Source organism: Citrobacter sp. TBCS-15 (assembly GCF_005280815.1).
Classification (GTDB): domain Bacteria; phylum Pseudomonadota; class Gammaproteobacteria; order Enterobacterales; family Enterobacteriaceae; genus Citrobacter; species Citrobacter werkmanii.
In genome coordinates, this window is the sequence record NZ_SZWK01000289.1 from 1 (window position 1) to 57,671 (window position 57,671).

Sequence of the window (57,671 nt, forward strand, 5' to 3'; positions counted from 1 at the left end):
CGTGTAATCAAAAGGACTCGGCAATAGCATCGACTCGGCGTCATCTATGCCCAGCCGGGCGGTGAAATGATGAAGATCATCATTTACCGACAGCGTCGCGGAGGTAAAAATCCAACAGCCCGGCTTTTGTTCCATCATTTCTTTGAATTTATCCGCCACGGTGAGCGGCGTTAGCGCAAGAGTGAAATGGCGGGAGGTGCATTCATACCAATAGCTGAAGCCTGGCTGGTTAATCTCTTTCAGGCGCTTCAAACGGGCGCGATAAAGCGTGGCGCGCTCAAACGCAGCATCCAACAACGCCGAACGTCCAAGAGACAGTTTCGCCACGTCGTAACACAGCTCCAACGTGTCATCGAGCAACAAAAACGCGCGCTGTACACGCTGGTCAGCCAGCAGTTCGCGCAGATTGCCGCGATAGCCCGGCTCGCCAAGTTGCAGGCGGAAGTCCTGCGCGCTTTGCGCCAGGCGATCGGCGCACTTCTGCAACTGCTGAGTGTCTTTCAGCTCGGTGCGATAGGCAATGGTGATGTCTTTCGCCAGGTCTAACAACTGACGACTGGAGAGCGATTGACCAAAGTACTGGCTGGCGATATCCGGTAACTGATGCGCTTCATCGAAGATCATCACTTCAGCTTCGGGGATCAGTTCGCCAAACCCGCTCTCTTTCACCACCATATCAGCGAGAAACAGATGGTGGTTGACCACAACCACATCTGCCTCCATCGCTTTTTTACGCGCTTTAACGACAAAACACTCTTTGTACAGCGGGCAGTCGCTGCCCAGACAATTGTCGTTGGTGCTGGTGACCAGCGGCCAGGCCTGAGAATCTTCCGCCACGCTGACGCAGGTACTGATGTCGCCATCAAGGGTTTGACTTGACCAGGAGCGCAGCAGAATGACGTCGCTTAAGGTTTGTACCGGCAGGTCGCCGCCCGCCAGGGCCTGCTGTTCAAGGCGTTCCAGACACAGATAGTTGGAGCGCCCTTTCAGCAGCGCCAGTTTGCCGGTAAATTCAAGCGCTTTAGCGACGGTCGGGAGATCGCGGCTGTAAAGCTGATCCTGCAACGCTTTTGAACCGGTAGAGACGATGACTTTCTTACCCGCACGCAGCGCAGGTGCAAGATAAGCGTAGGTTTTCCCCGTTCCGGTTCCGGCTTCGACAACAAGCGGCTGTGATTTTTCAATGGCATGGCTAACGGCGAAGGCCATCTGCCGCTGTGGTTCACGCGGTTTAAAACCCGGTATCGCTTTAGCCAACTGACCGTCTGCTGCAAAATCGTCCGTCACACTGCCCCCTGTTCATTTGAACAGGGATTATGTCAGGCCAGCGGGTCTTTCGCCAGTTGAAGAGGTGACGTAGGCGCAACATTATGGCAGTCTTGGCGCAACCTGAAGCCATTATGAAAAACGTAAATGAGGAATGATTTATGACGATTGTGCGCATTGATGCCGAAGCGCGTTGGTCCGACGTGGTTATCCATAACAACACGTTGTATTACACCGGTGTACCGGAAAACCTGGATGCTGACGCCTTTGAACAAACGGCGAATACGCTGGCGCAAATTGACGCAGTTCTGGAAAAACAGGGCAGCAACAAGTCACGTATTCTTGATGCCACCCTTTTTCTGGCTGACAAAAGTGACTTTGCCGCGATGAACAAAGCCTGGGACGCGTGGGTCGTTGCCGGTCATGCGCCGGTACGTTGTACGGTCCAGGCCGGGTTGATGAACCCGAAATACAAAGTAGAGATCAAGATTATCGCTGCAGTTTAAGCAACGTTACTCGTCTTCATCTTCGAAACGCGCCACGATCCGCTCGCCGGTATGGCTGGCGCGTAACTCTTCAGCTACCAGAGCAATCGCTTGTCCGCTGCTCATCCCCTGCGACATCAGTTCCTGAATACGCTCGACCGCTTTTTGCTGCTGCTCATGACTGAGTGAAGGTAAACCTGCAAACATTGTTAACTCCTGCTAAATTGTCTGCGCTAATTATTTCATGCTACCGGGCAGTTAGCCAGTAGAGTAGCAACGAGTCAGGACTGATGAAGACGTTATCTCCCGCTGTAATCACTTTACCCTGGCGTCAGGACGCCGCTGAACGCTATTTTTCGACCTTAAGCCATCTCCCCTGGGCGATGCTGTTGCATTCGGGTCATGCTGACCATCCACATAACCGTTTTGATATTCTGGTGGCGGATCCCGTCGCCACGCTGGTTACGCGCGCTGAAGAGACCGTTGTCCATGACGGACACGCAACCGTACGCACGCTTGATGACCCAATGACGGTATTACATTCAGCGCTCAGCGCACGGGGGATTCAGCCGAGCAATCACCCCAATCTGCCGTTTCAGGGCGGCGCGTTAGGTCTGTTTGGCTACGATCTTGGCAGAAGATTTGAATCGCTGCCCACGATTGCCGCGCGCGATATTGCCCTGCCGGATATGGCCGTCGGCATTTACGACTGGGCGCTGATTGTCGATCATCAGTTGCAAACCGTATCCCTGCTCAGCCATACCGATGTCGAGGCGCGGCGGAAGTGGCTCGACGCACAACAACCGCCAACGCGTGAACCGTTTGCCTTAACCTCTGCGTGGCAATCCAATATGAGTCGCGCGCAGTATGGCGAAAAATTCCGCCAGGTACAGCGCTATCTGCACAGCGGCGACTGCTATCAGGTCAATCTCGCCCAGCGTTTTCAGGCGCATTATCAGGGCGATGAGTGGCTGGCATTTGTACGACTTAATCACGCTAATCGTGCGCCGTTTAGTGCGTTCATTCGTCTTGAGGAAGGCGCAATCCTCAGCCTTTCACCCGAACGGTTTATTCTGTTGGAAAACCAGCACATCCAGACGCGTCCTATTAAAGGGACGCTGCCAAGACGTGAAGATGCTGATGCCGATCGTGAGCAGGCCCAACTGCTGGCGAATTCACCAAAGGATCGTGCGGAAAACCTGATGATCGTGGATTTAATGCGCAATGATATCGGTCGCGTTGCCGTGCCGGGGTCGGTACAGGTTCCGGAGCTGTTTGTGGTCGAGCCATTCCCTGCCGTTCATCATTTAGTCAGCACCATTACCGCACGTCTGCCAGAATCTTTGCACGCCAGCGACCTGCTGCGCGCCGCCTTCCCCGGCGGCTCCATTACCGGCGCGCCGAAGGTGCGGGCGATGGAAATTATAGATGAGCTGGAGCCGCACAGACGTAATGCCTGGTGTGGCAGCATTGGTTACCTGAGCTTTTGCGGCAATATGGACACCAGCATCACCATTCGCACGCTGACGGCCACAAACGGACACATTTATTGTTCCGCAGGTGGTGGCATTGTGGCGGACAGTCAGGAAGACGCGGAGTATCAGGAAACATTTGATAAAGTGAATCGTATTTTGCACCAACTGGAGAATTGACACGTGGAATACAGCAGCCTGACGCTTGATGATTTTTTATCGCGCTTCCAACTCCTGCGCCCGCAGGTCAATCATGCCGCGTTAAACCAGCGTCAGGCGGCCGTACTGATCCCAGTCGTCCGCCGACCACAGCCGGGTCTGCTGCTAACCCAGCGATCCGTTCATCTACGCAAACATGCCGGCCAGGTCGCCTTTCCCGGCGGCGCGGTGGACAGCACCGATGCCTCGTTGATCGCCGCCGCCCTTCGCGAGGCGCATGAAGAAGTGGCAATTCCGCCGTCATGCGTTGAGGTGATCGGCGTCCTGCCGCCGGTCGACAGCGTCACCGGTTTCCAGGTTACCCCGGTCGTCGGCATTATCCCGCCTAATCTGCCGTATCGCGCCAGTGAAGATGAGGTTTCCGCGGTGTTTGAAATGCCGCTGGCGCAGGCTCTGCATTTAGGGCGTTACCATCCGCTTGATATTTATCGCCGTGGTGATTCACACCGCGTTTGGCTTTCCTGGTATGAGCAATATTTCGTCTGGGGAATGACCGCCGGAATAATTCGTGAGCTGGCTCTGCAAATTGGCGTCAAGCCCTGACTATACTTATCTTTACGCACGCCATAGACAACTTGAAACTCAGGTCACAACATTAGTAAAACCGCGGTTATCTATTAGTTTAATTCATGTGAATAGTTAAGCCGATCGCCGCGTTCCCTCTTACACTATGCGCAGTTATAACATCGTTACTGGAAAGCCCAGTCGCCCTGTAGGAGTATTATCGTGATTAGTCTATTCGACATGTTTAAGGTGGGGATTGGTCCCTCATCTTCCCATACCGTAGGGCCTATGAAGGCGGGTAAACAGTTCGTCGATGACCTGGTCGAAAAAGGATTACTGGACAGCGTTACTCGTGTTGCCGTCGACGTGTATGGTTCACTGTCGCTCACGGGTAAAGGTCACCACACCGATATCGCCATTATTATGGGTCTGGCGGGCAACGAGCCTGCTACCGTGGACATTGACAGCATTCCCGGATTTATCCGCGACGTTGAAACGCGTGGACGCCTGCTGCTTGCGCAGGGTCAACACGAAGTGGATTTCCCGCAGAATGACGGAATGCGTTTTCACAACGGCAACCTGCCGCTGCATGAAAACGGCATGCAGATCCATGCGTACAATGGCGAAACCGTCATTTATAGCAAAACCTACTACTCAATCGGCGGTGGATTCATCGTTGATGAAGAACATTTTGGTCAGGATACCGCGGGCGAGGTCAGCGTCCCTTATCCGTTCAAATCCGCGACCGAAATGCTGGAATACTGCAACAGCACCGGCCTGTCTCTCTCTGGCATGGCGATGCAGAACGAACTTGCTCTGCACAGCAAAAAAGAGATTGAAGAGTACTTTGGCCATGTCTGGCAAACCATGCAGGCCTGTATCGATCGTGGGATGAACACCGAAGGTGTGCTGCCAGGTCCGCTACGCGTTCCGCGTCGCGCCTCTGCCCTGCGTCGTATGTTGGTCTCCAGCGACAAGCTCTCCAACGATCCGATGAACGTAATCGACTGGGTGAACATGTTTGCGCTGGCTGTTAACGAAGAAAACGCCGCGGGTGGTCGCGTTGTTACTGCGCCAACTAACGGTGCCTGCGGTATCGTGCCTGCGGTCCTTGCTTATTACGATCATTTCATTGAGTCCGTCAGCCCGGATATCTACACCCGCTATTTCCTGGCGGCCGGTGCAATTGGCGCGCTGTACAAAATGAATGCCTCAATCTCCGGTGCAGAAGTAGGTTGTCAGGGTGAAGTGGGCGTGGCCTGCTCCATGGCGGCTGCCGGTCTGGCTGAACTGCTGGGTGCAAGTCCTGAACAGGTGTGTGTTGCGGCAGAAATCGGTATGGAGCATAACCTCGGTTTAACCTGTGACCCGGTTGCCGGTCAGGTTCAGGTTCCGTGCATCGAACGTAACGCCATTGCTTCCGTGAAAGCGATTAACGCCGCACGTATGGCAATGCGCCGTACCAGTGCGCCACGCGTCTCGCTGGATAAAGTCATTGAGACCATGTACGAAACGGGTAAAGACATGAACGCCAAATACCGCGAAACGTCACGTGGTGGTCTGGCAATCAAAGTTCAATGTGACTAATACTTAATTTTCGCCCATCTGCGACGGATGGGCGAATTTATCTCCCCTTCCTCGTCTACTGTAATTTTCCCCACTACACTTGCTCTGTTGCTTTTGGCTTTTGTGACCAACGGCTTATCGGGCGGCCCGCATGCATACAGCACAACGGATCATTAAAAACTATCGCCGGAATCGCTTAATTGTTTGCACACTATGTGCCCTACTGACGCTTATCCTCACTTTAACGGCCCGATTTATTTCGGAGCGTAATTTAAATCATCGGAATACCGTAACCTTTGCCAACCACGCCGTTGAAGAGTTGGATCATGTACTTTTGCCCCTACAGACCGGACGCGATGTGCTGTTGCCATTGATTGGTCTCCCCTGCTCAGTTGCGCGTTTACCGCTGAGCAAGCATGCTGCCAGGCTGCAAACGGTACGCTCTATCAGCCTTATTCAAAGCGGGATTCTGTATTGCTCCAGTATTTTTGGTTATCGCAATGTGCCTGTTCGTCAACTGGAGCCTGAATTACCCAGCCGGGAGCCGCAGTTGCTGCTGTCTACCGACCATTCGCTAATTAAAGGCAGCCCGATTCTGGCGCAATGGTATCCATCCTCTGCCGATGGTGAAGATGGCGTGCTGGAGATCGTTAATATTGATTTATTGTCGTCGATGCTGCTTGAACCCCAACCGCCACAAATCACCCATGCCAGCTTAAGCGTCGGCAATCGCCATCTGCTCTACGGACAAGGTGTTGTCGATACGCTACCTGAGCTAAAGAATGAAAAACGCTACCAGCTTTCATCACAGCATTTCCCGTTTACTATCAGCGTTACCGGTCCGGGCGCCAGCGAACTGGCGATTAAGCATCTGCCCACACAGCTGCCGCTGGCGGTGATCCTCAGTCTGTTAGTGGGGTACCTGGCGTGGCTGGCAACCGCCAACAGAATGAGTTTCTCCTGGGAGATTAATCTGGCCCTTGCCGCCCGCGAATTCGAGCTGTTCTGCCAGCCGCTGCTCAATGCGCAAACGCAGCAATGCATGGGGGTGGAAATCCTTTTACGCTGGAATAATCCGCGTCAGGGTTGGATCTCTCCCGAAGTGTTTATTCCCATCGCCGAGGAGCACAACCTGATCGTGCCCCTGACGCGTCATGTCATCGCAGAAACCATTCAGCAGCGACACGTCTTCCCCATGAGCAGTCAGTTTCATATCGGGATCAATGTCGCCGCCAGCCATTTTCGCCATGGCACGCTGTTAAAAGATCTCAACCAGTATTGGTTTAGCCAGCATCCCATTCAGCAGTTAGTCATCGAACTTACCGAGCGAGATGCGTTACTGGATGTGGATTATCGGATTGTACGCGAGCTAAATCGCCTTGGCGTAAAACTGGCGATTGACGATTTTGGCACCGGCAACAGCTCGCTCTCCTGGCTGGAAAAACTCCGCCCGGATGTACTGAAAATTGATAAATCATTTACTTCTGCGATCGGTACCGATGCCGTGAACTCAACCGTTACAGACATCATCATCGCGCTGGGAAAAAGACTGAATATAGAACTGGTGGCAGAAGGGGTTGAAACGCAGGCGCAGGCACAGCATTTGCGCCGGCACGGTGTACATTTATTGCAAGGTTTTCTGTATGCGAAGCCAATGCCGCTACGAGATTTTCCGAAATGGCTGGCGGGCAGCACCCCGCCGCCCGCCCGGCATAACGGGCGACATAGTATGCCCGTTATGCCGTTTCGCTAGCCCGGTTACTCGTCTTCGTCGTGAGCGGGTCGTTCTTTAACAATGCGAACTAAATCCACACGATAGTCATTCGCTTCGACAATCGTAATGCTCAGCGGCGCAACCTCGATAACATCGCCGACGCGTGGAATATGACCGTTAGCCGCGATGACTAAACCTGCCACCGTCGCGATATCTTCGTCTTCATTCACTAACGTATCTACGTCCAGCGCCTGTTGCAACGCATGCAGATCGGTACCGCCTTTCACCAACCAACCGCCTGCATCAGCAATAATTTCAGGCGTTTCATCGGCATCCGGGAACTCACCGGCGATAGCTTCTAATACGTCCAGCGGAGTAACCAACCCCTGCACGACACCAAATTCGTTAGTGACGATCACGAAACTGCCGCGGGCACGACGCAGAACGCCTAACAGATTAATCGGGTCCAGCGTTTCCGGGACCACGATAGCCGGAGAAGCAGAGGCAATCGCCGCCACATCCACACCCTCTTCCAGAGCCACCAGCAGTTCTTTGGCACGGACGATACCGATAATTTCGTCCAGCTCACCGCGACATACCGGGAACAGGCTGTGCGGTGACGAAAGCAATTGCTCGCGAATTTCCGCTACACTCAGGTCCGCATCAACCCAGCTAATCTCGCCACGAGGCGTCATAATGCCACGTAATGAACGCGAGGCCAGGGAGAGTACGCCGTTGATCATATAGCGTTCTTCTTCCACGAATGCGCCTTCCGGAACGGGCACAGGTACTGGATTGTCGGATTCCATCTGCGCGCTGGCCTGACGTTTACCCCCCATCAGACGCAGGATTGCATCGGCAGTCCGCGCACGCAGCGGTAGTGCCGACTGGTGGCGAATAAAGTTACGACGCGCAATCTGGTTAAACAACTCGATAATGATCGAGAAGCCAATCGCCGCATACAGATAGCCTTTCGGAATGTGGAAGCCAAACCCTTCGGCAACCAGACTCAGACCAATCATCAACAGGAAGCTCAGACACAGCACCACCACCGTCGGATGTTGGTTCACAAATCGCGTCAACGGCTTGGACGCCAGCAGCATCACGGCCATAGCAATCACGACCGCCGCCATCATGACCGGCAGATGGTTGACCATACCGACCGCAGTAATCACCGCATCCAGCGAGAACACCGCATCGAGGATGACAATCTGCGTCACGACAACCCAAAAGCTCGCATACCCTTTCGTCTGCCCGGTATCATGTTCACGGTTTTCAAGCCGCTCATGCAGCTCTGTCGTAGCCTTGAACAAGAGGAAGATACCGCCCAGCAGCATAATCAGATCGCGCCCTGAGAACGCATAGTCCATTACCGTAAACAGCGGCTTTGTCAGCGTCACCATCCACGAAATCACGGACAACAAGCCCAGACGCATAATCAGTGCCAGTGATAAACCGATTAAACGCGCTTTATCTCGCTGTTTCGGCGGCAGCTTATCAGCCAGGATCGCAATGAAGACCAGGTTATCAATACCCAGAACAATTTCGAGAACGACAAGCGTGAGCAAACCCACCCAAATCTGCGGGTCCATTAATAATTCCATGACAAGCTCCTGCTTAAGGAATGACCAAACTGCGCGCTGAGGATCTCAGGCGTTAAAGCATTATGCAGAGAAAATTTGTGGCAAAAAGTGCCAATCTGACAGGCGCAAAGCGGCCTGAGGGTGAAATGACGTCGGTGACGATCCATATGGTGGGCTACTGCCCTATACTCCTGAGTAATTAAACAGATGCTAAACATAACAGAGACAACCGGTTTTTAGCAAAGATTTACCTTCCTTTGCAATAAGTTGTTTCGGAGATATTTTACCCTTCGAAATTTCTTTTCATCGGAAGTTAAATTACGGATCTTCATCACATAAAATATTTTTTTCGATATCTAAAATAATTCACGAAAATCATAGGTTTTTCTTTGTAACCCTTATCTGAATCGATTCGATTGCGGACGACGATTCAAATACATCTTCACGTTGATGTGTTAACGATAATAAAGGAGGTAGCAAGTGACCATTGCTATTGTAATAGGCACACATGGTTGGGCTGCAGAGCAGTTACTTAAGACAGCAGAGATGCTGTTAGGCGAGCAGGAAAATGTCGGCTGGATCGATTTCGTTCCAGGTGAAAATGCCGAAACGCTGATCGAAAAGTACAACGCTCAGTTGGCAAAACTCGATACCAGTAAAGGCGTGCTGTTTCTCGTTGACACATGGGGAGGCAGCCCGTTTAACGCTGCGAGCCGCATTGTCGTCGATAAAGAGCATTACGAAGTTATCGCCGGTGTGAACATTCCCATGCTGGTCGAGACCTTCATGGCGCGTGATGACAACCCGAGCTTCGATGAATTAGTGGCACTGGCCGTTGAAACCGGTAGCGAAGGCGTGAAAGCGCTGAAAGCGAAACCAGTGGAAAAAGCCGCTCCTGCCCCCGTTGCGGCACCCAAAGCAGCAGCACCGGCGAAACCGATGGGCCCGAACGATTATATGCAGATCGGCCTGGCGCGTATCGATGACCGTTTAATTCATGGTCAGGTAGCCACTCGCTGGACCAAAGAAACCAACGTAACGCGCATTATCGTCGTCAGCGATGAAGTTGCCGCCGATACCGTGCGTAAAACGTTGCTAACTCAGGTAGCACCTCCGGGTGTGACGGCGCATGTGGTTGATGTCGCGAAAATGATCCGCGTCTACAACAACCCGAAATATGCAGGCGAGCGTGTGATGCTGTTGTTCACCAACCCGACCGATGTGGAACGTATCGTTGAAGGTGGTGTGAAAATTACCTCTGTAAACATTGGCGGTATGGCTTTCCGTCAGGGTAAAACACAGGTAAACAACGCAATTTCTGTTGATGAAAAAGACATCGAAGCCTTCAAAAAACTCAACGAACGCGGTATTGAGCTCGAAGCGCGTAAAGTTTCGACCGATCAGAAACTGAAAATGATGGATTTGATTGCCAAGGCGAAATAATTCCCTGGCATTTACTTAGTTTTCACACTTAAGTCTGTATAGCAATAGGAGAAGTACAATGGAGATTACCACTCTTCAGATTGTGCTGGTGTTCATCGTCGCATGTATCGCGGGTATGGAGTCGGTACTCGATGAATTTCAGTTCCACCGTCCGTTGGTGGCCTGTACGCTTATTGGCGCCGTTCTCGGGGATATGAAAACCGGTATTATCATCGGTGGTACCCTGGAAATGATCGCCCTGGGCTGGATGAACATCGGTGCTGCGGTTGCACCAGATGCCGCACTGGCGTCAATTATCTCTACCGTTCTGGTTATCGCGGGTCACCAAAGTATTGGTGCCGGTATCGCGCTGGCTATCCCTCTGGCAGCAGCAGGCCAGGTTCTGACCATCATCGTTCGTACCATCACCGTAGCATTCCAGCACGCAGCGGATAAGGCGGCCGAAAACGGCAACCTGACGGCGCTCTCCTGGCTGCACGTATCCTCACTGTTCCTGCAGGCTATGCGTATCGCTATCCCGGCGGTAATCGTGGCGATTTCTGTAGGTACCAGTGAAGTTCAGAGCATGCTCAACGCCATTCCGGAAGTCGTCACCGGCGGCCTGAACATCGCAGGTGGCATGATCGTAGTGGTTGGTTATGCGATGGTCATCAATATGATGCGCGCGGGCTACCTGATGCCGTTCTTCTATCTCGGCTTCGTCACCGCGGCATTTACTAACTTCAACCTGGTTGCTCTGGGTGTGATTGGCGCTGTGATGGCAATCCTCTACATTCAGCTGAGCCCGAAATATAACCGCGTCGCCGGTGCGCCAGTTCAGGCAGCTGGTAACAACGATCTTGATAACGAACTGGACTAGCAGGTGAGCGAAATGGTTGATATGACTAAAACTACCACCGAGAAAAAACTCACTCCGAGTGACATTCGTGGCGTGTTCATTCGTTCTAACCTGTTTCAGGGTTCATGGAACTTCGAACGTATGCAGGCGCTGGGTTTTTGTTTCTCCATGGTACCGGCTATCCGCCGTTTGTACCCGGAAAACAACGATGCACGTAAGCAGGCTATTAAGCGTCACCTGGAATTCTTTAACACCCATCCGTACGTAGCCGCACCTGTGCTGGGCGTTACGCTGGCGATGGAAGAGCAGCGTGCCAACGGCGCAGAGATTGACGATGGTGCTATCAACGGTATCAAAGTGGGTCTGATGGGACCGCTGGCAGGCGTTGGCGATCCAATCTTCTGGGGTACCGTACGTCCGGTATTTGCCGCGCTTGGTGCAGGTATCGCGATGAGCGGCAGCCTGCTTGGGCCACTGCTGTTCTTCATCCTGTTTAACCTGGTGCGTCTGGCTACCCGTTACTACGGTGTGGCATACGGCTACCGTAAAGGTGTCGATATCGTTAAAGATATGGGCGGCGGCTTCCTGCAGAAACTGACTGAGGGGGCGTCAATCCTCGGCCTGTTTGTCATGGGGGCATTGGTTAACAAGTGGACGCACGTGAACATCCCGTTGGTGGTCTCCACTATCACCGGTCAGGATGGCCAGACTCGCGTTACCACCGTGCAGACTATCCTTGACCAGCTGATGCCGGGCCTGGTTCCTCTGCTGCTGACTTTCGCTTGTATGTGGCTACTGCGTAAGAAAGTGAACCCGCTGTGGATTATCGTTGGCTTCTTCGTCATCGGTATCGCGGGCTACGCTGTCGGCCTGCTCGGCCTGTAAGACTGTTGTACATCACCGGGGGCTTGCCCCCGGTTTTTCTATTTAGAGGGTTGAGGATTCATGACTATCACGGACCTGGTGCTGGTTCTTTTTATCTTTTCGCTGCTGGCGTATGCCATTTACGATCAGTTCATCATGCCCCGCCGTAATGGCCCTACTCTGCTGACGGTCGCCCTGCTTCCTCGCAGCCGTGTTGACAGTGTTATCTTCATTGGCCTGGTAGCTATTCTTATCTACAACAACGTCACCAGCCACGGGGCGCAATTCACCACATGGTTATTATGTGCACTGGTGTTGATGGGGTTGTATCTGTTCTGGATCCGTACGCCGAAAATCATCTTCAAGCAAAAAGGTTTTTTCTTTGCTAACGTCTGGATTGAATATAACCGCATTAAAGAGATGAATTTATCAGAAGACGGCGTGCTGGTGATGCAATTAGAACAGCGTAGATTGCTTGTTCGCGTACGAAATATAGACGATCTCGAAAAAATATATAAGCTTCTTATTTCAAATCAGTAAGTTAACAAGATAGCCTGAACTATGTTTTTCATATATTAATGAAAACAAAACATAGCTAAGGCTATATTACCCCGCCCGTAATGTTATTTATTTTAACGTTCTATTTATAAATAAATCTAAATGAAAATCGTTTTCAATTAAAAGTCAAATATTATTTCCCTGTTTCTTGTTTTATATTCTCAAAATATGTTAAGGTTGCGCCCGTCGTTGGGGAGTAGCCGATTTCCAGACTCCGGAAATGTACGTGTCAACATACTCGTTGAAAAACGTGGCGCGTACGGACTGAACATACAGTTTCAGTCAGGCGAGACCATAGGCACATCAACTGCAATGCATACCTGAATGGCACGATATATTTCGTGTTTTCAATCTGTATGCATGGTTACTGGGGGCAGTGATGTGTTTTATGGATACCCCGGTCAGGACGCTGTTATGAATCTCACCGCTACTGTACTTCTCGCTTTTGGCATGTCGATGGATGCTTTCGCTGCGTCAATTGGCAAGGGTGCCACTCTGCATAAACCCAAATTTTCTGAAGCGCTGCGCACCGGTCTTATTTTCGGCGCAGTTGAAACCCTGACCCCGCTGATTGGCTGGGGTATGGGTATGCTGGCCAGCAAATTTGTACTGGAGTGGAACCACTGGATCGCTTTCATTCTGCTGATTTTCTTAGGTGGGCGAATGATAATCGAAGGTTTTCGCGACAACGGTGATGAAGATGAAGAGCCGCAGCGCCGTCATGGATTCTGGCTGCTGGTCACCACCGCCATTGCCACCAGTCTCGATGCGATGGCCGTCGGGGTGGGTCTGGCATTCCTGCAGGTTAACATCATTGCGACTGCGCTGGCCATCGGCTGCGCCACGTTAATTATGTCCACGCTCGGCATGATGATCGGTCGTTTTATTGGTCCGATGCTGGGCAAACGAGCTGAAATTTTGGGCGGGGTGGTACTGATTGGTATCGGCGCCCAGATCCTCTGGGCACACTTCCACGGTTAATTCAGGCGCTGCCAGATATGAATACTAAAATCTGTCTGGCAGTCAAACTTCGTCTTTCCTGCCAGCGTTTCCCACACTTCCGGTTTTGCCCGCCAGGCGAACGGTGTCATTTGCAGTAATGCAACGGCTTCGCTGCCCTGGAGCTGCATCTGATAGCCCAGCGCAATACTCTGCTGCAGAACAAAACCTTCCAGCTGTTCGGTATGTGGCGCATGCAAACGCACCTCATCATAAATCAGCCCTTTCAGCTCCATTAAATGCCGCGGCCCTGGTGTGGCGGTGATTACCCATCCACCCGGTTTAACCACGCGAGCCAGCTCTTGCGCTTTACAGGGCGCGTAGATCCTGATGATGGCATCCATGGACGCATCGGCAAACGGCAGACGATGGCTGGAAGCCACGCAAAAGGTGACCTGCGGATAACGGCGGGCTGCGGCCTTAATCGCCACTTTAGAGACGTCGAGGCCAACGGTTTTGCCGCCAGTCAGCGTATCGGCAAAGGCATGGGTGTAATACCCTTCTCCACAGCCGATATCCAGAATCGCCGCGTTCGCTGAACCTGGCCTCTCTGTGAGCACCTTCACAATCGCGTCGCGCAGTGGTTGATAGTGTCCGGCATCAAGAAACGCCCGGCGCGCCTGCATCATCTCAGCGCTGTCACCCGGATCACGCGACCGCTTATGCTGAACTGGCAGTAAGTTGACATACCCTTCTTTCGCCACGTCAAACTGGTGCCGCTCAGGGCAAATAAAACTGTTTTTCGTTTGAGTAAGAGGCTGGTGGCAAAGAGGACAGGAAAACGACATGACAACTCCGGCAGGTGATTTGAGGGCGCAAGTGTAACGCGAATTGCGCCCCGGGAAAATAACTTACAGCGCTGGCGAGGATCCACTGTCGCCATGCATCACCAGCAGATGATCGGAGTCGGCAGGCATGCCGTCTGGCTTAACATTTTCCAGGCGCAGGACATCTCCCATAATCTGGCTGAATACCGGCGCGGAGACAGCCCCCCCGTAGTAAGCACCGTTTTGTGGATTATTAATAACCACGACTAACGCGAATTTCGGGTCACTCGCTGGCGCAACGCCTGCCGTATAGGCCACGTATTTATCAACATATTTACCATCATCACCGATTTTTTTCGCCGTCCCGGTCTTTACCGCAACCCGATAATCCCTGACCGCCGCCTTAGTTCCCCCACCGCCGGGTAACGCAACGCTTTCCATCATATGTTCAACCTGATGAACCAGTGCCTCCGGCATCACCCGCGTTCCTATTACCGGCGGATCAATACGCGTTATAGAAAGAGGCCGATAGATGCCAAAGCTACCGATGGTGGCGTAGACATGCGCCAACTGGAGCGGCGTCACCATGAGTCCATAACCGAATGCGAAGGTCGCGCGATCCAAATCGCTCCAGTAGCGGCGTTGGGGCATTAAACCACTGCTTTCACCAGTTAATCCCAACCCGGTTGGATCGCCAAAACCAAAACGCTTATAGGTATCCAGCAATTTCTGCACAGGCATAGCTAACGACAGGTGTGATACACCCGTATCGCTTGATTTCTGCAAAATGCCGGTAAGCGACAGCTCAGGGTAAAATCCGACGTCACGAATACGATGTCCGTCGACATTAAAAGGATGGGTATCAATTACGCTGTCCGGTTGCACAATCCCCTGCTGGAGCGCGGTCATAATCACCAGCGGCTTAACGGTTGAGCCGGGTTCAAAGGTGTCGCTAATGGCACGGTTACGAAAATCATCCAGTACCGCGCCGTCACGATTGTTGGGGTTAAAATCGGGGAAGCTTGCCATGGAGAGAATTTCGCCAGTAGCGATATTGACCAGTACAGCTGCCCCTGACTCCGCTTTATTCCACGTCACGGCATTATCCAGCGCGTCTTCGGTAACCGTCTGCAAACGCTCATCAATACTGAGTTGTAATTCGTGTGCAGGCACCGGCATCACTTCGGTGATATTTTCGATGACATGACCAAATTTGTCTTTACGGACCAGACGGGAGCCGGGTTTGCCCATCAACTGGCTATTGAAGCTTTTCTCCAGACCTTCAATACCCTGACCATCAATATTAGTGAAACCAATGAGATTAGCCGCAACATGTCCGGCGGGATAAAAGCGACGGGATTCTTCACGCAGATTGATCCCCGGAAGATTAAGGTTATCGACCCACTCAGCCTGCTGAGGTGAGATCTGGCGCGCCAGATAAATAAAGCGTCCCGCAGGATTACTGTTAACGCGCTCAGCCAGAGAACTGAGCGAAATGTTCAGAGTCTTTGCTAACGCCTGCCAACGTTCGTTGTAGCCCACGCCACCCTTGCTAATAATGGTTTTAGGATCTGCCCAGACGGCATTCACCGGGACACTTACTGCCAGCGGTCGCCCTTCTCTGTCGGTAATCATTCCGCGTGGCGAGGCTATAGTTACCTCGCGTAACGAACGCATGTCTTCCTGTTTTACCAGAGTTGTCGGCGTGACAATTTGTAGCCACGCCACCCGACCCAGCAGCAATCCCAGACTTAATAATATCGCCACACAAAGCAGGGCAAAACGTACGGGAGTAAAATTGCGCGCATCTATGTCGTTTTTCTTTTTCACCTGGACTCCCGCATGATAGTTTTTCAGGTGTCTGATTTAACGAGAAATGCTGCGAGAATGCGGGGAAAACTATGCTACGAACATCACGCCTTTGCAACAAAGCGCTAATGGATGGGCTTTCAGAAATATTTTGACGTAATTTGAATTAAAAAGCCCCGCATAAGCGAGGCTTTATATCTGAGATGGTTGCGCATGAGCGCATCAAATCAGTGGTGTCGATCAGATAGCTGTTACGTTAACAGCAGCCGGACCTTTCTGGCCGTCCTGAATTTCGAACTCAACGTTCTGGCCTTCAGCCAGAGTTTTGAAGCCGTTACCCTGGATAGCGGAGAAGTGTACGAACACGTCTTTGCTGCCATCAGCCGGAGTAATGAAGCCAAAACCTTTAGACTCGTTGAACCACTTAACTTGACCTTTAATCTTTGCCATTTGCAAAATTCCTTAGAGTATTTTCTTCGCCCGCGGGCATAACATAGATAAAACTGAGACATTACTGCTTGAGGCACTAATATAAGGTTCGGCAGAGAAGCGGTATTCAACGTCAACGTGTTTACTCAGGACTTCTTTACTGAAAATGCCACACATAAACAGAACTGTACCTCGTTTAACCCAAAACGTGTTATCACATACAACGTAAATAATGGCAAGCCATTTTTAAACGTGTCTCGATCGGTCGCACAAATCCTGTCTTTCATCAAACAACGACTGCACAGTTATGCGCCAGACCGAGCAGAGTTATATTGTCACCTCTCTCCCCTTGCCCCGTCAGGCTTGCACCGTCACAGGGACATTTCTACCATAGCTCAATAGCTTCGGTTGTTCCAGGTTATCTGTCACAGGGTCTGGCGGATATCATTTTTTATGCTTAGTAATGCATAAAATGTCACAAGCGTAAAAATGAGATCCGCCTTCTGTTTTTGCACCAAAATAATGAAAGAATGATGACAATGCACAAAAAAAGTAAGAGAAACGTTTCGCTGTTAATAAGACGATCGTTATCACAAAAATGACATAATCATATTTTTAACGTATGGGAAAATATATTTATAACAGACCGGACATAAGATATTAATTGGTTAGAGTATCTGAAAATACTCAGATTACAGGCGACTCCGGAACGCTAATTACGCGGGCAGAGCAGAAGAAAATGATCTGACATGTTGACGACAGGATGAAGTATCTGCGCACAGCATCAGCAGAGCTTCATCCTGACATACTGTTTTTAGCGCTCAGCTACCAGGCGGATGATATCATCATCGTCATCCTTCGCGGTGACCGCTGCAGGTTCTGCCGCTTTTTCTGGTTCGTTAGCTTCACAAAGGCGACGGAGTAATGCGTTCTGTCTTTTTTGCTGGTCTAACAATGCTTCAAGCAGTTCTATCTGCTCGTTAGTACGCGAACTTGCCCGATTAATGAAAAACCACAACACTAGCCCAACAACCAAAACCACCACCGATACCGCTAAAGACGCAAAACTCAACGCGCCAAAATTCAAAACTTCGTTCATTTCACCACCTCAATGTAGACAGCGTAGTTTACCACTGCCGCACAAGAAGGTAATCAACTGTTGTAAAAATGCGCTTACCAGGGAATAAATTTATTGATGGCACAAATACCGCTGAAAAATTGTACGTCCTGATCGCACATGATGTTAAACACCTGCGCCCACATCAATATGCATACCAGCACGACAACAATCAGTACCACCCAGCGTATTTTTTTCACTCCAGCTCCACTCTTCGACTCTACATCTTATGTCTATAAATTATCATGCGTTACCTAAACCCAGCGTTAACTGTAACGGCATTCCATCTTTTTAGGAATGATTGACTTGTTTCAGCCCATGTACAGGCTAATCTACTAATAACGAGAAAAGATAAGAGGTTGTAATGCGTCTGATAATCCGCGCTATTGTGTTGTTAGCTCTGGTTTGGATCGGTTTATTACTGAGCGGCTATGGAGTTTTGATTGGGAGTAAAGAGAATGCGGCCGGTCTGGGTCTGCAATGCCAATATCTGACCGCTCGCGGGACCAGCACCGCACAATATGTCCACACAAACAGCGGCCTTATTGGCCTTTCAGATTGCCCTGTATTACGCAAAAGTACTGTCGTTATCGATAACGGTTAAGATAGCGGTAGTACATTCTCTATGCTATTTACGCAAAATAGCGCTAATTTTATTCATTAAAAAACCCCAGGTACGCAATACCTGGGGTTTTGCACTTAGGCAATTTTTCTGATTAGAACGGATAGTCGTTATAGCCCATTTGTTCAGAAATCTTACGCGCTGCCGTATGCAGCATCGCCACATATTCGTGTAAACGTTCTTCCGAAAAGCGCAGCGTCGGGAATGAAATACTCAAGCCCGCGATCACCACGCCAAAACGGTCAAACACCGGAACACCGATGCAGCGCAGGCCTTCTTCCTGCTCTTCGTTATCTTCACCGTACCCCTGTTCACGCACTTTATCTAACAGTACCAGCAATTCATCAGTATTCGTGATAGTACGGTCGGTGCTGCGTTTATACTCGATGCCGCCAAGAATTTCCTTCACTTCTTCGCGGTCACGCCATGCCAGAAGAACTTTACCAATAGCCGTGCTGTACAATGGGTTACGACGACCGACGCGGGAATACATACGCAGATTGTACATAGAGTCGATTTTATGAATGTAGACGATACTGTCTTCATCCAGCGCACCAAGGTGTACGGTCTCTTTGGTCAAACGTGAAAGTTCACGCATCTGGATGTCAGCACTACGGATCAGATCAACGTTTTGTAACGCGCGCGCACCCAGCTCGAATAATTTCAGGGTCAGAGAGTATTTCTCTGACTCTCCTTCTTGTGCCACATAACCCAGCGTTTTCATGGTCTGCAAAAAGCGATAAACGGTGCTTTTTGACATCATGACGCGTTGCGACAGCTCGGTAATACCAATTTCGCGCTCTTCACCCAGCGCCTGCAGAATGCCAAAAACTTTCAGCACGGAAGATACAGAATCGGGTTGCTTATCCAGATCTGCGATTGCCATTTATCACCCCTTTCGAGTGTTTTATAAAAATCAGAACCGGTTTTTATTATAATTTCACGTATCCCCCCTCGCAATCGCTCTTTGCTTACTTAGTTACAAATCTGCGACCTAACGCCTGAATATCAATGCTAAAATTATTATTCTCATCATAAATTCCGACAATATTGACTTCCTATGGAAAAAACTCAGACCGATGGTCTGCCATTGCCCCAGCGATATGGTGCAATTTTAACCATTGTTATTGGCATCTCTATGGCAGTACTCGACGGCGCAATAGCTAACGTGGCGCTTCCGACGATTGCTACCGACCTTCAGGCTTCACCCGCCAGCTCAATCTGGATCGTTAACGCCTATCAAATCGCCATTGTCGTTTCACTGCTGTCACTCTCCTTTTTGGGTGATATGTTTGGCTATCGACGCATTTATAAGTGTGGTCTCGTCGTATTCCTGCTTGCCTCGCTGTTCTGTGCTTTATCAGACTCGCTACAAATGCTAACTCTGGCCCGTGTGGCTCAGGGGTTTGGCGGTGCGGCGCTGATGAGTGTGAATACAGCTTTAATTAGACTTATTTATCCCCAGCGTCAGCTTGGCCGGGGGATGGGAATCAACTCCTTCATCGTGGCAGTCTCCTCAGCGGCAGGACCCACCATTGCCGCGGCGATCCTCTCTATCTCGTCCTGGAAATGGCTGTTTCTGATTAACGTCCCGCTGGGGATTATTGCCCTGCTGCTGGCCATGCGCTTTCTGCCACCAAATTCATCCCGCAGCAATAAACCACGCTTTGACCTGCCCAGTGCGGTAATGAATGCCTTAACGTTTGGCTTGTTAATTACTGCCCTCAGTGGGTTCGCGCAAGGACAGTCGCTAAAACTGATTGGTGCCGAGCTTGTGGCGCTTATCGTGGTCGGTTTTTTCTTTATCCGCCGCCAGCTGGCGTTGCCGGTACCGTTATTACCGGTTGACCTGCTGCGTATTCCGCTGTTTTCACTCTCGATTTGCACGTCAATCTGTTCATTTAGCGCACAAATGCTGGCGATGGTTTCTCTGCCCTTCTTTCTACAAACCGTGCTCGGTCGTAGCGAAGTCGAAACAGGACTACTACTGACCCCATGGCCGCTGGCAACCATGGTGATGGCGCCGCTGGCCGGATATCTTATCGAACGCGTCCACGCGGGATTGCTGGGTGCACTGGGTATGGGCGTGATGGCAAGCGGATTATTTGCCCTGGTGCTACTCCCCTCTGCGCCCTCCGATTTTAATATTATCTGGCCGATGATATTGTGCGGCGCGGGTTTTGGTCTATTCCAGTCACCGAATAACCACACCATCATCACCTCTGCACCACGTGAACGCAGCGGCGGAGCAAGCGGGATGCTGGGGACCGCGCGCTTGTTAGGACAAAGTACCGGCGCGGCGCTGGTGGCGTTAATGCTCAATCAGTTTGGTGACAGCGGAACACATATGTCGCTGATAACCGCGGGTGTACTGGCAACGGCTGCCGCCATAGTGAGCGGCTTACGTATCACGCAGCCGCGCGTTCAGGCATAAAAAAAGCGCGTCTGGCGACGCGCTTCTTCTGGACTTCCGCAGGTTACTTCAGGTATTCCCCACTGCGCAGCGCTTCAATACGCTTATCCAACGGCGGGTGAGTCATAAACAGCTCACTCAATGATTTGGATTTACCGTTGATGCAGAACGCCATCATGCTGGTCGCTTCCTGCGGCTCATAGCTGGTTTTCAGACGCTGCAGCGCGGCGATCATCTTCTCACGGCCGACCAGTTTGGCAGAACCGGCATCCGCATGGAATTCACGGTGGCGTGAGAACCACATGGTAATAATGCTGGCCAGAATACCAAACACCAGTTCCAGCACCGTCGCCACCGCAAAGTAAATTAATGGGTTACCGTTGCTGCCCTCGCCCTCATCGCGGTTACCGCCCATAAATCCGGCGGCAATTTGCGCCAGAATACGGGAGATAAAGATAACGAAGGTGTTCACCACCCCCTGAATGAGGGTCATGGTCACCATATCGCCATTGGCAATGTGGCTGATCTCGTGCGCGATAACCGCTTCGGCTTCGTCCGGACTCATGTTTTGCAACAGGCCAGTACTCACAGCCACCAGCGAAGCATCCCGGCGCGCACCGGTAGCAAACGCGTTAATATCTGGCGCATGGTAGATTGCAACCTGCGGCATAGCGATACCGGCCTGGCGGGCCTGATTCGCTACCGTATTCATCAGCCAGCGTTCTCTTTCATTACGGGGCTGTTCGATCACTTCCCCGCCAACGGACTTTAACGCCATCCATTTGGACATCAGCAGCGAAATGAAGGAACCACCAAAACCAAACAGCAGTGCCATGATCAACAAGCCTTGAACGCTGCTTGACTGAATCCCTGTCAGGCTCAATACCAGCCCGAAAACGACCATCACAGCCAGGTTCGTCAGCAGGAAGAGCGCGATTCGCATCATAATTTTCTTTTAACCTCAATTTAACAAAACGCACTATGCGATTACCCATATCGTATGGGTCTTATGGCTATTTTCAAGCATCCATAGGTGCTAAGTCACCAGAAAGACACAACTTTACATTTTATCGTATCAGACTGACGTCTTCATGCGCTTGTTAAAAAAACAGGCACAATTTCTTGTGCCTGTTGGAGGTTATTGACTGGTTGCGGGCTGTTCCGCTGGCTTGTCTTTTTCAAGATGCGCCAGGTCGAGCGCGATTTTTACCGTTTCATCCAGATACGGATCCGGCTCCTGGTAATCTTTGGGCAGATCGTCCAGTTTCTTCAGCAACGGTTTGCCTTCACGCTTAAACCGGTCGTTGATGCGCGCCAGACGCAGTGCATCATCTTCGTTATTCTCTTTCTCACGCTGAGCGTAATTCAGAGAAGCGATGCTGCGCTTATCCTTCATCGCATTGAATCGCGCAATGTCTTTCATGATGTACTGGAACTCAGGATCGTTCGCAATACGTGCATTGTGCTCTTTTAGCAATTCAGGTCCAAACGGCGTCAGGTTATCTGATTTAGTGTAGGTCGCAGCATCAATGCTATCCCACGGCAACGCGTTATCTTCAAACTTCTCACCGGTTTCAGTTTCTTCATTACCTGTCGGCATGATGATATCCGGCGTAACGCCCTTACGCTGCGTACTGCCACCATTTACACGGTAGAATTTCTGGATCGTGTACTGAACAGAACCCAGTGCTGGCCATTCCGGACGCAGCATCTGATCGTAAATACGGTTCAGAGAACGATACTGCTGTACGGTGCCTTTCCCGAAGGTCGGTTCACCGACGATCAGCGCACGGCCATAATCCTGCATTGCCGCGGCAAAAATTTCCGATGCCGAGGCACTGAAGCGATCAACTAGCACCACCAGCGGACCTTTGTAATACACAACGCCGTCGGTATCGCTGTCTTCACGCACTTTACCGTTATTGTCACGAACCTGAACCACCGGGCCAGAAGGAATGAACAGACCGGAAAGTGAAACGGCTTCGGTTAGCGCGCCACCGCCGTTGGTACGCAGATCGATAATCACGCTGCTGACATTCTGTTTTTCCAGTTTCTGCAGCTGAACTTTGACGTCATCCGTCAGGCCAACATAGAAGCCAGGAATATCCAGTACGCCGACCTTCTCTTTGCCAACGGTTTTCACGGACATTTTAACGGCGCGGTCTTCGAGACGAATGCGTTCACGCGTTAGCGTGACAATGCGCGTCTTGGTACCTTTACCAGCAGGCAGGATTTCGAGGCGAACTTTGCTGCCTTTAGGTCCTTTGATCAGCGCTACAACGTCATCCAGACGCCAGCCAATCACATCGACCATGCCTTTTCCGGTCTGGCCCACGCCGACAATACGGTCGCCAACGCTTATCGCTTTGCTCTTGGCTGCCGGGCCGCCCGCCACCATGGAGTTAATGACGGTGTAGTCATCATCCATTTGCAGAACTGCGCCAATACCTTCCAGAGACAAGCTCATTTCAGTATTAAACTGTTCAGTGTTGCGCGGAGAAAGATAGTTAGTATGCGGGTCTATTTCACGAGCAAAAGCCGTCATCGCCAGTGAGAACACATCTTCACTGTTGGTCTGCGCCAAACGGCGAATGGCAAATTTATAGCGACGGGTCAGCGTTTCGCGAATTTCCGCATCGGTTTTACCGGTCAGCTTCAGGCTGAGTTCGTCAAATTTAACTTTGCCGTCCCACAGCGCATTAAGCTCTGCTTCGCTCTTCGGCCACGGAGCTTTGCTCCGGTCGAGGTTAAAGGTGTCGGTACCGGTGAAATCCATTGGACGAGCCAGTACGCTTAATGCGTACTGATAACGCTCAAATCGACGTTTTTGCGCCAGATTATAGAGATCGTAAAAGACATCCAGTTTACCGGTACGCAGTTCATCACCGAGGACAGTTTTCTTTTTTGCATACTGTTCGATATCGCTCGCCAACAGCACGTTATGGCTGTAGTCGAGCAGATTCAGATAGCGGTCAAAAATTTTTGCCGAAAACGCCTGATCCAGATCGAACTGGCGATAGTGTGAACGTGTAAAACGTGATGTTACACGTTCACTCACCGTCGCATGCTGGGTTTCTTCCTTCAAAACGGGGATTTGATCGGCACGCGTGATGTCTTCTACAGCAAGTGCCTGGCCTGCTAATGCAAGCAGACCAGCTAACGCAGTAAGCCTAAAAAAAGTGTTCATGCCAGGCCTGGCCTCCGTTTCAGAACACCAGGTGTTCTGCGCGTACAATCAAAGACATACCCGAATTCAGCTGTACACGGACGCCATCTTTGGTGATTTCTAATACGGTGGCATCCATCGCATTATTACCTGCTTTCACCTTCAAAGACTGCCCTACCGTCAGCACTGAAATATCAGATACCGGGGTATGCTGTTCTTCGCGAGGAGCACGCGGTGCTTTGGCTGCTGGTTTTTCAGCGCGAGGTTTACGTTCAGCCCCTTCTTTACGACGCGGAGCAGGACGCGGCTTACGCTCGCGACGCGGTGCGTCTTCTTTTTCGCCGGCAGCAGCGGCCGCTTCGCGTTTTTTCGCCTGTTGCTCTGCACGTTGCGCCTGAACGCGAGCTTTAGCTTCTTCCAGCTGTTTGCGAGCATGTTCAACATGTTGCTCATCCAACTCACCACATGGGTTGCCGTCGAGATCAACACGCGTTGCGCCCAATTTTACGCCATACAGATAGCGCCAGCTGGAAGTATAGAGACGTAAGGCAGAACGGAGCTGTGTCTTGCTGAGGTTCATTTCACCCTCAACACGCTCTACCAAATCCTGAAAAATGCCAATTTTCAGTGGGCGCGCTTCGCCTTCAGCACTAAAACACTGCGGGAAGCGTTCGGCCAGAAACGCGATGACTTCTTTACTGCTATTCAACTTAGGTTGATTTTCCATGAAATTTCCTGATTACAACGGACGTAGCCAACAAGCGCAGGCATGAACAGGCGACATTATAATGACGTCATCAGTAATTGCTACGTTATCCGTTGATTATCCTGCGACGCTCGCAAAGAATTTTTTGTAATCCGTCGTTGCAAGCACGGTTTCAAGCTGTGCCACAAGCGTACGCAGCCCCTGTTCGTCCTCTTCAGTGAAGCGACCAAACGCGGTGCTATCGATATCCAGCACGCCGATTATTTGATTTTCAACGGTGATTGGCAGAACGATTTCCGCATTGCTGGCGGCATCGCATGCGATGTGCCCGTCAAACGCGTGCACGTCTTCGATGCGCTGCACCTGATTGCGCGCCACCGCGGTACCACATACGCCACGTCCTACCGGGATCCGCACACAGGCAATTTTGCCCTGGAAAGGACCAAGTACCAGAGTCTCGCCCTCAAGCAGGTAAAAACCGGCCCAGTTTACTTGTGCAAGACGCTCGTACAACAATGCGCTGGTATTTGCCAGCGTTGCCAGAAAACTGGTTTCACCTGCCATTAATGCCTGAAAATCACGGTTCAGATCCGTGTATAGCTCTGATTTGTTCATTATGTAATCACTTAGTTGTCTTACTTAAAACTGCAGCCTACTAAAATAAACATTAAATGCGTTAATGCTCAAGATCATTCCCGTCATGAGTTAAGATAACATTACTTCAACATTTTGATACGCGGTACATGGCCCTTACGACATCACGCATCACGCCCACTAAAAAAATCGCCATCAGATCCATCGGTGAGGCACTCCCGCGTGCACATTATCATCGTTGTCCTGAATGCGACCTGATTTTTAGCTTGCCTAAAATGCGCTCGCACCAAAGTGCATTCTGTCCACGCTGTCAGGCGAAAATCCGTGACGGGCGCGACTGGTCCTTAACGCGCCTGGCAGCAATGGCTGTCACCATGATGCTGCTGATGCCCTTCGCCTGGGGAGAACCGCTCTTACACATCTTTTTGCTCGGTGTACGCATTGACGCCAATGTGATGCAGGGTATCTGGCAAATGACCCGCCAGGGTGACCCTCTCACCGCATCCTTCGTGCTATTTTGCGTTGCGGGCGCGCCGATTATTCTCGTTACCTCAATCGCTTATCTGTGGTTTGGCAATATTCTCGGGATGAACCTACGCCCGGTGCTACTGATGCTGGAAAGGCTCAAAGAGTGGGTGATGCTTGATATCTATCTTGTGGGTATCGGCGTCGCGTCGATTAAAGTTCAGGACTATGCTTATTTGCAGCCTGGGGTGGGACTGTTTGCTTTTATTGCGCTGGTGATCCTCAGTATTTTGACGTTATCGCACCTCAACGTAGAACAGCTTTGGGACCGTTTTTACCCGCAAAGGCCTGCTCGTCGGCCCGATGAAAAGCTTCGCGTTTGCCTTGGTTGCCACTTTACAGGGTATCCGGACGCCCGCGGTCGCTGCCCTCGTTGCCATATACCGTTGCGCTGGCGCAGAAATCAAAGTATTCAAAAATGTTGGGCTGCTCTGCTGGCCTCGATTGTCCTGCTGCTGCCTGCTAACCTCCTGCCTATCTCGATCATTTATGTCAATGGTTCCCGACAGGAAGACACGATCATGTCAGGCATACTGTCTTTGGCAAACAGTAATATCGGCGTGGCGGCGATCGTGTTTATTGCCAGTATTCTGGTGCCATTCACCAAAGTGATTGTGATGTTTACGTTGCTCATCAGCATTCATTTTAACTGTGAGCAAGGATTGCGTACCCGCATCAAACTGCTGCGCATAGTGACCTGGATTGGTCGCTGGTCAATGCTGGATCTTTTTGTTATCGCTTTAACTATGTCGCTAATTAATCGCGATCAGATACTTGCTTTTACTATGGGACCGGCTGCGTTTTATTTCGGCGCAGCGGTAATATTGACTATTCTTGCAGTGGAATGGCTGGACAGCCGCTTACTTTGGGATGCACATGAGTCAGGAAACGCCCGCTTCGCAGACTGAAGCGCAGATTAAAACAAAACGTCGTATCTCCCCGTTCTGGCTGCTGCCGTTCATCGCATTGATGATTGCAGGATGGCTTATCTGGGGAAGCTATGAAGATCGCGGGAATACCGTAACCATTGACTTTATGTCGGCGGACGGCATTGTGCCTGGCCGTACCCCTGTTCGCTATCAGGGCGTCGAAGTGGGCACGGTGCAGGACATCAACCTCAGCAAAGACCTGCGTAAAATTGAAGTCCGCGTCAGCATCAAATCAAATATGAAAGATGCACTGCGCAAAGATACTCAGTTCTGGCTGGTCACGCCGAAAGCGTCACTGGCGGGGGTTTCCGGCCTGGATGCGTTAGTTGGCGGCAACTATATCGGCATGATGCCCGGTACCGGCGAGCCAGAGGATCATTTCGTCGCGCTTGATACACAGCCCAAATACCGCCTGAACAACGGCGATTTGATGCTGCACCTGCGGGCCCCCGATCTCGGATCGCTTAACAGCGGCTCGCTGGTTTATTTCCGCAAAATCCCTGTAGGTCGGGTCTATGACTACACCATTAATCCAAATAATCAGGGCGTAACCATCGACGTGCTGATTGAACGCCGCTTTACCAATCTGGTGAAAAAAGGCAGTCGTTTCTGGAATGTATCAGGAGTAGACGCGGATGTCAGCCTCAGCGGCGCCAAAGTGAAGCTGGAGAGTCTGGCAGCCCTGGTTAATGGCGCCATTGCTTTTGATTCACCGGAAGATTCGCAACCCGCCGTTGCCGACGATACGTTTGGTTTGTATCAGGATCTCGCGCACAGCCAGCGCGGCGTGATCGTTAAGCTCGATTTACCCAGCGGCGACGGACTTAAGGCTGGCTCAACCTCGCTGATGTATCAAGGACTGGAAGTCGGTCAACTGACCAAACTGGATTTAAATCCGGGCGGTAAAGTCACCGGCGAAATGACGGTCGATCCCAGCGTCGTAACGCTATTGCGTGACAACACGCGTATTGAATTACACAGTCCTAAATTATCGTTAAGCGATGCGAATCTCAGTTCGCTTCTGACGGGCAAAACATTCGAACTGATACCTGGCGAGGGCGAACCGCGTAACCAGTTTGCAGTGATTCCTGCAGAGCAATCCTTGTTACACGATCCGGGCGTCATGACGCTGACGCTGACCGCGCCGGAAAGTTACGGTATTGATGCCGGCCAACCGCTGATTCTTCACGGCGTTCAGGTCGGTCAGGTGATTGAGTGCACGCTCTCCAGCAAAGGCGTTTCGTTTACCGTCGCCATCGAACCGCAGCATCGCGCGCTGGTACAAGGCGACAGTAAGTTCGTGGTCAACAGTCGGGTGGATGTCAAAGTTGGGCTTGATGGCGTAGAGTTTCTTGGCGCCAGCGCCAGTGAGTGGATCAGCGGCGGCATTCGTATTTTGCCCGGTACGAAGGGTGAAATGAAAAAAAGCTACCCGCTGTATGCCAACCTGGAAAAGGCGATTGAGAACAGCCTGAGCGATCTGCCAACCACCACGGTCAGCCTGAGTGCCGAAACGTTGCCCGATGTGCAGGCCGGTTCAGTGGTCCTATATCGTAAATTCGAAGTCGGTGAAGTGATCAGCGTTCGTCCACGTGCCGATGCGTTTGATATCGATCTGCATATCAAACCGGAATATCGCAACCTGCTGACCAGCAACAGCGTGTTCTGGGCCGAGGGCGGCGCCAAGGTCCAGCTCAACGGCAGCGGTTTAACCGTTCAGGCTTCTCCCCTGTCGCGAGCGCTTAAAGGCGCAATTAGCTTCGATAACCTGAGCGGCGCCAGCGCCAGCCAACGCAAAGGCGACAAGCGGATTCTGTATGCGTCAGAAACCGCTGCGCGTGCAGTGGGCGGCCAGATAACCCTGCACGCCTTCGATGCCGGTAAACTGGCGGCCGGTATGCCGATTCGCTACCTGGGAATCGATATTGGCCAGATCCAGACGCTAGAGCTGATCACTTCCCGTAATGAAGTTCAGGCCAAAGCGGTACTGTATCCGGAGTACGTACAGACCTTTGCGCGTAGCGGCACACGCTTCTCCGTGATTACCCCACAAATCTCAGCCGCGGGCGTGGAGCATTTAGATACCATCTTACAGCCGTATATCAACGTTGAACCTGGCCGCGGTAACCCGCGCCGTGATTTTGAGCTGCAGGAAGCCACTATCACCGACTCTCGTTACCTCGATGGTCTGAGTATTGTGGTGGAAGCACCGGAAGCGGGTTCATTAAACATCGGTACGCCAGTTCTGTTCAGAGGTATTGAAGTCGGGACCGTCACCGGGTTGACGCTCGGCTCCCTTTCCGATCGCGTGATGATCGCTATGCGCATCAGCCAGCGCTATCAGCATCTGGTGCGTAACAACTCTGTATTCTGGCTGGCCTCCGGCTACAGTCTCGACTTCGGCCTGACCGGCGGCGTCGTGAAGACCGGTACCTTTAATCAGTTCATTCGCGGTGGGATCGCCTTTGCAACCCCGCCGGGTACGCCACTGGCACCGAAAGCACAGGCTGGTAAACACTTCCTGTTGCAGGAAAGCGAACCGAAAGAGTGGCGTGAATGGGGAACCGCCCTGCCACGATAACCTCTCCCTTTGCTCCGGCGTACTCGCGCCGGAGCACTTATGCTACACTGCGCACCTGTTTTTTTGCCGGTGGTACCAAGTGGCTTATTTTCCCGACGCCTTTCTGACACAAATGCGTGAAGCAATGCCTTCCACGCTCTCATTCGATGATTTTCTCGCTGCCTGCCAGCGTCCGCTGCGCCGTAGCATCCGCGTCAATACGCTGAAAATCTCTGTTGCCGATTTCCTCACTCTGACAGCGCCATATAACTGGTCGCTCACCCCTGTTCCATGGTGTGCTGAAGGCTTCTGGATTGAACGCGATGATGAAACGTCACTGCCGCTCGGCAGCACCGCAGAACATTTAAGCGGCCTGTTTTATATTCAGGAAGCCAGCTCAATGTTGCCAGTCGCCGCGCTGTTTGCCGATGGCAATACGCCGGAACGCGTAATGGATGTCGCGGCAGCTCCCGGCTCCAAAACCACGCAAATTGCCGCCAAAATGAATAATCAGGGCGTGATTCTGGCGAATGAGTTTTCCGCCAGTCGCGTCAAAGTCCTGCATGCCAATATCAGCCGTTGCGGTATCAACAATGTCGCCCTGACCCATTTTGACGGGCGGGTATTTGGCGCGGCATTACCAGAAACATTCGATGCCATATTGCTGGATGCTCCATGTTCCGGCGAAGGTGTGGTACGTAAAGATCCCGATGCGCTGAAAAACTGGTCCATAGAAAGTAATCTGGAAATTGCCGCAACCCAGCGTGAGCTCCTCGACAGCGCATTTCACGCTCTGCGTCCCGGCGGCACATTGGTTTATTCAACCTGTACGCTAAACCGTGACGAAAACGAAGCCATTATGCAGTGGTTGATTGAAACCTACCCGGATGCCGTTGAATTTTTACCGCTGGGCGATTTATTCCCGGAGGCTGAACGCGCCCTGACGCCGGAAGGATTCCTGCATGTGTTCCCGCAGATCTACGATTGTGAAGGTTTCTTCGTCGCGCGTTTGCGCAAAACGGCCGCCATTCCTGCGCTACCCTCACCGAAATATAAAGTGGGTAACTTCCCGTTCAGCCCGCTGAAAGGACGTGAATCTGCGCTCGTCGCCCAGACCGCTAACGCCTGCGGATTACAATGGGCAGACAATTTGCGCCTGTGGCAGCGAGACAAAGAGATCTGGCTGTTTCCAACAAAGATTGAACCCCTGATTGGCAAAGTTCGTTTTTCCCGTCTCGGGGTTAAACTGGCTGAGACGCATAACAAAGGGTATCGTTGGCAGCATGAAGCCGTCATCGCCCTCGCCGATCCGAGCCACAGCCATGCGTTCGAACTTACCCTTGCCGAAGCGGAAGAGTGGTATCGCGGCAGAGATGTTTACCCGCAAACTTCACCCGCAACTGACGATGTGTTGGTTACGTTCCAGCATCAGCCGATTGGTCTGGCAAAACGTATTGGATCGCGATTGAAGAATAGCTATCCACGCGATCTTGTCCGGGATGGCAAACTCTTTACAGGATAACGCACGTTTTGACTGGCGCTTTTGCTAACGTTGACTACGCTGAAAAATGGACGGCCTAACTGGTCGTACCACAATCAGCAGATAAACGGAGAGCACGATGATGAAAACCAGTGTGCGCATTGGCGCTTTTGAGATCGACGACGCCGAGTTGCATGGCGAATCGCCGGGGGACCGAACGTTAACCATTCCATGTAAATCCGATCCGGATTTATGTATGCAACTGGACGCCTGGGATGCCGACACCAGCGTCCCGGCCCTTCTGAATGGAGAACACTCTGTTCTGTTCCGCGAGCACTACGATCGTAAGTCAGATGCCTGGATCATGCGCCTTGCCTGATTCAAAAAGAACCCGTCGCCAGACGGGTTATTTCCTGGTTAATTTCCCTCATCTATCAACATCTTCTACACTACAGGTATGGCTTTACCCTTTGAGGATGAAATGTTCACGCTGGTTCTTTTTGTGTGCTACCTTGACGGCGGTTGTGAAGATATCGTGGTTGATGTCTACAAAACTGAGCAGCAATGCCTTGTATCGATGGACGATCAGCGCATTCGTAACGGCGGATGTTTGCCTGCGGACGATTACATCGACAGCTTCTGGCGTCCAGCCCAGGAATACAGCGATTTCTGATTATTGCAATTGCACCAGCGTTAATTCGCCGCCAAATACCGCACCGGTATCAATATAGTGCAGATTGTCACGATCCAACCGATGCCGCAGTGGCGTATGACCAAACCAAAAGTGATCCGCGCCGCGTATGCCGTTACCTTTGTTCATCAACCGCGTACGATCCCACAGCACCCGCTGTAAATCGACCTCTTTTTGCCACTGGTAATCATCATCCGGGTAATCTGCATGAGCAACAACGTGTATGCCACTCCGGCAGCGTAGTTCCAGAATCCAGGGTAACTTTCGACACGCTTTCAGTGCTAATCTTGCCGCAGACTGATCCGCGTGAGCAAACCACGCGCCGCCGTTCATAAACCACAAAAGTCGCTCCCCCGTCGCCAGTGCATCCAACGCCATCTGCTCATGATTGCCCCTGACTGCCACAATCCAGCTTTTGCGCAGCAGGCGCAGGCAACGCAGACTGTCAGGCCCACGGTCAATAACATCACCCACCGAAACCAGCAGATCTTGCCGGGGATCAAACCGGCACTGCCGCAATCTCACCATTAATAAAGAGAAGCAACCGTGGAGATCCCCCACGACCCAGACGTGACGCCAGTGTGAACCTTCGATTCGTTGGTAGATATTGTCAGGCTGTGCCATGCAACCTCCTGAGCACATTGAGACCTGGTTATAATTTTAGCAATGGCTGCAAAAAATCCTGGACGATCAAGGGGCGGAGTATGGTATGGTTTACGCAGAATGCAGCCTGTGATACGCAGTGTTTGGCCCTGGATGGCATGGCATTCACCACATAAAAAGAGACCGAATACGATTCCTGTATTCGGTCCAGGGAAATGGCTCTTGGGAGAGAGCCGTGCGCTAAAAGTTGGCATTAATGCAGGCTAAGTTACCCTGCCATTTAAGAATAGATGACAGCGCCAGGTTTTCCAGTCCGCGGCTAAAGTGGCCGGAAAAAAAGGCAGTTCGTCACACGACCAAATGCAAAAACCGCAAGTTCTTCTGTGAGATCCTGCGGTTTTTTTATTGGAAATCAGAACGCTACATCTGACAATTAACAGAGCTTTTCTGCGCGCTCCACAAACGGTGCCAGGCTCATTTTTTCGCCAGGTTTCGTCGGGTCATCAATCTGGATAATCTCAATCGGCTTCGCCGTTGTTTTGCCGCTCTCAACCTGTTTTCTGGCAACATCATTCAATGGATATTGCACCAGCGTGCTGGGATTGATGACATACAGCGCGTTACCTGCACGGCAGGTCAGCATCACCTCTTCCCGATTAAACGCCCACTTATCTTTGCCAACCTCAAAACGGCTGACGGTGATGACCTGTGGCGCTGCCAGCGCGGCCCCTGAACTTGCCAGTAGTAGTAAAGAGAGAATGATTTTTTTCATGCGTTTTGCCAGTCCATCAATCAAAAAGGTTCGAGGGTTGCAAACAGGCTGACAATCGCCAGCACAACGGCCCCTATTCCCCATTCCAGTTTTGTCATCCAAATGAAATAGAGCGTCATACAGTCATTATCCTGCATGCGTGGTACCAGAACATACCGATTCGCCAGGGCAATCGCCACCATTAGCATAACAAGGGCACCTTTTAACAAAAGGAGTTGCCCATAAGCCATATGCCAGGAGCCGGAAACACCGACAATAAACAGGGCATTCATAATCCCGGTAAGTAAAACCCCGGCAACGAAAAGATGCCCATAGCGGGAGAAACGCATCATGGTAGAGATCGCTTGTTCCCGCCAGCGGCCCTGCGCCATTCTCATACAGTAAAGTACGGGCAGCAAGCCACCAAACCAGGCTGCGGCACATATCAGATGCAAGGCATGGTTAACCTGTTGGATGGCCCCAGGGACGCCAGTATGCAGCGTTGCATGTCCAACACCTGCCAGCAAAATAAATTGGGCAATCGTCAGCATTAACAGCAGTCGCGACATGCTGTGCGGCACAACAATGGTCACTACCAGCGTGACCATTGCGAGGATAATCTGCCATAACCAGACGCCGCCAAATTGCGTCTGCAGAACGGCGCCCCAAACGTCTGTCGAGACGACATCCTGCCAGCCAGAGCCCATTAAGCCCCCCTGGATCGCCAGCATTAGCGTCGCGCTGATAAAACTCCACGTCGCGGCATGGCGTTGCAGACGTAAAAAACGACGCATCATTAAACGGCGAACTGAAACGGGAGCCAGCCATGCGCCGTAAAGCGCACAACCAAACACCAGCATCAACGCGGTAAAATGAATAAATCGCAGGGCAGCCCAGGTAAATGCCAGCATCGGTTATTTCACGCTAAAGGTATATTGTCCCTTTGTCTTGTGACCATCCACGGATACAACGTGCCAGTCCACCGTATATTTTCCGGCCTCCAGCGTTTGATCGAGCGGAATAATCAGTTGCGTTTTGTCCTGATCGCTGCGAGTCGCTTTACCCGTCTTGATTGATTCCTTTTGTGGACCTGTCAGCGTTGCGCCACTGAAAGCGGGTTCGACACCCTCAGAAAAATTCAGCGTCAGCGCCTGGGGAGAAGCGGTGACTTCCGCATTCGCCGCCGGGCTTTGTTTTGTCAGGTGGGCATGCGCCAATGCAGCGGGTGTTGCGAGGAGGCTGGCGAGTACGATGATAGTATTACGTAGCGAAGATGCAGATGAAGCCATTTCAACTATTCCTTTTTGTTATGTCTAATCTATAGAGAATAACCTTCTACAATGATCGAGTCGAGAATCATCAATTCTGTCTTGCCATTAATGCGCACTCTTAGTAACTTTGCGCGCCGGAAGACAGAGAAAAGGAGCAGCCTATGAACATCAATCTGGCCAAACTTGAGCAAGCTGAAATGGATAAGGTCAATGTTGATCTGGCCGCGGCGGGTGTCGCATTTAAAGAACGCTACAATATGCCGATCGTTGCCGAAGTGGTTGAACGTGAACAGCCCGAACATTTACGCGACTGGTTTCGTGAAAGACTCATCGCACATCGCCTGGCATCCGTCTCCCTTTCACGTTTACCGTACGAGCCGAAAGTTAAATAAAACTTATATTACGTTACGATTCCTTACATGATGCCTGCTACAGTATAAGTATATTCTTAATCTATACTTTAAAGATGGTTGTAGACACTATGAAAAGGAAATCATTATGTCACACTGGAAAATCGCAGCAGCACAATACGAACCCCTTCACACGTCAGTGACCGAAAACGTTGCCCATCACCTGCAATTCATTCAGGCAGCCGCACAATGCCAATGTGAATTGCTGGTCTTCCCCGCCCTCTCCTTGTTGGGCTGCGTTGATGAGAATGACTCCCTCCCAGCGCCACCTGATGAAGCGTTGCTGGAACCGCTGGCGCATGCCGCAGCGACTTACCGCATGACCATTATCGCGGGATTGCCGGTAGAGCATAACAATCGTTTTGTGAAAGGCATTGCGCTTTTCTCTCCCTGGATGACCTCACCATTAACGTTTCATCAGAGCCACGGGGCCTGTATTGCCAGACAGCGCAATACCATCAGCGTTGTGGATAGTCAGCCAGAAGGTATCGATATCGACCCGAATTTTTCGCTGTTTACCAGTAGCCAGTCCGTCAGCGAACCTGAATTGCTCTCCTCCACATCTCGTCTACAACGTTTCTCGCATAAATTCGCCATCGCAGTATTAATGGCCAATGCGCGCGGGAGTAGTGCGTTATGGGACGAGCGAGGCCAATTGATTGTCCGCGCCGACAGCGGTTCTTTGCTCTTAACCGGTCAACGCACGCCACGGGGTTGGCAAGGTGATATCATTCCATTACGCTAGTCGTTTTGGTCGGGAGCATGGCATGTTGCGCATAATAGATACAGAAACCTGTGGTCTGCAGGGAGGCATTGTTGAGATTGCTTCTGTCGATGTGGTTGATGGAAAGATAGTTAACCCAATGAGCCATCTGGTGCGTCCTGACCGCCCTATTAGTCCCCAGGCGATGGCTATTCATCGCATTACTGAAGCAATGGTGGCCGATAAGCCATGGATTGAAGATATCATTCCGCACTATTACGGTAGCGAGTGGTACGTGGCGCACAACGCAAGCTTCGACCGCCGCGTATTGCCAGAGATGCCCGGTGAGTGGATCTGCACCATGAAGCTCTCCCGTCGATTGTGGCCGGGAATCAAATACAGCAATATGGCGCTGTATAAATCACGTAAGCTGAGCGTTCAGACGCCCGCAGGCCTGCATCATCACCGTGCTCTGTACGACTGCTACATCACTGCGGCTTTGCTGATCGACATCATGCAAACTTCAGGCTGGACCGCAGAGCAGATGGTCGACATTACCGGTCGCCCCGCGTTACTCACGACCTTCACATTTGGTAAGTACCGTGGAAAACCGGTATCAGAGGTGGCTGAACGCGATCCGGGCTATCTGCGTTGGTTATTTAATAATCTCGACAGTATGAGCCCGGAGCTGCGATTAACGCTGAAGCACTATCTGGATAACGCCTGATCTGAAGCTTGCTCAGGCAGCGTTCCCTGTGCCAGCCCAATCAAAAATGCGTACTCAAGGGCCACGCCTTCGTAAGATTTAAAACGTCCGGACTTACCGCCGTGCCCGGAATCCATATCCGTGCACAGTAACAGCAAGCGATCATCCGTTTTTAACTCACGCAATTTTGCCACCCACTTTGCCGGTTCCCAGTATTGCACCTGGGAGTCGTGTAATCCTGTCGTGACCAGCAGATGTGGATAATCCTGCGCGGTGACGTTGTCATAGGGGCTGTAGCTTTTCATATACGCATAGTACTGCGGATCCTGCGGATTACCCCATTCCTCAAATTCACCGGTGGTCAGGGGAATTGACTCATCCAGCATCGTGGTCACCACATCGACAAACGGCACCTGGGCAATCACGCCATGGAACAAGTCCGGGCGTTCATTAATGGCGACGCCCATTAACATTCCTCCGGCGCTTCCCCCCATGCCGTAGCATAACGATGGCGCACCATAACCCATTCTTAGCAGCGCATCGCAGACATCGAGGTAATCATTGAAGGTATTTTTTTTGTGCAGAAACTTACCGTCTTCGTACCATTGCTGACCCAACTCGCCGCCGCCACGCACATGGGCAATGGCGTAAACAAAGCCGCGATCCAATAAGCTTAAACGGCTGCTACTGAAATCAGCATCCATGCTGGCACCATACGAGCCATAGCCGTAAACCAGTAGTGGGTTTTTCCCTTTCAGGAAATACTTTTGATGATAAACCAGCGAGACCGGAACCTCGGTACCATCGCGGACGGTGATCCAGACATGTTCGCTGCGGTAATTCGCCGCATCAAATCCGGGGACCTCCGTCTGCTTAAGCACGCGACGCTCCCCGGTGTCCATATCGAGTTCAAACAACGTGTCCGGCGTGGTCATGGAGGAATAGCCATAGCGCAGGCGCGATGTCTCCGGTTCCGGGTTATAGGCAAGCCAGGTCACATACGCCGGATCGTCAAAGGCGATACCGATCACTTCGCGCGTTTTGCGATTGATCTGACGCAGACTGGTTAAACCCTGCTGGCGTTCTTCCACCACCAGCCAGTCGGTAAACAGGGTAAACCCCTCCAGCATGACGTTCTCGCGCGGCGGGATCAGCACCTCCCACGCTTGTTCATTGCGTACGCGCGTGCGGTACAGACCAAAGTTTTTACCTTCACGATTAGAACGCAGATAAAACTTGTGCTGATAGTGATCGAGGCTGTACTCATGGTCTTTACGCCGCGCTAAAAAAAGCAAAGGTTCGGCGTCGGCCAGTTCTGCATCCAACAGCAGAACCTCACTGGTCGTCGCGCTGGCGATATGGATCACCACATAATGTAACGAGGTGGTTTTATGCAGACTGACATAAAACATGTCATCGGTTTCTTCGTACACCAATTCGTCCAGTGACGAGGGAGATCCAACGGTATGCCGCCAGACCTGGTACGGCAGTAACGTCGTGGCGTGTTTGCGAACGTAATAGAAGGTCTGGGAATCATTCGCCCAGACCAGATCCGCTTCAACGTTATCCAGTACTTCCGGATACCAGTTGCCGCTTTCCAGGTTGCGAAAGCGAACGCCATATTGCCGACGAGAGAGGTAATCTTCGGCCAGCGCCATAATGCTATTATCGGGTGATATCGCCAGCCCTCCCAGCGTATAAAATTCACTGTGGGCTGCGCGCTGGTTGCCGTCCAGCAGAATATTCCATTCATCCCACTCTTCGCTGAGAACCGACTGGCGCTGATAAATGGCATATTCACATCCCGGTTCATAAATATGGCGGTAACGATAACCATTTTTCACATAGGGAGCGGATGCATCCTGTGGGGGAATACGGTCGATAATTTCTTTCAGAACACGCTCCTGCAAAGCCTGCTGCGAAGCCATAACCTGATGGCCATACGCATTTTCCTGTTGCAGGTATTCGAGCACGTCCGGCTGCGAGCGGGTGTCGTCTCGCAGCCAGTAATAATTATCAACACGTGTATCGCCATGCTGCGTCATGGCGTGGGGAATACGAGAAGCTTTTGGTAGCATGTCATTGTTCTTTTGCTTAAACATCCTATAAGGGTGGCAAAAGACAGCGATGATGCAAGCGAAACATGCACCTTAGCGATAAGTAATTAACCCGGTAAAGCCTGTTTTTGCGCCTTGAGATCCTGTTCAATGCCGTCACGAACATCCTGTGGGATCTTCAACGCGTCACCCAGCGCATTCAGATAGCTGCGCTCCATAAAGTGGTCGATATCAATCGCCGCACAGCTCAGGAAGTATATTTCCAGCGCCTCTTCTTCGTTGCGGATCCCTTGCGCCAGGCGCTGAGGATCCAGCGGTTGTTCAATCGCCCGCTCAATCAGAACGCGGCCTTGTTCTTCAACACCCGCCTCACGAAGCTGCTGTTCAATGGCGGTACGCTCTTTAGCATCAATATGACCATCGCTTTTAGCCGCAAAAACCAGCGCCAGGATCAGGCGTTCAGTTCGCTCATCCAGCGGCGAGCTTTGTACGCCGAACTGCGGCTCATCCTGATGCGCGGCGCGAACTTTATCTTTGTATTTGTTCCACAGCACGGTTCCGGCAACTGCACCGCCACCCACCAGAAGCGCGCTGGTGCCATATTTACTCAGTAACTTACGTGAGGATTTGTTGGCAACCAGTAATCCCGCCAGACCGCCTAACGCGCCAGGGACCAGAAGTTTACTCAGCCCTTGCTCGCCGGAAGATGATGCGGAGGATCCTTTTTGCCCAAGAAGAGATTGTAGTTGGTTCAGCCAGTTAGCCATTTTGCCCCTCAAGTACAGACGAATAATCGTCAAAGCGTACCCGAGGGGATGTCAGGAAGTGTTCAGCTCATCAAAAGATGTGCAAATACGCTCGTTACTGCGGTTGATACTCCGCCGTTCCGGCTTTGCAGTCTACTTTTACCTGATAGTGAATATCCGCGCTTTTCCCACGGACCGTCAGCGGGACCGACCACTTGCCATCTTTGCCCGTAATATCGGGGGTATTAACCCAGGCAACAGGATCGGCTTGCCCAACACGCTTTTGATCGTCAGCCCAGCGCGCGATGCGATTTTGCTGATAATCACGTTTCACGCTCGCCGCAATACCATCAGCATTCAGCCCTTCACACTTGGGAAACTGAACATTTTTGCTTTCCATATTTGCCGCAAGTACAGATACGCTGGCAGATAACAACAGCAGGCTTAACAACGCTCTTTTTTTATACATTCTTTTCTCCTTTATCTCCCCTTCGTCCTTCCGGTTGCATGTAGCAACGCGAAAGAACGTCAGGGATTGCACAATGATTCAGGGAAAAGCATGGTACAAAACGTCAGGAGCGCAAGTCGTTTCAGGCAGCCTGGGTATCATCCTCAGCGTGTGCGTCATTTTCAACGACCTGCGGAGAAGGCAGTTTGCCGTTTTTCAGGATGGCGCTCAGCACATCTTTTTGCTCAGCCAGCCACAGGGAAAGCGCTTCACGCTGCTCGTCTTCAAGCGCTACCGGTGACTGCTCCAGCCATGTGTCGAGCAAATCCGCTGTATCAAGCATTTTGTCATACGCATCGGCTTCCTTTTTGCTGGTAAACGACATTTTTTCCTCACCTTCCCGAATGACTACGTATTTAACTTCAACCGCCATTTTTGCAGCCTCTTAAATTACCTGTATTTATGTACAGTATATTCTTTTTAAGCCCCAAAATCAACCTGGTAATAAAGACAGACGCAAACGTTTTCGTATATACTGCGCCCAGATAAAACAGGGGATTAATTTATGACGTTATTAGGAACAGCGCTGCGTCCCGCAGCAACGCGAGTGATGTTATTAGGTTCAGGTGAACTGGGTAAAGAAGTGGCGATCGAATGCCAACGCCTGGGTGTGGAAGTCATTGCAGTGGATCGTTACCCCGACGCGCCAGCCATGCACGTTGCCCATCGCTCATACGTTATCAACATGCTGGATGGCGAAGCATTGCGCGAGGTTGTCGAGCGCGAAAAGCCACATTATATCGTGCCGGAAATAGAGGCGATTGCCACGGATATGCTGGTAAAACTGGAACAGGAAGGGCAACACGTTGTGCCGTGCGCACGAGCGACCCAATTGACCATGAACCGCGAAGGGATCCGTCGCCTCGCCGCAGAGGAGCTGTCTTTACCAACCTCTTCTTTCCGCTTTGCAGACAGCGAAACTCGCTTTCGCGAGGCCGTCGCCGAAATAGGCTTTCCTTGCATCGTGAAGCCAGTAATGAGTTCCTCAGGTAAGGGGCAAAGCTTTATTCGTTCAGCCGATCGACTCACCGAAGCCTGGAACTATGCTCAACAGGGAGGCCGGGCAGGCGCCGGGCGTGTTATCGTCGAAGGCGTGGTAGATTTTGATTTTGAAATTACCCTGCTTACCGTTAGCGCCGTTGATGGCGTGCACTTTTGCGCGCCGGTAGGGCATCGTCAGGAAGATGGCGATTATAGTGAATCCTGGCAGCCTCAGCAGATGAGCGACCTGGCACTGGCGCGCGCGCAGGATATTGCCCGTAAAGTCGTGCTGGCGTTAGGTGGCTACGGTCTGTTTGGCGTGGAGCTATTTGTCTGCGGTGATGAGGTGATTTTTAGCGAAGTCTCCCCTCGCCCACACGATACCGGAATGGTGACCTTAATATCGCAGGACCTGTCTGAGTTTGCCCTGCACGTACGCGCATTTCTCGGTCTGCCCGTTGGCGCAATCCGTCAGTACGGACCTTCTGCTTCCGCCGTTATTCTGCCGCAACTTACCAGCCAGAATGTGACGTTTGATAACGTACAGTCTGCCGTGGGCGCTGGCCTGCAAGTACGATTCTTTGGTAAGCCGGAGATCGACGGGAGTCGTCGTTTAGGGGTGGTACTGGCTACAGCGCAGACCATTGAAGACGCGGTTGAACGTGCGAAAGACGCCGCCGCACAGGTGAAAGTTACCGGATAAAAACCAGACCCGTAGGCCGGATAAGGCGTTGATGCCGCATCCGGCAAAGCCCGATGTCGGCGCTGACGCGCCTTATCGGGCCTACGGTATACGCATTAACGGCTTACTGCTTCGCGCCTTCTACTGCTTCACGCGCCAGTTTAGTAATGCGATCGTAATCACCAGCTTCCAGCGCATCTGCCGGAACCAGCCAGGAACCACCGATGCACAGCACGCTTTTCAGGGCCAGGTAATCACGGTAGTTCGCCGGGGAGATACCACCGGTTGGGCAGAAACGCACCTGAGAGAACGGGCCCGCAATCGCCTGCAGCGCTTTAGTACCGCCGTTCGCTTCCGCCGGGAAGAATTTGAACTCTTTTAATCCGTAGTCCATACCCAACATCAGTTCAGAAACGGTGCTGATACCTGGGATCAGCGGAATAGTCCCTTCCGTTGCGGCTTTTAACAGCGGCTCGGTCAGACCCGGGCTGATAGCAAACTGCGCACCGGCTTCAGTGACTTCAGCCAGTTGTTGCGGATTCAGTACAGTACCTGCGCCGACGATGGCGTCCGGAACTTCTTTCGCGATCGCGCGAATGGCATCCATCGCACATGCGGTACGTAATGTCACTTCCAGAACGCGCACGCCACCTGCAACCAGCGCTTTTGCCATCGGCACCGCATGTTCCAGTTTATTAACCACAATAACCGGTACAACCGGGCCAGTGGTCAGGATTGCTTCTGCACTTGTCTTCCAGTTTTTCATCAGAGTTTTCTCTCGCCTGATTACAAAATAAGTCTTAAAAAGTGATACAGGTTGCGCCCTGCTCCGCGCCGGACAGCTTCTCACGCAACGCGCTGAACATTTCACGTCCAGTACCCACGCGCGATGCACTGAGGTCTGGAATGTGAGGCTGACGTGAGGCAAGTTCCTCTTCGTCAACCAGCAGCGTCAATTCACCTGTCTGTCCATTCACACGAATGATGTCGCCATCACGTACTTTTGCCAGCAGACCGCCATCATAGGCTTCTGGGGTTACATGGATTGCTGAAGGCACTTTACCTGAAGCACCTGAAAGTCGTCCATCGGTAACTAACGCAATTTTGAAACAACGGTCCAATAATACACCAAGTGGCGGCATGAGTTTATGTAATTCTGGCATTCCGTTCGCTTTTGGTCCCTGATGACGCACAACAACTACGCAATCGCGGTCAAGCAGACCCGCATCAAAGGCCGGTAACACATCGTGCTGACTTTCAAAAACAACTGCCGGGGCTTCTATAACCTGATTTTCGACCGGTACTGCCGACGTTTTCATCACTGCGCGCCCGAGGTTACCGCTCAGCACTTTGGTACCGCCGTGGTGGGAGAAAGGTTGGTCAAAAGAGGCAATCACGTTGCTGTCCAGCGATTTCGCCGCCCCTTCGCGCCAGTCCAGTTCACCGTTGTTGAGCCACGGCTCCATGGTGTAACGCGATAAACCGAATCCGGCAACGGTATTCACATCTTCGTGCAGCAAACCCGCGTTCAGCAGCTCACGCATTAGAACCGGTACGCCGCCCGCCGCCTGGAAATGGTTAATATCCGCCGGACCGTTCGGGTACAAACGCGCCATCAGCGGCACGATATCGGACAGATCGGAGAAGTCATCCCAGTTAATCAGAATCCCGGCCGCACGCGCCATGGCCACCAGATGCATCGTATGGTTAGTTGAGCCCCCGGTCGCCAGCAGCGCCACAATTCCGTTCACCACCACTTTTTCATCGATCATTTTACCGATCGGCATCCATTCATTGCCGTTCCCGGTAAGACGCGTAACCTGACGGGCTGCAGCAGCGGTCAACGCTTCACGCAGCGGCGCATCCGGATGGACGAATGAAGAACCTGGCAGTTGCATCCCCATGAACTCCACGACCATCTGGTTAGTATTCGCCGTGCCGTAGAACGTACAGGTACCCGGTGCGTGATAGGACGCCGCCTCGGACTCAAGCAGCGCCATGCGATCAACTTTGCCTTCCGCATAGAGTTGACGAATACGCACTTTTTCTTTGTTCGCCAGGCCACTCGCCATCGGGCCGGAAGGAATGAAGATTGACGGCAGGTGACCGAATGACAGCGCCGCCATTACCAGGCCCGGGACAATTTTATCGCACACGCCGAGGAACAGTGCGCCATCGAACATATTGTGAGAGAGACCTACAGCGGCTGACATCGCAATCACTTCACGACTCAGCAGCGAAAGTTCCATCCCATCCTGTCCCTGGGTAACACCGTCACACATGGCCGGCACACCACCGGCAACCTGACCTACCGCATTGGCTTCATGCAGTGCTTTGCGAATGATCGCCGGATAATGTTCATACGGTTGATGCGCGGAAAGCATGTCGTTGTAGGAGGTAATGATCGCGATATTGTTACGCAGCATGCTTTTCAGCGATGCCTTGTCGTCCGGCTGACACGCGGCAAAGCCATGCGCCAGGTTACCGCATGCCAGTTGCGAACGATGAACGGTGGTCGATTTAGCTTGTTCAATACGGGCGAGATAGGCAGAACGTGTGTCGCGAGAACGTTCGACGATACGTTGTGTTACGCGTAACAAATTCGGATTCATAGAGGCTCCTAAAATTTATCTGTCAGAGCGGTAGGATTAACAATGCTTATCAGTCAGATTAAAAGTGCTGAATCGCTTGTTTGCCGTAGCTCAGGGGCAAAATCGTTTCAGGCAGTGTAATAAAAAAAGCCCCGCGGGTGAATCCACGCGAGGCTTAAAAGTGCAAAAATTATTCTGCAATCTGTGTTAGATCATGTTACCGGTAAAATAACCACTATGGGCTAGATGATATTTTACTCGAATTCGTTCCAGGAACGGCCATCACGGGTGATCATTGCCACAGAGGCAACCGGTCCCCAGGTCCCTGCCTGATACGGCTTCGGCGCATCGTTGTCCATTGCCCATGCTTCGGTAATTGAGTCGACCCACTTCCAGGCTTCTTCAACTTCATCACGACGCACAAACAGTGCCTGAATACCGCGCATCGTTTCAAGCAGCAGACGCTCATAGGCGTCAGCCAGGTGTGTCTGGTTGAAGGTTTCGGAATAGCTCAGATCAAGCTTAGTAATTTGCAGGTTATGCTTGTGATCCAGACCCGGCACTTTGTTCAGCACCTGGATATCAACACCTTCATCAGGCTGCAAACGAATAGTCAGCTTGTTCTGCGGCAGATCCTGCCAGGACTCTCTGAACAGATTCAGCTCAGGCGTTTTGAAGTAGACCACGACTTCAGAGCACTTCGTCGGTAAACGCTTGCCGGTACGCAGATAGAACGGAACGCCCGCCCAACGCCAGTTATCGATATCCACACGGATCGCCACAAACGTTTCTGTATTGCTGCTCTTGTTCGCGCCCTCTTCTTCCAGATATCCCGGGACTTTTTTGCCCTGGGCAAAACCCGCGGTGTACTGACCGCGAACCGTTTTTTCACGCACGTTCGAGCGATCGATGCGACGCAGTGATTTCAGTACCTTCACTTTTTCATCGCGGATGCTGTCGGCGCTCAGGTCCGACGGCGGAGACATCGCGATCATGCACAAGATCTGCAGCAGGTGGTTTTGGATCATGTCGCGCATTTGACCGGCCTGGTCAAAATAGCCCCAGCGACCTTCAATACCCACTTCTTCCGCGACGGTAATTTCAACGTGATCGATCGTGCGGTTATCCCAGTTGTTTACAAACAGGGAGTTGGCAAAGCGCAGTGCCAGCAGGTTCAACACCGTCTCTTTGCCGAGATAGTGGTCGATACGATAAACCTGACACTCTTCGAAATATTCGCCGACCTGATCGTTGATCTCGCGGGATGTTGCCAGTGATGTTCCTAACGGTTTTTCCATCACGACGCGGGCAGGTTTAGCATTCAGCTTTGCTTCACCCAAACCTTTGCAGATTGCGCCAAAAGTGCTTGGCGGCATCGCGAAATAGTTAATAGTGGTACGTGATTTCTGATCCAGCATTTCACCCAGACGGCTAAATGCGGCGGTATCATTGACGTCCAGATTACAAAATTCCAGACGACCGCTGAGGGTCTCCCACAAACCTTCATCAATTTTTTCTTTCATGAAGGTTTCGAGCGCTTCGCGCACAACCTTGGTATAGGCTGCCTTGTCCCAGTCGGCACGCCCTACCCCGATAATACGGGTTTCCGGGTTAATCTGGCCGGCCTTTTCCAGTTGATACAGGGAAGGCAGCAATTTCCGCCGCGCCAGGTCACCCTTCGCGCCGAAAATGACCAGGTCACATGCCTGGGCTGTTTGCGTTACCGCCATGTCATTCTCCTCAATTAAGTGTCTGGTGCTTTTGCCAGACACTGGTTGTAATTTTATTACAGTGCACTGTACTGCTTTTACGTGAATCCGGAAACCGTAAACGCTTATCCAGCCGTGCTGTTACCGCGAACAGGCGTTTGATTGGCGTTTACCTCTGCAAAATGGATAAAAAAGTCGCTTTTTTTCGTACCTATGAAGAAGTAAGAAAACCAGACTCCGATCATGTAATGAAAAAAAACAACAACTATTCTGTCCATTTTGCCCCGTTCCTTCCTTAGCAGGGGTAATATCTAACAAATGTATCTCCCGATTTCCCCGTATCGCTGAAATCGCTTTTTCCCATGAGCCATGAGTCGACCTACATCATGAATATGCTGGAAAAAATCCAGTTAAAACTGGAACATTTGAGCAAGTCAGAACGTAAAGTCGCTGACATTATTCTTGCCTCACCCGACCGGGCAATCCATTCAAGCATCGCCGCGCTTGCGCTGGAAGCCAATGTTAGCGAGCCAACGGTGAACCGATTCTGTCGCAGTATGGATACGCGCGGCTTTCCTGATTTTAAACTGCATCTGGCGCAAAGTCTGGCAAATGGCACCCCATATGTTAATCGTAATGTGGATGAGGATGACAGCGTAGAATCATACACGGGAAAAATCTTCGAGTCGGCGATGGCAAGTCTTGACCACGTACGCCAGTCTCTGGATAACACCGCGGTAAACAGGGCGGTGGATTTGTTAACCCAGGCAAAGAAAATTGCCTTTTTTGGCCTTGGGTCTTCCGCCGCAGTAGCGCACGACGCGATGAACAAATTTTTTCGTTTTAACGTACCGGTGATCTATTCCGACGATATTGTACTGCAACGCATGAGTTGCATGAATTGTAGCGACGACGACGTTATTGTGTTGATTTCGCATACCGGAAGAACCAAGAGTCTGGTTGAACTGGCGCAGTTGGCGAGGGAAAACGACGCGATGGTTATCGCCTTGACCTCTCCCGGTACGCCGCTGGCGCGTGAAGCAACGCTGGCCATTACCCTCGACGTACCGGAAGATACTGACATTTATATGCCCATGGTCTCTCGACTTGCTCAACTGACCGTGATAGATGTGCTGGCTACAGGATTTACTTTGCGCCGCGGGGCAAAATTTAGAGATAACTTGAAGCGTGTCAAGGAAGCACTCAAGGAATCGCGTTTTGATAAAGAATTACTCATCAAGAGTGATGATCGCTAAAAGCAATAACAATGTTCTACCCTTTTATCATCCGGGTCGTTCATTTACCGTCAATGTTTGAGAACGGCCGGATTAATGTTCACGCAACACCTAGTTGTTTCAGTCAACGGAGTATTACATGTCCAGAAGGCTTCGCAGAACCAAAATCGTTACCACGTTAGGCCCGGCAACTGATCGCGATAACAACCTCGAAAAAATTATCGCTGCGGGTGCGAACGTCGTACGTATGAACTTTTCGCACGGCTCTCCAGAAGATCACAAAATGCGGGCGGATAAGGTCCGTGAAATTGCCGCAAAACTGGGACGTCATGTAGCTATTTTGGGTGACCTGCAGGGACCTAAAATCCGCGTATCAACCTTTAAAGAAGGTAAAGTTTTTCTTAATGTTGGCGACAAGTTCCTGTTAGACGCCAACCTCGGCAAAGGCGAAGGCGACAAAGAAAAAGTCGGGATCGATTATAAAGGTCTGCCTGCTGACGTTGTGCCAGGCGATATCCTGCTACTTGACGACGGTCGCGTACAGCTTAAGGTGCTGGAAGTTCAGGGTATGAAAGTCTTCACCGAAGTCACCGTCGGTGGCCCGCTGTCCAACAATAAAGGCATCAACAAACTGGGCGGCGGTCTTTCTGCTGAAGCCCTGACCGAAAAAGATAAAGCTGACATCGTCACTGCAGCGCAAATCAGCGTTGACTACTTGGCAGTCTCCTTCCCTCGCTGCGGCGAAGATCTGAACTATGCCCGCCGTCTGGCGCGCGACGCTGGCTGCGACGCTAAAATTGTCGCCAAGGTAGAACGTGCGGAAGCTGTCTGCGACCAGAATGCGATGGATGACATCATCCTGGCTTCTGACGTGGTGATGGTGGCGCGTGGCGACCTGGGCGTTGAAATCGGCGATCCTGAGCTGGTAGGTATTCAAAAAGCGTTGATTCGTCGCGCGCGTCAGCTGAACCGTGCGGTCATTACCGCCACACAGATGATGGAGTCGATGATTACCAACCCAATGCCGACCCGTGCGGAAGTGATGGACGTGGCTAACGCCGTTCTGGACGGTACCGATGCCGTTATGCTCTCTGCAGAAACGGCAGCAGGCCAGTACCCGGCAGAAACCGTCGCAGCAATGGCTCGCGTATGCCTGGGTGCCGAGAAGATCCCGAGCATCAATGTCTCCAAACACCGTCTTGACGTGCAGTTTGACAACGTCGAAGAAGCAATTGCTATGTCAGCGATGTATGCCGCTAACCACCTGAAAGGGGTAACCGCTATCATCGCGATGACTGAGTCTGGTCGTACCGCGCTGATGACCTCTCGTATCAGTTCTGGTCTGCCGATTTTCGCGATGTCTCGTCATGAACGTACACTGAATCTGACCTCTCTGTATCGCGGTGTCACCCCGGTTCACTTTGACAGCGAAACTGATGGCGTGGTTGCCGCCAATCAAGCGGTGAACCTGCTGCGCGATAAAGGTTATCTGGTCTCCGGTGATCTGGTGATTGTGACCCAGGGCGATGTCATGAGCACCATTGGCTCCACTAACACTACGCGTATTCTGACTGTCGAATAATGCCAGCGTTTGATGTAAAAAAGCCTCTCGTTTGAGAGGCTTTTTTTTATTTCTTCGGATAGAGATCTTTGCGTTTATATGGCTCAATTTCACCGGGTTTACGCGTCTTAAGCAGCTTTAAAATCCAGGTGTATTGCTCAAGGTGTGGCGCAACAAAAATTTCCACCTCTTCGTTCATTCGTCTGGCAATGGTGTGATCATCCGCAGTCAGAATGTCATCCATCGGAGGACGTACCTGGATCGTCAGGCGGTGCGTTTTACCATCATATACCGGGAACAGAGGCACCACGCGCGCATGGCACACCTTCATCAGACGGCCAATCGCCGGTAACGTTGCTTTATAGGTAGCAAAAAAGTCCACAAACTCGCTGTGTTCAGGACCATGGTCCTGATCCGGCAGATAGTACCCCCAATATCCCTGACGTACAGACTGAATAAATGGTTTGATACCGTCGTTACGCGCATGCAGGCGACCACCGAAACGACGGCGCACTGTGTTCCATACGTAATCGAATACCGGGTTTCCCTGGTTGTGGAACATCGCCGCCATTTTCTGCCCCTGAGAGGCCATCAACATCGCCGGGATGTCCACTCCCCAGCCATGAGGAACGAGAAAAATCACCTTTTCATCGTTGCGACGCATCTCTTCGATGATATCCAATCCTTGCCAGTCGACCCGACTCTGAATTTTCTCCGGGCCGCGTATCGCCAGTTCCGCCATCATGACCATCGCCTGAGGCGCGGTCGCGAACATTTCATCGACAATGGCATCGCGCTCGGCTTCACTACGCTCAGGAAAGCAGAGAGACAAATTGATTAATGCTCTGCGACGTGAGCTTTTTCCCAGTCTTCCGGCGAGCCGTCCGAGCTTCGCCAGAACAGGATCGCGGAATGATGCTGGCGTTAACGCAATCCCGGCTATCGCCGCCACGCCAAGCCAGGCGCCCCAGTAGCGCGGATGGCGAAATGATTTGTGAAACTCAGGGATATACTCAATATTCTTTTTTTTCGTTTCCATGCTCTTCCAGTGTCTGGTATCGCGAAAAGTAAATCTGCTGATAGTGTAGCGGCGCACCGTGCGCCGTACAAAATAAAAAAGCCGGCACGCATCGCGTACCGGCTCTGTCAGTGTGCTAATTAATCGAAACGCAGCTGAGGAACAACTTCTTTCACCTGTGCCAGGTAATCAGTGCGATCTGAGCCGGTCAACCCTTCTGTACGCGGCAGTTTCGCCGTCAGTGGGTTAACAGCCTGCTGGTTGATCCACACTTCGTAATGCAGGTGCGGACCCGTTGAGCGTCCGGTATTGCCTGACAGCGCGATACGGTCGCCACGTTTCACTTTTTGTCCTGGCTTAACCAACAGCTTACGCAAGTGCATATAACGTGTGGTGTAGGTGCGACCATGACGTACCGCAACATAATAGCCAGCGGCGCCGCTGCGCTTCGCGACAACCACTTCACCATCACCTACCGACAGCACTGGCGTGCCCTGCGGCATCGCAAAGTCGACACCTTTATGCGGTGCCACGCGTCCCGTCACCGGGTTCAGGCGACGCGGGTTAAAGTTCGACGAGATACGGAACTGTTTCGCCGTTGGGAAACGCATGAAGCCTTTTGCCAGTCCGGTACCATTACGATCATAGAACTTACCGTCCTCAGCGCGGATGGCGTAATAATCTTTGCCTTCAGAACGCAAACGCACGCCCAACAGCTGGCTTTGCTCACGTTTGCCGTCGAGCATTTCGCGAGACATCAGCACCGAGAACTCATCGCCTTTTTTCAGTTTGCGGAAATCCATCTGCCACTGCATGGCCTTGATCACCGCACTGATTTCCGAGCTGGTCAGCCCGGCATCTTTAGCACTGGCGACGAAACTCCCACCGACTGTGCCTTTGATACGGCTGTTGACCCAATCGCCCTGCTGCATTTCGCTACTCATTTTGAAACCCGTCGCGGTGCGATCGTAAGTACGGGTTTCGCGACGAGAGACTTCCCAGGTCAGGCGTTGCAGGTCACCTTCCGCACTTAGCGTCCAGGAAAGTTGCTGACCAATTTTCAGGTTACGCAACTCTTTATCGGAAGCGGCAAGCTGGCTGATGTCACCCATATCGATGCCGTACTGATTCAGGATACTGCTCAGCGTATCGCCCGTAGAGACGACATACTCATGCACACCGGCCTCACCAGACGTTTTGTCATCCAGTTCATCCTGGGGGATAGCTTCATCTTCCTGAGCGGCCTGATCGATAGGTTCGCTGGCCTCAGGCAACAGTGAACGAATCTCGCTTTTTTCCAGCTCGATAGTTTTGACGATGGGTGCAGAATCGGGGTGGTAAACATAGGGCCGCCACACAGCGACGGCCAATGTCAGTACAGTAAGCGACCCCAGCATAACGCGATGGGGTCGAGGCAGATTATTAAATGCCAGAGCGACAGAGCGGGCTATCTGTTGCACGTATTCACTTCCTCATTAATCTCCTTTCAGGCAGCTCGCATACTGGTTGGCTAATTGGTTCAAAAACGCTGAATAGCTTGTTTTACCCAGTTTGATATTCGTTCCGAGCGGATCCAACGTTCCCATTCGAACGGTTGTCCCTCTCGCGACGGCTTCAACGACCGCTGGCCTGAACTGTGGCTCAGCAAAAACGCAGGTTGCTTTTTGCTCAACCAACTGTGTTCTTATTTCATGTAAACGCTGCGCACCAGGTTGAATCTCAGGGTTCACGGTAAAGTGACCAAGCGGCGTTAGTCCGTAGTGTTTCTCGTAGTAGCCATAGGCGTCATGAAAAACGAAATAACCTTTACCCTTGAGCGGCGCGAGCTCGTTACCTACCTGCTTATCGGTTGCGGCTAATTGTGCCTCAAAATCCTTCAGGTTGGCGTCAAGTTTGGCTCGACTTTGCGGCATAAGTTCCACTAATTTTTCATGGATTGCAACCGCTGAGGCCCGCGCTATCTCTGGGGAGAGCCAAAGATGCATGTTGTAATCGCCATGATGGTGATGCTCGTCACTTTTTTCACCACCAGCATCATTGTGTCCATGATCGTCATCGTCGTCGTCAGCACCTTTCATGAGTAACGGTTTCACGTCATTAAGCTGCGCAATCGTTACCTGTTTCGCGTTAGGAATATTCTTGACTGACTTTTCCATAAACGCTTCCATCTCAGGTCCAATCCACACGACTAAGTCCGCGCCCTGTAAGCGTTTTACGTCTGAAGGACGTAGTGAGTAATCGTGTTCGGAAGCCCCGTCAGGCAGCAGAACCTGGGTATCAGTTACCCCATCAGCAATGGCTGAAGCAATAAATCCCAGCGGCTTAAGAGACGCCACTACAGCGGCATTTGCCACCTGTGTTGCACTACCCCAAAGAGCAGCGGATAATGCTGCGAAAAGAAGCGTATTTTTATGTAACATAATGCGACCAATCATCGTAATGAATGTAAGAAATGTGATATTATAACATTCTATAACTTCTGCAAGACTAAAATTGATATGACGACTTTGGTTTCACTGGAAAATGTCTCGGTCTCTTATGGTCAACGCCGCGTCCTTTCTGACGTATCGCTTGAACTTCGACCCGGTAAAATTTTGACGCTTCTCGGCCCGAATGGCGCCGGCAAGTCTACGCTGGTGCGCGTTGTTTTAGGGCTGGTAGCGGCTGATGAGGGAGTTATCAAGCGTAATGGTCAATTGCGGATTGGCTATGTGCCGCAAAAGCTATACCTCGATACCACGCTTCCGCTGACGGTAAGTCGTTTTCTGCGCTTACGTCCCGGCACCAAAAAAGAGGATATCCTTCCGGCGCTGAAGCGCGTTCAGGCCGGGCATCTGATGAATGCACCGATGCAAAAACTCTCTGGCGGGGAAACGCAACGCGTCCTGTTGGCCCGGGCTTTATTGAATAAGCCTCAGCTCCTGGTCCTTGATGAGCCAACTCAGGGTGTGGATGTCAATGGTCAGGTCGCACTGTACGATCTTATCGACCAGTTACGACGCGAACTGGATTGCGCCGTACTGATGGTTTCCCATGACCTGCATCTGGTGATGGCTAAAACCGATGAAGTGCTGTGCCTCAACCATCATATTTGCTGTTCCGGCGCGCCGGAAGTGGTTTCCATGCACCCGGAATTCATCTCAATGTTCGGGCAACGCGGCGCCGAACAACTCGGAATTTACCGTCATAATCATAATCATCGCCACGATTTACAGGGTCGTATCGTCTTACGCCGGGGAAATGGTCACTCATGATTGAATTGTTATTACCCGGTTGGTTAGCCGGGATCATGCTGGCCTGTGCTGCTGGCCCACTCGGCTCGTTCGTCGTCTGGCGTCGCATGTCTTATTTTGGTGATACGCTGGCCCACGCCTCACTGCTGGGTGTCGCTTTTGGTCTGCTGTTGAATGTAAATCCTTTCTATGCCGTCATTGCCGTGACCCTGCTGCTGGCGGCCGGTCTGGTATGGCTGGAGAAGCGCCCTCACCTCGCGATCGATACCTTGCTCGGTATTATGGCGCACAGCGCATTGTCATTGGGGCTGGTTGTCGTCAGCTTGATGTCAAACATCCGCGTGGATCTGATGGCCTACCTGTTTGGTGATTTACTCGCCGTGACGCCAGAAGATCTCATCTCCATCGCTATTGGCGTGGTTATCGTTCTGGCGATTCTGTTCTGGCAGTGGCGCAACCTGCTGTCAATGACCATCAGTCCGGACCTGGCCTTTGTTGATGGCGTGAAGCTGCAACGCGTTAAGCTGCTGCTGATGCTGGTTACAGCTTTAACTATCGGTGTGGCGATGAAGTTTGTCGGGGCGCTGATTATCACCTCGCTGCTGATCATCCCTGCGGCAACCGCCCGTCGTTTCGCCCGTACGCCGGAACAGATGGCCGGCGTCGCCGTTGGTGTGGGTATGATAGCGGTTACAGGGGGACTGACCTTCTCAGCCTTTTATGATACCCCAGCAGGGCCATCCGTTGTGCTGTGTGCCGCGCTGCTGTTTATCTTCAGTATGATGAAAAAGCAGGCAAGCTAAATGTATGTTGCCCGGTGGCATTGCGCTTACCGGGCCTACAAAATCGCCCAGGCCTGATGAATGTAACGACTTCAGGCGTTAAGGCATCTCTGGCGGCGTGATCCCAAAATGGTTCCAGGCGCGCACCGTTGCCATTCTTCCGCGCGGCGTACGTTGCAGAAAACCTTGCTGAATCAGATACGGCTCCAGCACATCCTCAATGGTTTCACGTTCTTCCCCGATTGCCGCTGCCAGGTTATCCAGGCCGACCGGTCCACCGAAGAATTTATCGATCACCGCCAGCAGCAGCTTGCGGTCCATATAATCGAAGCCTTCCGCGTCGACGTTGAGCATATCCAGCGCCTGAGCGGCGATATCCGCCGAAATGGTGCCGTCATGCTTCACCTCGGCAAAATCACGTACCCGGCGTAATAAACGGTTGGCGATACGCGGCGTACCGCGGGCGCGACGCGCCACTTCCAACGCCCCTTCATCGCTCATTTCAAGTCCCATGAAGCGGGCGCTACGTCCGACAATGTGTTGCAGATCGGCAACCTGATAGAACTCCAGTCGCTGCACAATACCAAAGCGATCACGCAGCGGGGACGTTAACGACCCGGCGCGCGTCGTCGCCCCAATCAGGGTAAACGGCGGCAGATCGATCTTAATTGAACGTGCAGCAGGCCCTTCGCCAATCATGATATCCAGCTGATAATCTTCCATCGCCGGATACAGCACCTCTTCCACCACCGGTGACAGGCGATGGATTTCATCGATAAACAGCACATCGTGGGGTTCAAGGTTAGTGAGCATAGCCGCCAGATCGCCCGCTTTCTCCAGTACCGGTCCGGATGTGGTACGCAGGTTGACGCCCATTTCATTGGCAACAATATTGGCAAGCGTGGTTTTACCGAGGCCCGGAGGACCGAAAATCAGCAGGTGATCGAGGGCATCACCACGCAGCTTAGCCGCCTGGATAAAAATCTCCATTTGCGAGCGTACCTGAGGCTGGCCAATATACTCTTCCAGCAATTTAGGGCGGATCGCACGATCCACCAGGTCTTCAGGTGTCGTGCTGACAGCCGAAATCAGGCGATCTGCTTCAATCATCCTTTACCTCACAATGCCGCGCGAAGCGCTTCACGAATCAGGGTTTCACTGCTGGCATCAGGGCGGGCAATTTTGCTCACCATGCGGCTGGCTTCCTGTGGTTTATAGCCTAACGCCACCAACGCAGCAACCGCTTCCTGCTCGGCGTCCTCCGTTGCCGGACTTGCCGGAGAGGTCAGGACCAGATCTGCCGCCGGGGTGAAGAGATCACCATGCAGACCTTTAAAGCGGTCCTTCATTTCAACAATCAAACGCTCGGCAGTTTTCTTTCCAATACCAGGTAGCTTCACCAGCGCGCCAAGCTCTTCACGTTCAACGGCATTCACGAACTGCTGGGCAGACATACCGGAAAGGATCGCCAGTGCCAGCTTCGGGCCTACGCCGTTGGTTTTAATTAACTCTTTAAATAGCGTGCGTTCTTGCTTGTTGTTGAAGCCATACAGCAACTGCGCGTCTTCACGCACCACAAAATGGGTGAAGATAATCGCTTCCTGTCCGGCTTCCGGCAGCTCGTAAAAACAGGTCATGGGCATATGCACTTCATAGCCGACGCCGCCGGTTTCCAGAAGGACCAGCGGGGGTTGTTTTTCAAGAATGATGCCTCTGAGTCTGCCTATCACGTGACGCTCCTGCGTTAAGGGCTGAAAAGATAATGCACTATCATAAAAAAAGACTGGATGTTTATCCAGATGAAAAACACGTTATTCGCCTATCTCAATGACCTTCCCTTCGAATCGGTCGCGCGACACCACTGGGTGCCACCGCGCCCCATAATGTGGAGATATAATAAGTGTCTATTATAAATATAATTCAATAACATTTTCTGTAAGAATAATAAATAAAAAGTCCAGATACGCATTACCACTATAGCTTGAATTTCCTCCGGTGAAAGCACATCCTTTATAAACAATATTAATCATCTTGTTATTTAATCATTCAGGACAGAAATTCAATGTTATTGAAAAATATTGTCATAGGTACATTAATGGCTATTCCTGCGCTGGCGTCAGCTAATAGCCTCACGGAAACACGGGAAAGAATGGCCATTGAGCAACAAGCTATCGCCTACACTGTCAGCCAAAAGTGGGACAAGCTGGACGCTATGTTTCAGGAATACAATACAGGATTCCCGACAACCAGCGGCGGAACTCATAAACTGGTTATCGCATGGGGAGGGATCTATAATCTTTTTTCAGTAGATGTTTCCGACAATGGTATTTCTGGCGTGGCAAAAGAGTGGCTTAAAGCAAACCCCAAATCCACGGGTGCAAGACTGCTGCAAGCAATGGTTTTTGATGCTAAGGCCGTGAATTTACGCGGTGAAGGTGCGGCCAGCACGGTGGACTCTGACATATGGCCGAAATATAAGAAGCTGATGACTCAGGAAAAAGAGTATCTGTTAAAGAATAAAGATATTGCCGACAAAGATGTGACCTGGTATCAGGAAATGGAAATGGTCGCACGCAATCTTGAGGATAAGGAGCTGCTCTATAGCACTTTGGAAGAAGCCAGCAAAAAATATCCCGCCTATCAAAATATTTATATCGAGGCCATGGTCGCTCGTTTGCCTAAATGGGGTGGTTCTCCGGAAGAAGTCGAAAAAATCGCCAGAATGGCCGCAGAAAAAAACAAAGATCAATCGGGACTTTCTTACTACGCTTATATCTGGAGTAATGCAATCCATTACCAACCTGAATTAATGGCTTTACTGAATAAACGTCAGATTGTCTCCTGGGACGATATGCTGCAAGGTTGGAGAGATCGCTACAAACAGTTCCCATCAACCCGCACGCTTAATAATATTCTGATAACTTCCTGCATTGCCCGCGATAAAGACTCCTTTGTGAAAGCAGATAAAATGATTCAAGGGGAAACGGAGCGGGATACCTGGCCACAAGGGTTAAATTATCGGGAATGCCAGCAGTCCTTCCAATAATTGCCAGATTACCATCACAGTTTAATGCACAGCATTAATTGAATTAAGCCGCCTCAGCCGTTATATGCAGAGGTGGTTTAATGGGAAATGTCCTTCAACCTCTGGACCATGAACGAGATAAACGGTACCGTTGTTAATCACTTCCTTACCCTTTACAAGAATAATAATCAGCGATTGATGAACAGTACAGACTCGATATTTTTTCGCATTGTAACCTAACCTTTTGCACTTTCGCCTCCTGCTCCCCCTGGCGCTTAATATAACGCAGAGTCAGCCAAATATTTTCGCCAACCACTCTTGCCAGATCACACCTCAAATGCCTATTAAAAACAAAAGCAATAAGCATGAAGAGAAACACAACCAGACAATAACATAGACTCAAAAAAACATATGGCGACACAAACAATTATATAATATGGAAAGGACAGTCCAATTATTCCCTGCGTTCGTCTATCTTCCCTTTCACTTTCATCTCTGGAAAGAGGTAAAAGCATTATCACCGTAAATTATAATATTCATGATGGATATTTATTGATAATAATATCTTGTCATTATGTGAGTATAATGCTAATTATCCAATAGCGTAAAATAAAGGATATTATTTTAGGTAATAATGGAACGTGAACATGAAAAAACATTATTCTGTCCAATATGAAACCGGGGATATCGTCTTTACCTGTATAGGTGCCGCGCTTTTCGGCCAGATTTCCACCGCTTCACAGTGCTGGAGCAACCATGTTGGGATTATTATTGGTCATAATGGTGATGACTATCTGGTGGCGGAAAGTCGCGTCCCCCTCTCAACCGTCACCACGCTGTCACTGTTTATACAACGTTCAGCCGGACAACGTTACGCGGTTCGTCGCCTGTGCGGCGGCCTGACGGTCGAACAGAAACTCGCCATCATGGAACAGGTTCCTGCCCGGCTGAATAAGTTTTATCACACGGGGTTTAAATATGAGTCATCGCGCCAGTTCTGCTCGAAATTTGTGTTTGATATCTATAAAGAAGCATTGTGTATTCCGGTAGGCGATATTGAGACATTCGAAGAATTACTTCACAGCAATCCTGATGCGAAACTCGCCTTCTGGAAGTTCTGGTTTTTAGGTTCAATCCCGTGGGATCGTAAGACGGTGACGCCAGCCAGCCTGTGGCAACATCCCAATTTAGAATTAATTAGCGCCAGTGGAATTGAAACCCCTCAACGCGAGGCTGAGGGAGAATGATTTAGCGCAACCTTCCCCGCGCCAGATTGAGTCGGCTCTCGCTCATTTGCATCGCGTTCTGGCTGACGTGGCAATGCGTAATGGCAATCGCCAACGCATCCGCGGCGTCCGCCTGCGGGTTGGCGGGCAGCTTCAGCAGCGTACGCACCATGTGCTGTACCTGGCTTTTTTCCGCACTACCGATACCAACCACGGTCTGTTTTACCTGGCGGGCCGCGTATTCAAAGACCGGAAGATCCTGATTGGTCGCCGCAACGATTGCCACGCCGCGCGCCTGCCCCAGCTTTAGCGCCGAGTCGGCGTTCTTCGCCATAAAGACCTGCTCAATGGCAAAATAGTCCGGCTGGAACTGGGTGATGATCTCCGTCACGCCCGCATAAATTAGCTTCAAACGTGACGGAAGATCGTCGACTTTGGTGCGAATACAGCCGCTGCCGAGGTAGGTCAGTTGCCTGCCGACCTGACGGATTACGCCATAACCGGTAATGCGTGACCCCGGGTCAATGCCGAGAATAATAGACATCACGCATCCC

General features: G+C 51.5%; 59 protein-coding genes and 1 riboswitch. Of the genes, 27 read left to right on the top strand and 32 right to left on the bottom strand.

Annotated features, from left to right (window positions below; all coding sequences use genetic code 11):
- On the bottom strand, positions 1-1,287 hold a 1,287-nt coding region (locus tag FDW96_RS15685; RefSeq protein ID WP_137365931.1), incomplete at its 3' end, for an ATP-dependent DNA helicase.
- Positions 1,288-1,427: 140 nt separating this feature from the next.
- On the opposite strand from FDW96_RS15685, the gene FDW96_RS15690 reads away from it, so the two are divergent.
- Entirely contained in the window at positions 1,428-1,772 is a 345-nt protein-coding gene (locus tag FDW96_RS15690) for a RidA family protein (RefSeq protein WP_042307863.1), read from the top strand.
- Between the two features lie 6 nt (positions 1,773-1,778).
- Here FDW96_RS15690 and FDW96_RS15695 read toward each other — a convergent pair whose 3' ends face one another.
- Positions 1,779-1,958, bottom strand: a complete 180-nt coding sequence (locus FDW96_RS15695; protein WP_003020986.1) for a YoaH family protein — start codon at positions 1,956-1,958, stop codon at positions 1,779-1,781.
- Between the two features lie 83 nt (positions 1,959-2,041).
- Here FDW96_RS15695 and pabB point away from each other — a divergent pair, with 83 nt between their 5' ends.
- From pabB to FDW96_RS15715, 4 genes are all read left to right on the top strand, one after another.
- A complete protein-coding gene (pabB, locus tag FDW96_RS15700) occupies positions 2,042-3,403 on the top strand; it encodes an aminodeoxychorismate synthase component 1 (protein WP_061381169.1) in 1,362 nt (453 codons plus the stop codon).
- A 3-nt stretch (positions 3,404-3,406) separates the two neighbouring features.
- Positions 3,407-3,985 (top strand): CoA pyrophosphatase, encoded by a 579-nt coding sequence (locus FDW96_RS15705; protein WP_038641269.1) that lies wholly within the window; start codon positions 3,407-3,409, stop codon positions 3,983-3,985.
- 183 nt (positions 3,986-4,168) lie between these two features.
- Positions 4,169-5,533 carry an L-serine ammonia-lyase gene (sdaA, locus tag FDW96_RS15710; RefSeq protein ID WP_042307858.1) on the top strand — a complete coding sequence of 455 codons (1,365 nt, stop codon included), beginning with the start codon at positions 4,169-4,171 and terminating at the stop codon, positions 5,531-5,533.
- Between the two features lie 130 nt (positions 5,534-5,663).
- Positions 5,664-7,265 (top strand): EAL domain-containing protein, encoded by a 1,602-nt coding sequence (locus tag FDW96_RS15715; protein ID WP_042307855.1) that lies wholly within the window; start codon positions 5,664-5,666, stop codon positions 7,263-7,265.
- Between the two features lie 5 nt (positions 7,266-7,270).
- On the opposite strand, the gene yoaE is transcribed toward FDW96_RS15715, so the two are convergent.
- Together yoaE and FDW96_RS26280 are read right to left on the bottom strand one after the other, a co-directional pair.
- On the bottom strand, positions 7,271-8,830 hold the full coding sequence (yoaE, locus tag FDW96_RS15720) for a CNNM family cation transport protein YoaE (protein WP_042307853.1): 1,560 nt from the start codon (positions 8,828-8,830) through the stop codon (positions 7,271-7,273).
- A complete protein-coding gene (locus FDW96_RS26280) occupies positions 8,818-9,027 on the bottom strand; it encodes a hypothetical protein (protein WP_072014731.1) in 210 nt (69 codons plus the stop codon). Before FDW96_RS26280 ends, yoaE begins: the two co-directional genes overlap by 13 nt.
- Positions 9,028-9,289: 262 nt before the next feature.
- Between FDW96_RS26280 and manX the strand changes: the two genes are divergently transcribed.
- From manX to mntP, 5 genes are all read left to right on the top strand, one after another.
- Positions 9,290-10,252, top strand: a complete 963-nt coding sequence (manX, locus tag FDW96_RS15725; RefSeq protein WP_005122176.1) for a PTS mannose transporter subunit IIAB — start codon at positions 9,290-9,292, stop codon at positions 10,250-10,252.
- A gap of 58 nt (positions 10,253-10,310) precedes the next feature.
- On the top strand, positions 10,311-11,111 hold the full coding sequence (locus FDW96_RS15730) for a PTS mannose/fructose/sorbose transporter subunit IIC (protein WP_005122174.1): 801 nt from the start codon (positions 10,311-10,313) through the stop codon (positions 11,109-11,111).
- A 12-nt stretch (positions 11,112-11,123) separates the two neighbouring features.
- Positions 11,124-11,975 (top strand): PTS mannose transporter subunit IID, encoded by an 852-nt coding sequence (locus FDW96_RS15735; RefSeq protein ID WP_003833769.1) that lies wholly within the window; start codon positions 11,124-11,126, stop codon positions 11,973-11,975.
- A 60-nt stretch (positions 11,976-12,035) separates the two neighbouring features.
- A complete protein-coding gene (locus tag FDW96_RS15740; protein WP_042307852.1) occupies positions 12,036-12,494 on the top strand; it encodes a DUF986 family protein in 459 nt (152 codons plus the stop codon).
- Between the two features lie 197 nt (positions 12,495-12,691).
- Positions 12,692-12,791: riboswitch (yybP-ykoY riboswitch) on the top strand.
- 135 nt (positions 12,792-12,926) lie between these two features.
- Positions 12,927-13,493, top strand: coding sequence for a manganese efflux pump MntP (mntP, locus tag FDW96_RS15745; RefSeq protein WP_020996621.1), 567 nt, complete (start codon positions 12,927-12,929; stop codon positions 13,491-13,493).
- Here mntP and rlmA read toward each other — a convergent pair.
- The 6 genes from rlmA to mgrB all read right to left on the bottom strand — a co-directional run bounded on the left by rlmA (position 13,490) and on the right by mgrB (position 17,833).
- Positions 13,490-14,299 (bottom strand): 23S rRNA (guanine(745)-N(1))-methyltransferase, encoded by an 810-nt coding sequence (gene rlmA / locus FDW96_RS15750; protein ID WP_079223756.1) that lies wholly within the window; start codon positions 14,297-14,299, stop codon positions 13,490-13,492. The genes mntP and rlmA overlap by 4 nt on opposite strands.
- 63 nt (positions 14,300-14,362) lie before the next feature.
- Positions 14,363-16,108, bottom strand: a complete 1,746-nt coding sequence (gene ftsI, locus FDW96_RS15755; RefSeq protein WP_061381165.1) for a peptidoglycan glycosyltransferase FtsI — start codon at positions 16,106-16,108, stop codon at positions 14,363-14,365.
- A 219-nt stretch (positions 16,109-16,327) separates the two neighbouring features.
- Positions 16,328-16,537, bottom strand: coding sequence for a transcription antiterminator/RNA stability regulator CspE (gene cspE / locus FDW96_RS15760; protein ID WP_001062678.1), 210 nt, complete (start codon positions 16,535-16,537; stop codon positions 16,328-16,330).
- Positions 16,538-16,549: 12 nt separating this feature from the next.
- On the bottom strand, positions 16,550-16,693 hold the full coding sequence (locus FDW96_RS15765) for a DUF2627 domain-containing protein (protein WP_006684179.1): 144 nt from the start codon (positions 16,691-16,693) through the stop codon (positions 16,550-16,552).
- Positions 16,694-17,330: 637 nt separating this feature from the next.
- Entirely contained in the window at positions 17,331-17,615 is a 285-nt protein-coding gene (locus FDW96_RS15770; RefSeq protein WP_137365933.1) for a YebO family protein, read from the bottom strand.
- A gap of 74 nt (positions 17,616-17,689) precedes the next feature.
- Positions 17,690-17,833, bottom strand: a complete 144-nt coding sequence (mgrB, locus tag FDW96_RS15775) for a PhoP/PhoQ regulator MgrB (protein ID WP_003034977.1) — start codon at positions 17,831-17,833, stop codon at positions 17,690-17,692.
- A 164-nt stretch (positions 17,834-17,997) separates the two neighbouring features.
- On the opposite strand from mgrB, the gene FDW96_RS15780 reads away from it, so the two are divergent.
- The gene (locus FDW96_RS15780; protein ID WP_061381163.1) at positions 17,998-18,237 is read left to right on the top strand and encodes a YobH family protein; all 240 of its coding nucleotides are present in this window, start codon (positions 17,998-18,000) and stop codon (positions 18,235-18,237) included.
- Between the two features lie 112 nt (positions 18,238-18,349).
- On the opposite strand, the gene kdgR is transcribed toward FDW96_RS15780, so the two are convergent.
- Positions 18,350-19,141, bottom strand: coding sequence for a DNA-binding transcriptional regulator KdgR (gene kdgR, locus FDW96_RS15785; protein ID WP_137348904.1), 792 nt, complete (start codon positions 19,139-19,141; stop codon positions 18,350-18,352).
- A gap of 174 nt (positions 19,142-19,315) precedes the next feature.
- Here kdgR and FDW96_RS15790 point away from each other — a divergent pair, with 174 nt between their 5' ends.
- Entirely contained in the window at positions 19,316-20,689 is a 1,374-nt protein-coding gene (locus tag FDW96_RS15790) for an MFS transporter (RefSeq protein WP_079223751.1), read from the top strand.
- A 43-nt stretch (positions 20,690-20,732) separates the two neighbouring features.
- Here FDW96_RS15790 and htpX read toward each other — a convergent pair whose 3' ends face one another.
- The 4 genes from htpX to FDW96_RS15810 form a co-directional block, all read right to left on the bottom strand.
- A complete protein-coding gene (gene htpX / locus FDW96_RS15795) occupies positions 20,733-21,614 on the bottom strand; it encodes a protease HtpX (protein WP_003034964.1) in 882 nt (293 codons plus the stop codon).
- Positions 21,615-21,806: 192 nt separating this feature from the next.
- On the bottom strand, positions 21,807-23,855 hold the full coding sequence (gene prc / locus FDW96_RS15800; RefSeq protein ID WP_079223750.1) for a carboxy terminal-processing peptidase: 2,049 nt from the start codon (positions 23,853-23,855) through the stop codon (positions 21,807-21,809).
- A 19-nt stretch (positions 23,856-23,874) separates the two neighbouring features.
- Complete coding sequence (proQ, locus tag FDW96_RS15805; RefSeq protein WP_003833781.1) at positions 23,875-24,561, bottom strand: RNA chaperone ProQ; 687 nt, start codon at positions 24,559-24,561, stop codon at positions 23,875-23,877.
- 96 nt (positions 24,562-24,657) lie between these two features.
- A complete protein-coding gene (locus FDW96_RS15810) occupies positions 24,658-25,155 on the bottom strand; it encodes a GAF domain-containing protein (protein ID WP_042307838.1) in 498 nt (165 codons plus the stop codon).
- 128 nt (positions 25,156-25,283) lie between these two features.
- On the opposite strand from FDW96_RS15810, the gene yebS reads away from it, so the two are divergent.
- The 5 genes from yebS to FDW96_RS15835 all read left to right on the top strand — a co-directional run bounded on the left by yebS (position 25,284) and on the right by FDW96_RS15835 (position 31,301).
- On the top strand, positions 25,284-26,567 hold the full coding sequence (gene yebS / locus FDW96_RS15815; protein WP_042307837.1) for a membrane integrity lipid transport subunit YebS: 1,284 nt from the start codon (positions 25,284-25,286) through the stop codon (positions 26,565-26,567).
- Positions 26,536-29,169 (top strand): PqiB family protein, encoded by a 2,634-nt coding sequence (locus tag FDW96_RS15820; RefSeq protein WP_137365934.1) that lies wholly within the window; start codon positions 26,536-26,538, stop codon positions 29,167-29,169. Before yebS ends, FDW96_RS15820 begins: the two co-directional genes overlap by 32 nt.
- A gap of 79 nt (positions 29,170-29,248) precedes the next feature.
- Entirely contained in the window at positions 29,249-30,670 is a 1,422-nt protein-coding gene (rsmF, locus tag FDW96_RS15825) for a 16S rRNA (cytosine(1407)-C(5))-methyltransferase RsmF (protein WP_137365935.1), read from the top strand.
- A 100-nt stretch (positions 30,671-30,770) separates the two neighbouring features.
- Entirely contained in the window at positions 30,771-31,007 is a 237-nt protein-coding gene (locus tag FDW96_RS15830; protein ID WP_029139506.1) for a YebV family protein, read from the top strand.
- A gap of 102 nt (positions 31,008-31,109) precedes the next feature.
- On the top strand, positions 31,110-31,301 hold the full coding sequence (locus FDW96_RS15835) for a YebW family protein (RefSeq protein WP_032939629.1): 192 nt from the start codon (positions 31,110-31,112) through the stop codon (positions 31,299-31,301).
- On the opposite strand, the gene pphA is transcribed toward FDW96_RS15835, so the two are convergent.
- The 4 genes from pphA to yobA all read right to left on the bottom strand — a co-directional run bounded on the left by pphA (position 31,302) and on the right by yobA (position 33,962).
- Positions 31,302-31,943 carry a protein-serine/threonine phosphatase gene (gene pphA / locus FDW96_RS15840; protein WP_137365936.1) on the bottom strand — a complete coding sequence of 214 codons (642 nt, stop codon included), beginning with the start codon at positions 31,941-31,943 and terminating at the stop codon, positions 31,302-31,304. It abuts the gene before it with no gap.
- A 412-nt stretch (positions 31,944-32,355) separates the two neighbouring features.
- Complete coding sequence (locus FDW96_RS15845; protein WP_042307834.1) at positions 32,356-32,694, bottom strand: YebY family protein; 339 nt, start codon at positions 32,692-32,694, stop codon at positions 32,356-32,358.
- A 20-nt stretch (positions 32,695-32,714) separates the two neighbouring features.
- The gene (gene copD / locus FDW96_RS15850) at positions 32,715-33,584 is read right to left on the bottom strand and encodes a copper homeostasis membrane protein CopD (RefSeq protein ID WP_137365937.1); all 870 of its coding nucleotides are present in this window, start codon (positions 33,582-33,584) and stop codon (positions 32,715-32,717) included.
- Positions 33,585-33,587: 3 nt separating this feature from the next.
- Positions 33,588-33,962, bottom strand: a complete 375-nt coding sequence (gene yobA / locus FDW96_RS15855) for a CopC domain-containing protein YobA (RefSeq protein WP_137348899.1) — start codon at positions 33,960-33,962, stop codon at positions 33,588-33,590.
- Positions 33,963-34,105: 143 nt separating this feature from the next.
- Between yobA and FDW96_RS15860 the strand changes: the two genes are divergently transcribed.
- The 3 genes from FDW96_RS15860 (at position 34,106) to exoX (ending at position 35,784) form a co-directional block, all read left to right on the top strand.
- A complete protein-coding gene (locus FDW96_RS15860; protein WP_038641397.1) occupies positions 34,106-34,336 on the top strand; it encodes a DNA polymerase III subunit theta in 231 nt (76 codons plus the stop codon).
- A gap of 106 nt (positions 34,337-34,442) precedes the next feature.
- On the top strand, positions 34,443-35,099 hold the full coding sequence (locus FDW96_RS15865) for a carbon-nitrogen hydrolase family protein (protein ID WP_042307831.1): 657 nt from the start codon (positions 34,443-34,445) through the stop codon (positions 35,097-35,099).
- 22 nt (positions 35,100-35,121) lie between these two features.
- Positions 35,122-35,784: an exodeoxyribonuclease X gene (gene exoX, locus FDW96_RS15870; protein WP_042307829.1), complete on the top strand. Its 663-nt coding sequence runs from the start codon at positions 35,122-35,124 to the stop codon at positions 35,782-35,784.
- On the opposite strand, the gene ptrB is transcribed toward exoX, so the two are convergent.
- The 4 genes from ptrB to yebG form a co-directional block, all read right to left on the bottom strand.
- The gene (gene ptrB, locus FDW96_RS15875; RefSeq protein WP_170973566.1) at positions 35,766-37,841 is read right to left on the bottom strand and encodes an oligopeptidase B; all 2,076 of its coding nucleotides are present in this window, start codon (positions 37,839-37,841) and stop codon (positions 35,766-35,768) included. The two genes, exoX and ptrB, sit on opposite strands and share 19 nt — an antisense overlap.
- Positions 37,842-37,927: 86 nt before the next feature.
- Positions 37,928-38,587, bottom strand: coding sequence for a tellurite resistance TerB family protein (locus tag FDW96_RS15880; RefSeq protein WP_061381109.1), 660 nt, complete (start codon positions 38,585-38,587; stop codon positions 37,928-37,930).
- Between the two features lie 94 nt (positions 38,588-38,681).
- Positions 38,682-39,035, bottom strand: a complete 354-nt coding sequence (yebF, locus tag FDW96_RS15885; RefSeq protein ID WP_042307823.1) for a protein YebF — start codon at positions 39,033-39,035, stop codon at positions 38,682-38,684.
- 121 nt (positions 39,036-39,156) lie between these two features.
- A complete protein-coding gene (gene yebG / locus FDW96_RS15890) occupies positions 39,157-39,447 on the bottom strand; it encodes a DNA damage-inducible protein YebG (protein WP_042307822.1) in 291 nt (96 codons plus the stop codon).
- A gap of 132 nt (positions 39,448-39,579) precedes the next feature.
- On the opposite strand from yebG, the gene purT reads away from it, so the two are divergent.
- On the top strand, positions 39,580-40,758 hold the full coding sequence (gene purT, locus FDW96_RS15895) for a formate-dependent phosphoribosylglycinamide formyltransferase (RefSeq protein WP_137348897.1): 1,179 nt from the start codon (positions 39,580-39,582) through the stop codon (positions 40,756-40,758).
- 103 nt (positions 40,759-40,861) lie between these two features.
- Here purT and kdgA read toward each other — a convergent pair whose 3' ends face one another.
- From kdgA to zwf, 3 genes are all read right to left on the bottom strand, one after another.
- Complete coding sequence (gene kdgA, locus FDW96_RS15900) at positions 40,862-41,503, bottom strand: bifunctional 4-hydroxy-2-oxoglutarate aldolase/2-dehydro-3-deoxy-phosphogluconate aldolase (RefSeq protein ID WP_003034901.1); 642 nt, start codon at positions 41,501-41,503, stop codon at positions 40,862-40,864.
- Between the two features lie 34 nt (positions 41,504-41,537).
- Positions 41,538-43,349: a phosphogluconate dehydratase gene (gene edd / locus FDW96_RS15905; protein WP_061381106.1), complete on the bottom strand. Its 1,812-nt coding sequence runs from the start codon at positions 43,347-43,349 to the stop codon at positions 41,538-41,540.
- Positions 43,350-43,582: 233 nt separating this feature from the next.
- Positions 43,583-45,058, bottom strand: a complete 1,476-nt coding sequence (gene zwf / locus FDW96_RS15910) for a glucose-6-phosphate dehydrogenase (protein WP_003034896.1) — start codon at positions 45,056-45,058, stop codon at positions 43,583-43,585.
- A gap of 365 nt (positions 45,059-45,423) precedes the next feature.
- On the opposite strand from zwf, the gene FDW96_RS15915 reads away from it, so the two are divergent.
- Together FDW96_RS15915 and pyk are read left to right on the top strand one after the other, a co-directional pair.
- Positions 45,424-46,293: a MurR/RpiR family transcriptional regulator gene (locus tag FDW96_RS15915; protein WP_042308002.1), complete on the top strand. Its 870-nt coding sequence runs from the start codon at positions 45,424-45,426 to the stop codon at positions 46,291-46,293.
- 118 nt (positions 46,294-46,411) lie between these two features.
- The gene (pyk, locus tag FDW96_RS15920; protein WP_042307816.1) at positions 46,412-47,854 is read left to right on the top strand and encodes a pyruvate kinase; all 1,443 of its coding nucleotides are present in this window, start codon (positions 46,412-46,414) and stop codon (positions 47,852-47,854) included.
- Between the two features lie 46 nt (positions 47,855-47,900).
- On the opposite strand, the gene lpxM is transcribed toward pyk, so the two are convergent.
- From lpxM to znuA, 3 genes are all read right to left on the bottom strand, one after another.
- On the bottom strand, positions 47,901-48,872 hold the full coding sequence (gene lpxM / locus FDW96_RS15925) for a lauroyl-Kdo(2)-lipid IV(A) myristoyltransferase (protein WP_137348896.1): 972 nt from the start codon (positions 48,870-48,872) through the stop codon (positions 47,901-47,903).
- A 119-nt stretch (positions 48,873-48,991) separates the two neighbouring features.
- Positions 48,992-50,311, bottom strand: a complete 1,320-nt coding sequence (gene mepM / locus FDW96_RS15930; protein WP_050764953.1) for a murein DD-endopeptidase MepM — start codon at positions 50,309-50,311, stop codon at positions 48,992-48,994.
- A gap of 15 nt (positions 50,312-50,326) precedes the next feature.
- Positions 50,327-51,271, bottom strand: a complete 945-nt coding sequence (gene znuA / locus FDW96_RS15935; protein WP_042307999.1) for a zinc ABC transporter substrate-binding protein ZnuA — start codon at positions 51,269-51,271, stop codon at positions 50,327-50,329.
- Positions 51,272-51,349: 78 nt separating this feature from the next.
- Here znuA and znuC point away from each other — a divergent pair, with 78 nt between their 5' ends.
- Positions 51,350-52,105: a zinc ABC transporter ATP-binding protein ZnuC gene (znuC, locus tag FDW96_RS15940; protein WP_006684140.1), complete on the top strand. Its 756-nt coding sequence runs from the start codon at positions 51,350-51,352 to the stop codon at positions 52,103-52,105.
- On the top strand, positions 52,102-52,887 hold the full coding sequence (gene znuB / locus FDW96_RS15945; protein WP_042307812.1) for a zinc ABC transporter permease subunit ZnuB: 786 nt from the start codon (positions 52,102-52,104) through the stop codon (positions 52,885-52,887). Before znuC ends, znuB begins: the two co-directional genes overlap by 4 nt.
- 78 nt (positions 52,888-52,965) lie before the next feature.
- Here znuB and ruvB read toward each other — a convergent pair whose 3' ends face one another.
- Both ruvB and ruvA read right to left on the bottom strand, forming a co-directional pair.
- Positions 52,966-53,976 carry a Holliday junction branch migration DNA helicase RuvB gene (gene ruvB, locus FDW96_RS15950; RefSeq protein WP_005120696.1) on the bottom strand — a complete coding sequence of 337 codons (1,011 nt, stop codon included), beginning with the start codon at positions 53,974-53,976 and terminating at the stop codon, positions 52,966-52,968.
- Positions 53,977-53,984: 8 nt separating this feature from the next.
- Positions 53,985-54,596, bottom strand: a complete 612-nt coding sequence (gene ruvA, locus FDW96_RS15955; RefSeq protein WP_038641428.1) for a Holliday junction branch migration protein RuvA — start codon at positions 54,594-54,596, stop codon at positions 53,985-53,987.
- A gap of 419 nt (positions 54,597-55,015) precedes the next feature.
- Between ruvA and FDW96_RS15960 the strand changes: the two genes are divergently transcribed.
- Entirely contained in the window at positions 55,016-55,912 is an 897-nt protein-coding gene (locus FDW96_RS15960; protein WP_137366045.1) for a DUF4034 domain-containing protein, read from the top strand.
- A 626-nt stretch (positions 55,913-56,538) separates the two neighbouring features.
- Complete coding sequence (locus tag FDW96_RS15965) at positions 56,539-57,138, top strand: YebB family permuted papain-like enzyme (protein ID WP_137365938.1); 600 nt, start codon at positions 56,539-56,541, stop codon at positions 57,136-57,138.
- 1 nt (position 57,139) lies between these two features.
- On the opposite strand, the gene ruvC is transcribed toward FDW96_RS15965, so the two are convergent.
- Positions 57,140-57,661: a crossover junction endodeoxyribonuclease RuvC gene (gene ruvC / locus FDW96_RS15970; RefSeq protein WP_003034867.1), complete on the bottom strand. Its 522-nt coding sequence runs from the start codon at positions 57,659-57,661 to the stop codon at positions 57,140-57,142.
- Positions 57,662-57,671: the final 10 nt, after the last annotated feature.

Bases quoted from the DNA above. Each gene is read 5' to 3' on its own strand.
- FDW96_RS15765 (WP_006684179.1), bottom strand. From the start codon at position 16,693: ATGTGTGGCATTTTCAGTAAAGAAGTCCTGAGTAAACACGTTGACGTT.
- FDW96_RS15960 (WP_137366045.1), top strand. From the start codon at position 55,016: ATGGCCATTGAGCAACAAGCTATCGCCTACACTGTCAGCCAAAAGTGG.
- FDW96_RS15835 (WP_032939629.1), top strand. From the start codon at position 31,110: ATGTTCACGCTGGTTCTTTTTGTGTGCTACCTTGACGGCGGTTGTGAA.
- FDW96_RS15830 (WP_029139506.1), top strand. From the start codon at position 30,771: ATGAAAACCAGTGTGCGCATTGGCGCTTTTGAGATCGACGACGCCGAG.
- FDW96_RS15715 (WP_042307855.1), top strand. From the start codon at position 5,664: ATGCATACAGCACAACGGATCATTAAAAACTATCGCCGGAATCGCTTA.
- purT (WP_137348897.1), top strand. From the start codon at position 39,580: ATGACGTTATTAGGAACAGCGCTGCGTCCCGCAGCAACGCGAGTGATG.
- FDW96_RS15860 (WP_038641397.1), top strand. From the start codon at position 34,106: ATGAACATCAATCTGGCCAAACTTGAGCAAGCTGAAATGGATAAGGTC.
- htpX (WP_003034964.1), bottom strand. From the start codon at position 21,614: ATGATGCGAATCGCGCTCTTCCTGCTGACGAACCTGGCTGTGATGGTC.
- exoX (WP_042307829.1), top strand. From the start codon at position 35,122: ATGTTGCGCATAATAGATACAGAAACCTGTGGTCTGCAGGGAGGCATT.
- FDW96_RS15790 (WP_079223751.1), top strand. From the start codon at position 19,316: ATGGAAAAAACTCAGACCGATGGTCTGCCATTGCCCCAGCGATATGGT.
- FDW96_RS15695 (WP_003020986.1), bottom strand. From the start codon at position 1,958: ATGTTTGCAGGTTTACCTTCACTCAGTCATGAGCAGCAGCAAAAAGCG.
- FDW96_RS15965 (WP_137365938.1), top strand. From the start codon at position 56,539: ATGAAAAAACATTATTCTGTCCAATATGAAACCGGGGATATCGTCTTT.
- copD (WP_137365937.1), bottom strand. From the start codon at position 33,584: ATGCTGGCATTTACCTGGGCTGCCCTGCGATTTATTCATTTTACCGCG.
- FDW96_RS15820 (WP_137365934.1), top strand. From the start codon at position 26,536: ATGAGTCAGGAAACGCCCGCTTCGCAGACTGAAGCGCAGATTAAAACA.
- ruvB (WP_005120696.1), bottom strand. From the start codon at position 53,976: ATGATTGAAGCAGATCGCCTGATTTCGGCTGTCAGCACGACACCTGAA.
- ptrB (WP_170973566.1), bottom strand. From the start codon at position 37,841: ATGCTACCAAAAGCTTCTCGTATTCCCCACGCCATGACGCAGCATGGC.
- yebF (WP_042307823.1), bottom strand. From the start codon at position 39,035: ATGTATAAAAAAAGAGCGTTGTTAAGCCTGCTGTTGTTATCTGCCAGC.
- kdgR (WP_137348904.1), bottom strand. From the start codon at position 19,141: ATGGCAATCGCAGATCTGGATAAGCAACCCGATTCTGTATCTTCCGTG.
- yebS (WP_042307837.1), top strand. From the start codon at position 25,284: ATGGCCCTTACGACATCACGCATCACGCCCACTAAAAAAATCGCCATC.
- FDW96_RS26280 (WP_072014731.1), bottom strand. From the start codon at position 9,027: ATGTTTAGCATCTGTTTAATTACTCAGGAGTATAGGGCAGTAGCCCAC.
- pphA (WP_137365936.1), bottom strand. From the start codon at position 31,943: ATGGCACAGCCTGACAATATCTACCAACGAATCGAAGGTTCACACTGG.
- FDW96_RS15730 (WP_005122174.1), top strand. From the start codon at position 10,311: ATGGAGATTACCACTCTTCAGATTGTGCTGGTGTTCATCGTCGCATGT.
- znuB (WP_042307812.1), top strand. From the start codon at position 52,102: ATGATTGAATTGTTATTACCCGGTTGGTTAGCCGGGATCATGCTGGCC.
- proQ (WP_003833781.1), bottom strand. From the start codon at position 24,561: ATGGAAAATCAACCTAAGTTGAATAGCAGTAAAGAAGTCATCGCGTTT.
- pabB (WP_061381169.1), top strand. From the start codon at position 2,042: ATGAAGACGTTATCTCCCGCTGTAATCACTTTACCCTGGCGTCAGGAC.
- FDW96_RS15915 (WP_042308002.1), top strand. From the start codon at position 45,424: ATGAATATGCTGGAAAAAATCCAGTTAAAACTGGAACATTTGAGCAAG.
- FDW96_RS15845 (WP_042307834.1), bottom strand. From the start codon at position 32,694: ATGAAAAAAATCATTCTCTCTTTACTACTACTGGCAAGTTCAGGGGCC.
- znuA (WP_042307999.1), bottom strand. From the start codon at position 51,271: ATGTTACATAAAAATACGCTTCTTTTCGCAGCATTATCCGCTGCTCTT.
- edd (WP_061381106.1), bottom strand. From the start codon at position 43,349: ATGAATCCGAATTTGTTACGCGTAACACAACGTATCGTCGAACGTTCT.
- FDW96_RS15735 (WP_003833769.1), top strand. From the start codon at position 11,124: ATGGTTGATATGACTAAAACTACCACCGAGAAAAAACTCACTCCGAGT.
- yoaE (WP_042307853.1), bottom strand. From the start codon at position 8,830: ATGGAATTATTAATGGACCCGCAGATTTGGGTGGGTTTGCTCACGCTT.
- rlmA (WP_079223756.1), bottom strand. From the start codon at position 14,299: ATGTCGTTTTCCTGTCCTCTTTGCCACCAGCCTCTTACTCAAACGAAA.
- pyk (WP_042307816.1), top strand. From the start codon at position 46,412: ATGTCCAGAAGGCTTCGCAGAACCAAAATCGTTACCACGTTAGGCCCG.
- znuC (WP_006684140.1), top strand. From the start codon at position 51,350: ATGACGACTTTGGTTTCACTGGAAAATGTCTCGGTCTCTTATGGTCAA.
- mntP (WP_020996621.1), top strand. From the start codon at position 12,927: ATGAATCTCACCGCTACTGTACTTCTCGCTTTTGGCATGTCGATGGAT.
- ruvC (WP_003034867.1), bottom strand. From the start codon at position 57,661: ATGTCTATTATTCTCGGCATTGACCCGGGGTCACGCATTACCGGTTAT.
- FDW96_RS15770 (WP_137365933.1), bottom strand. From the start codon at position 17,615: ATGAACGAAGTTTTGAATTTTGGCGCGTTGAGTTTTGCGTCTTTAGCG.
- cspE (WP_001062678.1), bottom strand. From the start codon at position 16,537: ATGGCAAAGATTAAAGGTCAAGTTAAGTGGTTCAACGAGTCTAAAGGT.
- yebG (WP_042307822.1), bottom strand. From the start codon at position 39,447: ATGGCGGTTGAAGTTAAATACGTAGTCATTCGGGAAGGTGAGGAAAAA.
- FDW96_RS15690 (WP_042307863.1), top strand. From the start codon at position 1,428: ATGACGATTGTGCGCATTGATGCCGAAGCGCGTTGGTCCGACGTGGTT.
- zwf (WP_003034896.1), bottom strand. From the start codon at position 45,058: ATGGCGGTAACGCAAACAGCCCAGGCATGTGACCTGGTCATTTTCGGC.
- FDW96_RS15740 (WP_042307852.1), top strand. From the start codon at position 12,036: ATGACTATCACGGACCTGGTGCTGGTTCTTTTTATCTTTTCGCTGCTG.
- yobA (WP_137348899.1), bottom strand. From the start codon at position 33,962: ATGGCTTCATCTGCATCTTCGCTACGTAATACTATCATCGTACTCGCC.
- FDW96_RS15865 (WP_042307831.1), top strand. From the start codon at position 34,443: ATGTCACACTGGAAAATCGCAGCAGCACAATACGAACCCCTTCACACG.
- lpxM (WP_137348896.1), bottom strand. From the start codon at position 48,872: ATGGAAACGAAAAAAAAGAATATTGAGTATATCCCTGAGTTTCACAAA.
- FDW96_RS15880 (WP_061381109.1), bottom strand. From the start codon at position 38,587: ATGGCTAACTGGCTGAACCAACTACAATCTCTTCTTGGGCAAAAAGGA.
- kdgA (WP_003034901.1), bottom strand. From the start codon at position 41,503: ATGAAAAACTGGAAGACAAGTGCAGAAGCAATCCTGACCACTGGCCCG.
- FDW96_RS15780 (WP_061381163.1), top strand. From the start codon at position 17,998: ATGCGTCTGATAATCCGCGCTATTGTGTTGTTAGCTCTGGTTTGGATC.
- FDW96_RS15810 (WP_042307838.1), bottom strand. From the start codon at position 25,155: ATGAACAAATCAGAGCTATACACGGATCTGAACCGTGATTTTCAGGCA.
- prc (WP_079223750.1), bottom strand. From the start codon at position 23,855: ATGAACACTTTTTTTAGGCTTACTGCGTTAGCTGGTCTGCTTGCATTA.